At 70.9% G+C, this 57,284-nt stretch carries 51 protein-coding genes, 2 tRNA genes and 1 pseudogene (1 of these 54 running past the window's edge); 20 read left to right on the top strand and 34 right to left on the bottom strand.

Annotation, left to right across the window (positions count from 1 at the left end):
- A protein-coding gene (locus ACIBEF_RS21300; RefSeq protein ID WP_396794931.1) for an acyl-CoA dehydrogenase family protein crosses the window boundary here: on the bottom strand, positions 1-540 show its start. Its footprint begins 609 nt before the window's first position; 540 of the gene's 1,149 nt are visible here — the first part of the coding sequence; the start codon lies at positions 538-540; the stop codon falls past the left edge of the window.
- A gap of 78 nt (positions 541-618) precedes the next feature.
- Positions 619-2,151: an acyl-CoA carboxylase subunit beta gene (locus tag ACIBEF_RS21295; RefSeq protein ID WP_396794930.1), complete on the bottom strand. Its 1,533-nt coding sequence runs from the start codon at positions 2,149-2,151 to the stop codon at positions 619-621.
- Between the two features lie 165 nt (positions 2,152-2,316).
- Here ACIBEF_RS21295 and ACIBEF_RS21290 point away from each other — a divergent pair, with 165 nt between their 5' ends.
- Positions 2,317-2,877 (top strand): snapalysin family zinc-dependent metalloprotease, encoded by a 561-nt coding sequence (locus ACIBEF_RS21290; protein ID WP_396794929.1) that lies wholly within the window; start codon positions 2,317-2,319, stop codon positions 2,875-2,877.
- 54 nt (positions 2,878-2,931) lie between these two features.
- Here the strand turns inward: ACIBEF_RS21290 and ACIBEF_RS21285 are convergent, their stop codons facing one another.
- The 5 genes from ACIBEF_RS21285 to ACIBEF_RS21265 all read right to left on the bottom strand — a co-directional run bounded on the left by ACIBEF_RS21285 (position 2,932) and on the right by ACIBEF_RS21265 (position 10,820).
- On the bottom strand, positions 2,932-3,852 hold the full coding sequence (locus tag ACIBEF_RS21285) for a hydroxymethylglutaryl-CoA lyase (RefSeq protein ID WP_396794928.1): 921 nt from the start codon (positions 3,850-3,852) through the stop codon (positions 2,932-2,934).
- Positions 3,853-4,031: 179 nt separating this feature from the next.
- A complete protein-coding gene (locus ACIBEF_RS21280) occupies positions 4,032-5,369 on the bottom strand; it encodes an acetyl/propionyl/methylcrotonyl-CoA carboxylase subunit alpha (protein WP_396794927.1) in 1,338 nt (445 codons plus the stop codon).
- A 71-nt stretch (positions 5,370-5,440) separates the two neighbouring features.
- Positions 5,441-6,040, bottom strand: a complete 600-nt coding sequence (locus ACIBEF_RS21275) for a TetR/AcrR family transcriptional regulator (protein ID WP_238669677.1) — start codon at positions 6,038-6,040, stop codon at positions 5,441-5,443.
- 104 nt (positions 6,041-6,144) lie between these two features.
- Positions 6,145-9,030, bottom strand: a complete 2,886-nt coding sequence (locus ACIBEF_RS21270; RefSeq protein ID WP_396794926.1) for a hypothetical protein — start codon at positions 9,028-9,030, stop codon at positions 6,145-6,147.
- 2 nt (positions 9,031-9,032) lie between these two features.
- Entirely contained in the window at positions 9,033-10,820 is a 1,788-nt protein-coding gene (locus ACIBEF_RS21265; RefSeq protein WP_396794925.1) for an HSP90 family protein, read from the bottom strand.
- 120 nt (positions 10,821-10,940) lie between these two features.
- Here ACIBEF_RS21265 and ACIBEF_RS21260 point away from each other — a divergent pair, with 120 nt between their 5' ends.
- The gene (locus ACIBEF_RS21260) at positions 10,941-12,167 is read left to right on the top strand and encodes an MFS transporter (RefSeq protein ID WP_396794924.1); all 1,227 of its coding nucleotides are present in this window, start codon (positions 10,941-10,943) and stop codon (positions 12,165-12,167) included.
- Here ACIBEF_RS21260 and ACIBEF_RS21255 read toward each other — a convergent pair.
- Positions 12,164-13,321, bottom strand: a complete 1,158-nt coding sequence (locus tag ACIBEF_RS21255) for an FAD-dependent oxidoreductase (RefSeq protein WP_396794923.1) — start codon at positions 13,319-13,321, stop codon at positions 12,164-12,166. The two genes, ACIBEF_RS21260 and ACIBEF_RS21255, sit on opposite strands and share 4 nt — an antisense overlap.
- Before the next feature lie 106 nt (positions 13,322-13,427).
- Here ACIBEF_RS21255 and ACIBEF_RS21250 point away from each other — a divergent pair, with 106 nt between their 5' ends.
- The 3 genes from ACIBEF_RS21250 (at position 13,428) to ACIBEF_RS21240 (ending at position 15,818) form a co-directional block, all read left to right on the top strand.
- The gene (locus tag ACIBEF_RS21250) at positions 13,428-14,009 is read left to right on the top strand and encodes a TetR family transcriptional regulator (protein ID WP_357194738.1); all 582 of its coding nucleotides are present in this window, start codon (positions 13,428-13,430) and stop codon (positions 14,007-14,009) included.
- Between the two features lie 70 nt (positions 14,010-14,079).
- Complete coding sequence (locus tag ACIBEF_RS21245; RefSeq protein ID WP_396794922.1) at positions 14,080-14,628, top strand: SigE family RNA polymerase sigma factor; 549 nt, start codon at positions 14,080-14,082, stop codon at positions 14,626-14,628.
- Positions 14,625-15,818 (top strand): hypothetical protein, encoded by a 1,194-nt coding sequence (locus ACIBEF_RS21240; RefSeq protein ID WP_396794921.1) that lies wholly within the window; start codon positions 14,625-14,627, stop codon positions 15,816-15,818. Before ACIBEF_RS21245 ends, ACIBEF_RS21240 begins: the two co-directional genes overlap by 4 nt.
- Before the next feature lie 112 nt (positions 15,819-15,930).
- Here ACIBEF_RS21240 and ACIBEF_RS21235 read toward each other — a convergent pair whose 3' ends face one another.
- The 7 genes from ACIBEF_RS21235 to ACIBEF_RS21205 all read right to left on the bottom strand — a co-directional run bounded on the left by ACIBEF_RS21235 (position 15,931) and on the right by ACIBEF_RS21205 (position 21,335).
- Entirely contained in the window at positions 15,931-16,833 is a 903-nt protein-coding gene (locus ACIBEF_RS21235; protein ID WP_396794920.1) for a sulfurtransferase, read from the bottom strand.
- A gap of 19 nt (positions 16,834-16,852) precedes the next feature.
- Entirely contained in the window at positions 16,853-17,299 is a 447-nt protein-coding gene (locus ACIBEF_RS21230) for an imidazolonepropionase-like domain-containing protein (RefSeq protein ID WP_396794919.1), read from the bottom strand.
- Positions 17,300-17,301: 2 nt separating this feature from the next.
- Positions 17,302-18,069, bottom strand: coding sequence for an SGNH/GDSL hydrolase family protein (locus tag ACIBEF_RS21225; protein ID WP_357194723.1), 768 nt, complete (start codon positions 18,067-18,069; stop codon positions 17,302-17,304).
- 176 nt (positions 18,070-18,245) lie between these two features.
- Positions 18,246-18,461, bottom strand: a complete 216-nt coding sequence (locus tag ACIBEF_RS21220) for a hypothetical protein (protein WP_396794918.1) — start codon at positions 18,459-18,461, stop codon at positions 18,246-18,248.
- Between the two features lie 66 nt (positions 18,462-18,527).
- Complete coding sequence (locus ACIBEF_RS21215; RefSeq protein WP_396794917.1) at positions 18,528-19,391, bottom strand: hypothetical protein; 864 nt, start codon at positions 19,389-19,391, stop codon at positions 18,528-18,530.
- Positions 19,392-19,620: 229 nt separating this feature from the next.
- Positions 19,621-20,808, bottom strand: coding sequence for a TolB family protein (locus ACIBEF_RS21210; RefSeq protein WP_396794916.1), 1,188 nt, complete (start codon positions 20,806-20,808; stop codon positions 19,621-19,623).
- Positions 20,805-21,335 (bottom strand): SigE family RNA polymerase sigma factor, encoded by a 531-nt coding sequence (locus tag ACIBEF_RS21205; protein WP_396794915.1) that lies wholly within the window; start codon positions 21,333-21,335, stop codon positions 20,805-20,807. The genes ACIBEF_RS21210 and ACIBEF_RS21205 overlap by 4 nt, the downstream gene beginning before the upstream one ends.
- 141 nt (positions 21,336-21,476) lie before the next feature.
- On the opposite strand from ACIBEF_RS21205, the gene ACIBEF_RS21200 reads away from it, so the two are divergent.
- The 4 genes from ACIBEF_RS21200 to ACIBEF_RS21185 are packed head-to-tail and all read left to right on the top strand — an operon-like array spanning position 21,477 to position 24,855.
- Positions 21,477-23,246: a proline--tRNA ligase gene (locus ACIBEF_RS21200; RefSeq protein ID WP_396794914.1), complete on the top strand. Its 1,770-nt coding sequence runs from the start codon at positions 21,477-21,479 to the stop codon at positions 23,244-23,246.
- 57 nt (positions 23,247-23,303) lie between these two features.
- Entirely contained in the window at positions 23,304-23,729 is a 426-nt protein-coding gene (locus ACIBEF_RS21195; protein ID WP_354945799.1) for a CBS domain-containing protein, read from the top strand.
- Positions 23,730-23,764: 35 nt separating this feature from the next.
- A complete protein-coding gene (locus tag ACIBEF_RS21190) occupies positions 23,765-24,193 on the top strand; it encodes a SufE family protein (protein ID WP_396794913.1) in 429 nt (142 codons plus the stop codon).
- A 20-nt stretch (positions 24,194-24,213) separates the two neighbouring features.
- On the top strand, positions 24,214-24,855 hold the full coding sequence (locus tag ACIBEF_RS21185) for a DsbA family protein (RefSeq protein WP_396794912.1): 642 nt from the start codon (positions 24,214-24,216) through the stop codon (positions 24,853-24,855).
- A 74-nt stretch (positions 24,856-24,929) separates the two neighbouring features.
- Here ACIBEF_RS21185 and ACIBEF_RS21180 read toward each other — a convergent pair whose 3' ends face one another.
- The 6 genes from ACIBEF_RS21180 to ACIBEF_RS21155 form a co-directional block, all read right to left on the bottom strand.
- A complete protein-coding gene (locus tag ACIBEF_RS21180) occupies positions 24,930-25,478 on the bottom strand; it encodes a YbaK/EbsC family protein (RefSeq protein ID WP_357194822.1) in 549 nt (182 codons plus the stop codon).
- A gap of 95 nt (positions 25,479-25,573) precedes the next feature.
- The gene (locus ACIBEF_RS21175; protein WP_357227320.1) at positions 25,574-25,768 is read right to left on the bottom strand and encodes a hypothetical protein; all 195 of its coding nucleotides are present in this window, start codon (positions 25,766-25,768) and stop codon (positions 25,574-25,576) included.
- Between the two features lie 37 nt (positions 25,769-25,805).
- Positions 25,806-26,588, bottom strand: coding sequence for an SDR family oxidoreductase (locus tag ACIBEF_RS21170; protein WP_396794911.1), 783 nt, complete (start codon positions 26,586-26,588; stop codon positions 25,806-25,808).
- A gap of 79 nt (positions 26,589-26,667) precedes the next feature.
- On the bottom strand, positions 26,668-27,321 hold the full coding sequence (locus ACIBEF_RS21165) for a GAP family protein (protein WP_396794910.1): 654 nt from the start codon (positions 27,319-27,321) through the stop codon (positions 26,668-26,670).
- Positions 27,322-27,372: 51 nt separating this feature from the next.
- On the bottom strand, positions 27,373-28,761 hold the full coding sequence (locus ACIBEF_RS21160; protein WP_396794909.1) for an MFS transporter: 1,389 nt from the start codon (positions 28,759-28,761) through the stop codon (positions 27,373-27,375).
- A 59-nt stretch (positions 28,762-28,820) separates the two neighbouring features.
- Positions 28,821-29,081, bottom strand: coding sequence for a hypothetical protein (locus tag ACIBEF_RS21155; protein WP_396794908.1), 261 nt, complete (start codon positions 29,079-29,081; stop codon positions 28,821-28,823).
- Between the two features lie 218 nt (positions 29,082-29,299).
- On the opposite strand from ACIBEF_RS21155, the gene ACIBEF_RS21150 reads away from it, so the two are divergent.
- Positions 29,300-33,745 carry an HAD-IC family P-type ATPase gene (locus ACIBEF_RS21150; protein ID WP_396794907.1) on the top strand — a complete coding sequence of 1,482 codons (4,446 nt, stop codon included), beginning with the start codon at positions 29,300-29,302 and terminating at the stop codon, positions 33,743-33,745.
- Between the two features lie 239 nt (positions 33,746-33,984).
- Here the strand turns inward: ACIBEF_RS21150 and ACIBEF_RS21145 are convergent.
- The 6 genes from ACIBEF_RS21145 to gyrB all read right to left on the bottom strand — a co-directional run bounded on the left by ACIBEF_RS21145 (position 33,985) and on the right by gyrB (position 40,012).
- Positions 33,985-34,060: transfer RNA gene (locus ACIBEF_RS21145), tRNA-Ala, on the bottom strand.
- Positions 34,061-34,097: 37 nt separating this feature from the next.
- A complete protein-coding gene (locus ACIBEF_RS21140) occupies positions 34,098-34,226 on the bottom strand; it encodes a DLW-39 family protein (RefSeq protein ID WP_209444550.1) in 129 nt (42 codons plus the stop codon).
- Positions 34,227-34,268: 42 nt separating this feature from the next.
- Positions 34,269-34,342: transfer RNA gene (locus ACIBEF_RS21135), tRNA-Ile, on the bottom strand.
- Positions 34,343-34,493: 151 nt separating this feature from the next.
- Positions 34,494-35,408 carry a DUF3566 domain-containing protein gene (locus ACIBEF_RS21130; protein ID WP_396794906.1) on the bottom strand — a complete coding sequence of 305 codons (915 nt, stop codon included), beginning with the start codon at positions 35,406-35,408 and terminating at the stop codon, positions 34,494-34,496.
- 4 nt (positions 35,409-35,412) lie between these two features.
- Positions 35,413-37,935 (bottom strand): DNA gyrase subunit A, encoded by a 2,523-nt coding sequence (gene gyrA / locus ACIBEF_RS21125; RefSeq protein WP_396794905.1) that lies wholly within the window; start codon positions 37,933-37,935, stop codon positions 35,413-35,415.
- A 130-nt stretch (positions 37,936-38,065) separates the two neighbouring features.
- Complete coding sequence (gene gyrB / locus ACIBEF_RS21120; RefSeq protein WP_357227020.1) at positions 38,066-40,012, bottom strand: DNA topoisomerase (ATP-hydrolyzing) subunit B; 1,947 nt, start codon at positions 40,010-40,012, stop codon at positions 38,066-38,068.
- A 522-nt stretch (positions 40,013-40,534) separates the two neighbouring features.
- Here gyrB and ACIBEF_RS21115 point away from each other — a divergent pair.
- A complete protein-coding gene (locus tag ACIBEF_RS21115; protein ID WP_366610008.1) occupies positions 40,535-41,089 on the top strand; it encodes a hypothetical protein in 555 nt (184 codons plus the stop codon).
- Here ACIBEF_RS21115 and ACIBEF_RS21110 read toward each other — a convergent pair.
- The gene (locus tag ACIBEF_RS21110) at positions 41,074-41,562 is read right to left on the bottom strand and encodes a MarR family winged helix-turn-helix transcriptional regulator (protein ID WP_396794904.1); all 489 of its coding nucleotides are present in this window, start codon (positions 41,560-41,562) and stop codon (positions 41,074-41,076) included. The genes ACIBEF_RS21115 and ACIBEF_RS21110 overlap by 16 nt on opposite strands.
- A gap of 125 nt (positions 41,563-41,687) precedes the next feature.
- Here ACIBEF_RS21110 and ACIBEF_RS21105 point away from each other — a divergent pair, with 125 nt between their 5' ends.
- Positions 41,688-41,915, top strand: coding sequence for a hypothetical protein (locus tag ACIBEF_RS21105; RefSeq protein WP_357204834.1), 228 nt, complete (start codon positions 41,688-41,690; stop codon positions 41,913-41,915).
- Positions 41,916-41,925: 10 nt separating this feature from the next.
- Here the strand turns inward: ACIBEF_RS21105 and ACIBEF_RS21100 are convergent, their stop codons facing one another.
- The 5 genes from ACIBEF_RS21100 to dnaA all read right to left on the bottom strand — a co-directional run bounded on the left by ACIBEF_RS21100 (position 41,926) and on the right by dnaA (position 48,331).
- Positions 41,926-42,537: a DUF721 domain-containing protein gene (locus ACIBEF_RS21100; RefSeq protein WP_396794903.1), complete on the bottom strand. Its 612-nt coding sequence runs from the start codon at positions 42,535-42,537 to the stop codon at positions 41,926-41,928.
- Positions 42,527-43,660, bottom strand: a complete 1,134-nt coding sequence (recF, locus tag ACIBEF_RS21095; protein WP_112583934.1) for a DNA replication/repair protein RecF — start codon at positions 43,658-43,660, stop codon at positions 42,527-42,529. Before recF ends, ACIBEF_RS21100 begins: the two co-directional genes overlap by 11 nt.
- Before the next feature lie 16 nt (positions 43,661-43,676).
- The gene (gene gnd, locus ACIBEF_RS21090) at positions 43,677-44,549 is read right to left on the bottom strand and encodes a phosphogluconate dehydrogenase (NAD(+)-dependent, decarboxylating) (RefSeq protein ID WP_396794902.1); all 873 of its coding nucleotides are present in this window, start codon (positions 44,547-44,549) and stop codon (positions 43,677-43,679) included.
- Positions 44,550-44,589: 40 nt separating this feature from the next.
- Positions 44,590-45,723 carry a DNA polymerase III subunit beta gene (gene dnaN, locus ACIBEF_RS21085; RefSeq protein WP_210782097.1) on the bottom strand — a complete coding sequence of 378 codons (1,134 nt, stop codon included), beginning with the start codon at positions 45,721-45,723 and terminating at the stop codon, positions 44,590-44,592.
- 778 nt (positions 45,724-46,501) lie between these two features.
- Complete coding sequence (dnaA, locus tag ACIBEF_RS21080) at positions 46,502-48,331, bottom strand: chromosomal replication initiator protein DnaA (protein WP_396794977.1); 1,830 nt, start codon at positions 48,329-48,331, stop codon at positions 46,502-46,504.
- 626 nt (positions 48,332-48,957) lie between these two features.
- Between dnaA and rpmH the strand changes: the two genes are divergently transcribed.
- The 8 genes and pseudogenes from rpmH to ACIBEF_RS21040 all read left to right on the top strand — a co-directional run.
- Positions 48,958-49,095, top strand: a complete 138-nt coding sequence (gene rpmH, locus ACIBEF_RS21075) for a 50S ribosomal protein L34 (RefSeq protein ID WP_007453904.1) — start codon at positions 48,958-48,960, stop codon at positions 49,093-49,095.
- 34 nt (positions 49,096-49,129) lie between these two features.
- Positions 49,130-49,546: a ribonuclease P protein component gene (rnpA, locus tag ACIBEF_RS21070; RefSeq protein WP_396794901.1), complete on the top strand. Its 417-nt coding sequence runs from the start codon at positions 49,130-49,132 to the stop codon at positions 49,544-49,546.
- Entirely contained in the window at positions 49,543-49,839 is a 297-nt protein-coding gene (gene yidD, locus ACIBEF_RS21065; protein WP_355004553.1) for a membrane protein insertion efficiency factor YidD, read from the top strand. The genes rnpA and yidD overlap by 4 nt, the downstream gene beginning before the upstream one ends.
- A gap of 2 nt (positions 49,840-49,841) precedes the next feature.
- Positions 49,842-50,831, top strand: a complete 990-nt coding sequence (gene yidC, locus ACIBEF_RS21060) for a membrane protein insertase YidC (RefSeq protein ID WP_396794976.1) — start codon at positions 49,842-49,844, stop codon at positions 50,829-50,831.
- 212 nt (positions 50,832-51,043) lie between these two features.
- Complete coding sequence (locus tag ACIBEF_RS21055; protein ID WP_396794900.1) at positions 51,044-51,661, top strand: protein jag; 618 nt, start codon at positions 51,044-51,046, stop codon at positions 51,659-51,661.
- Positions 51,662-51,809: 148 nt separating this feature from the next.
- Entirely contained in the window at positions 51,810-52,520 is a 711-nt protein-coding gene (rsmG, locus tag ACIBEF_RS21050) for a 16S rRNA (guanine(527)-N(7))-methyltransferase RsmG (RefSeq protein WP_396794975.1), read from the top strand.
- Positions 52,521-53,130: 610 nt separating this feature from the next.
- The gene (locus ACIBEF_RS21045; RefSeq protein ID WP_258395651.1) at positions 53,131-54,102 is read left to right on the top strand and encodes a ParA family protein; all 972 of its coding nucleotides are present in this window, start codon (positions 53,131-53,133) and stop codon (positions 54,100-54,102) included.
- 207 nt (positions 54,103-54,309) lie between these two features.
- Positions 54,310-55,143: pseudogene (locus tag ACIBEF_RS21040) on the top strand (ParB/RepB/Spo0J family partition protein); the annotation flags it as partial.
- Between the two features lie 653 nt (positions 55,144-55,796).
- Here ACIBEF_RS21040 and ACIBEF_RS21035 read toward each other — a convergent pair.
- Positions 55,797-56,969, bottom strand: a complete 1,173-nt coding sequence (locus ACIBEF_RS21035) for an IS30 family transposase (RefSeq protein ID WP_396794974.1) — start codon at positions 56,967-56,969, stop codon at positions 55,797-55,799.
- Positions 56,970-57,284 lie beyond the last annotated feature (315 nt).

Genomic DNA, 57,284 nt, shown 5'->3' with positions numbered 1-57,284 from the left:
GCCGTCCGGGTTCGTGCCGGTCACCGCGGTGACGGTGACCATGGCGGTGATGTCGGTACCCGAGTTGGTGATGAACGCCTTCGACCCGTTGATCACCCACTCGTCGCCGTCCAGCACCGCCCGGGTCTGCGTGCCGGCGGCGTCCGAGCCGGTGCCGGCCTCGGTGAGACCGAAGCCGGCCAGCGCCTCGCCGCTGAGCAGTCGGGGCAGCCAGGTCGCCTTCTGCTCCTCGGTGCCGAAGCGGTAGATCGGCATCGCGCCCAGCGAGACCGCCGCCTCCAGGGTGATGGCCACGCTGGAATCGACCCGGGCCAGCTCCTCCAGGGCCAGGCAGAGCGCGAAGTAGTCGCCGCCCATGCCGCCGTGTTCCTCGGCGAAGGGCAGACCGAAGAGGCCCATCTTGCCCATCTGCCGGATCACCTCGTACGGGAAGGTGTGCTGCTCGTAGTGCTCGGCGATGACCGGGGCGATCACCTCGCGGGCGAATTCCCGCACGCTCTCGCGCAGCGCCTCTTGTTCGTCGGTGAGCCGGAAGTCCATCTCATCCTCCTGTAAGGACGGTCCGCCCCGGCGCTCGTGACGCCGGGGGCGGGTCGCTGTGCGGGCCTGATTCGATGGTCAGACCGGGGTGACGCCGTGCCGACGGCGGGAGAAGTGCCGATCCTTGGTACGCGCCGCCGCGAATCGACGGACCAGCTCGGTGCGCAGGTCCTGCGGCTCGACGATGGCGTCCACCACCAGCTCGCTGGCCAACCGGACGACGTCGATGTCCTGCTCGTACTCGGCCCGCTTGGCGGCGACGAAGGCCGCCCGCTCGTCCTCGTCGGCAATGGCGGCGATCTTGTTGGCGTAGACCGCGTTCACGGCGGCCTCGGCGCCCATCACGGCGATCTTCGCGGTCGGCAGCGCGATGGTGGCATCCGGCTCGAACCCGGGCCCGGCCATCGCGTAGAGACCGGCGCCGTACGCCTTGCGGACCACCACGCAGATCTTCGGAACTGTCGCCTCGGAGATCGCGGTGATCATCTTGGCACCGTGCCGGATGATGCCCTGCTTCTCCACCGCGCTGCCGACCATGAAGCCGGGCACGTCGCTGAGGAACAGCAGCGGCACGTTGAACGCGTCGCAGAGCTGCACGAACCGGGTGGCCTTGTCGGCCGAGTCGACGAAGAGCACGCCGCCCTTGAACATCGAGTTGTTGCCGACCACACCGATGACCTGGCCGTCGAGGCGGCCGAAGCCGATGGTCAGCTCCTTGGCCCACAGCGCCTGGATCTCGAAGAACGACCCCTCGTCGAGCAGGCCCTTGACGTACCGCCGCATGTCGAACGCCTGCCGCTCACTGGCCGGCACCAGTGCGGCCAGGTCGGCCTTCGCGGGCGCGGCGACCGCCGGTGCGGTCGGTGGCGCCTGCGTCCAGTTCGCCGGCAGGTACGACAGGTAGGTCTTCACCACGTCGAGCGCGTCGGCCTCGGTCTTGCAGAGGAAGTGCCCCACGCCGGATTCGGAGGTGTGCACCTTCGCCCCGCCCATCGCCTCCAGGGTGGTCTTCTCGCCGGTGACCATCTCGACCATCCGGTCGGAGCCGAGGTACATGCTGGCGTTGCCGTCGACCAGCGCCACCACGTCGCAGAACGCCGGAATGTACGCACCACCGGCGGCGCTCGGGCCGAACAGCGCGCAGACCTGTGGGATCGAGCCGGAGGCACGGACCTGGTTCCAGAAGATCTTGCCGGCGCCACGCCGACCGGGAAAGAGATCGACCTGGTCGGTGATCCGGGCGCCGGCCGAGTCGACCAGGTAGACCATCGGCACGCCGGCGCCGTACGCCCGCTCGATGATCCTGATGATCTTCTCGACGGTGCGGGCGCCCCAGCTGCCGGCCTTGACCGTGGAGTCGTTGGCCATCAGGCAGACCTGTCGGCCGTCGATGGTGGCGGTACCGGTCACCACGCCGTCGGCGGGCAGCCCTTCGGCCATCGTGTTGGCGTAGAGGCCGTCCTCGACGAACGAGCCCTCGTCGACCAGGAGTGCGACCCGTTCACGGGCGAAGAGCTTGCCCTTGGCCGCGTTGGCCGCGTGGTACTTGTCCGCGCCGCCGGACCGGGCCCGCTTGCGCAGCTGCTCCAGTGCCTCACCGTCGAGCGTCACGCCGACTCCTCCGCCATACTGACCTGAACGATCGTTAGGCTAGCGCATCATCGCGACCGCCGGCGACCTACGAGCGAACCAGACAGTTGAGCCGAGAGCAAGACATTGAAAAACGTGAATACACATCGCTAGGCTCCTGACACCCCTCTCAGATTGGAGTCAGCGATGACCTCACGACTCAATCGGCTCGCCGTCGCGGTGCTCGCGACGACACTCGCCACCCTCGGCGTCACGGTCGCCAACCCGTCGCCCGCGTCCGCCGCCATGACGATCTGCTACAACACCAGTCAGGCGGGCAGCTACGCCGGCATGGCCAACCAGGCCGCCTCGATCTGGAACAACGCCACAGTCAACCTCACGCTCTCCGCCAACTGCGGCTCGAACCTGCGCATCTACCAGATCACCGGCGGCGGCTCGTACGCCGTGCGGACCAGCCTCGGCAACGGCCGGGTCTACATCGACACCCAGCAGGCCGCGCAGTACAGCCCGCTGCGGATCATGACGCACGAGATCGGGCACATCCTCGGTCTGCCGGACAACTACAACGGGAACTGCTCACTGCTGATGTCCGGCGGCAGCGCCGGCACCAGCTGCACCAACCCGTACCCGAGCAGCGCCGAGGCGAACCGGGTCAGCAACCTCTTCGCCGGCACGTTCAGCGCCACCGACCGCAGCGCGGACATCTTCCGCGACAGCTGGCCGAGCGCGCTCACCACGGTGAACTGACCGAACCCGAAAAACGAAGGGGCCGGCGCGTGCGTCGGCCCCTTCGTCGCGTCCTCAGCTCGGCAGCGGCGTCAGCCGGGTACGCGGACCGGCCCGCAGCACACCCGACGGCAGCTTCTTGCCGAGCAACTCCTCGGCCAACTCCGCCACCTCGATGAGCGCCGGCAGGTCGATGCCGGTGTCGATGCCCATGTCGTGCAGCATGTGCACGGCCTCCTCGGTGGCCAGGTTGCCGCTCGCCCCCGGCGCGTACGGGCAGCCACCGAGGCCACCGACGCTGGCGTCGAACTCGGTCACCCCCAGCTCCAACGCGGTCAGCAGGTTGGCCAGCGCCGTACCCCGGGTGTTGTGGAAGTGCAGCAGGACCGGCACGTGCGCGTTGCGGTCGCGTACCGCGGTCAGCAGCTCGCGGACCCGACGTGGGGTGCCCATGCCGGTGGTGTCGCCGAACGCGACCCGGTCCGCGCCGTCGCGGACGACCCGGTCCACGATCCCGGCCACCCGCTGCGGGTCGATGTCCCCCTCGTACGGACAGCCGAAGCTGGTCGCCACGATCACCTCGACCCGCGCCGACGCGCCGTGCAGCAGGTCGATGAGCTCGGCGATGTCGTCCAGCGACTCGTCCGTGGACCGGTTGACGTTGCGCCGGTTGTGCGTGTCGCTGGCCGAGACCACCACCTCGATCTCGGTGAATCCGGCGGCGAGCGCGCGCTGGGCGCCCCGGGTGTTCGGCACCAGCGCGGAGTACCGCACCCCGTCGGCCTTCACCGCCCGCCGCCACACCTCGTCGGCGTCGGCCATCTGCGGGATCGCCCTCGGGTGCACGAACGACACCGCCTCGATTCGGCGTACGCCGGTGCCGGAGAGGGCGTCGAGCAGCCGCACCTTGGCGTCGGTCGGGATCGGGTCCTCGTTCTGCAACCCGTCGCGCGGCCCGACCTCACGGATCGAGACGGAATCTGGCAGTTGACTCATCGGTCACCTCGCTGTGACGTCGGATCGGGACAGCATGTCGGCCGCTTTGCTCTGCTGCCCTATCTGCGACGGTTACTGTCCGTCATCCTGGCAACCGCTGGCGCATATAGGTAAGCAGAGCAAAGGGCGGGCGAACCAGTCTTGCCTCGCCGCCGAACGACTGTCGACGGCTCGGGCGGTCAGCGCATGCGGGAGACGATGCCCGTGTCGTAGGCGCCGGAGCGGAACTCCTCGTTCTCCAGCAACTCGGTGAAGAAGGGGACGTTGTTCTTCGGACCCTCGATCTGGAACGCGGCGACGGCTGCCTTCGCGCGATCGAGCACCTCGTCGCGGGTCGCGCCGCTGATGATCAGCTTGGCCAGCAGGCTGTCGTAGAACGGGGTGACCGTGTTGCCCTCGGTGTAGCCGGAGTCCACCCGGACACCCGCACCCGTCGGCTCCACCCACGTCCTGATCACACCCGGGCCGGGCAGGAAGCGCTTCGGGTCCTCCGCGTTGATCCGCATCTCGATGGCGTGCCCACTCGGGGTCAACGCGTCCGGGTCGAACGTCGGCGCCAACCCGGAGGCCACCCGCAACTGCTCCTCGACCAGGTCGATGCCGTACACGTACTCGGTCACCGGGTGCTCCACCTGCAACCGCGTGTTCATCTCCAGAAAGAAGAACTCGCCGGTGGCCGGGTCGAACAGGCACTCCACGGTGCCCGCGTTGCGGTAGCCAACCGCCTCGCCGGCCCGCACCGCCGCCGCCAGGAGCCGGGATCGCAGCTCCGGCGAGACAGCCGGCGACGGGGACTCCTCGACCAACTTCTGGTTGCGCCGCTGCACCGAGCACTCCCGCTCACCGAGCGCCACCACCCGACCGTCGGCCAGGCCGAGGATCTGCACCTCGACGTGCCGTACCCGGGGAAAGTACCGCTCGATCAACACCGAACCGTCGCCGAACATCCGCTCGGCGAACGCGCGCACCTTGTCGTACTCGGCGCGTAGCGCGGCCTCGTCGACCGCCACGCCCATGCCCATGCCGCCACCGCCGGCGGCGGCCTTGACCATCACCGGGTAGCCGATCTCGGCCGCGGCCGTCACCGCAGCGTCAAGGTCGGCGGCCGGGTCGGTGGTGCCCGGCGCGACCGGAACACCGGCCGCCGCCATCAGGTTCCGGGCGTTGATCTTGTCGCCCATCGCGGTGATCGCGTCCGCGTCGGGTCCGACCCAGATCAGGCCGCTCGCCTCGACGGTACGGGCGAACTCGGCGTTCTCCGACAGGAAGCCGTACCCGGGGTGGATCGCCTGCGCGCCCGTCGACGTGGCGGCGGCGAGGATCGCCTCGGTGTTGCGGTAGCTCAGCGCCGGGTTCGGTGGGCCGATGAGGACCGCCTCGTCCGCCTCCGCGACGAACGGCAGGTCGGCGTCGGCCTCCGAGTGCACCGCGATCACGCGGATGCCGAGCCGCTTGGCGGTCCGGATGATCCGGCGGGCGATCTCGCCCCGATTGGCGACCAGCAGTGACTCGATCATGTTTCCTCCCGGCGTCCGGATGGTGGGACGATGTCAGGGAATCATGATCGGGACGGTTCTGACGAGTCGGCTCAGGCGAGCAGCGCGGCCAGTGTCGCGCCGCGCAGCAGCTCCGCGCGGCGTCGCCGGTCCACCTCACCACCGAGGAACGGCGTCGAGTTCATCAGGCCGAACGCGGCGTGCGCGAGCACCCGGGCCTCACCGTCGGGCATCCCCGGGTGCAGCGCGGTGAGCACTGTCACCCACTCCTCGACGTAGAGCCGTTGCAGGCGACGGATCCGCCGCCGCGGCTCCTCGGGCAGGCGGTCCAGCTCGTGCAGGTGCAACGCGATCACCGCCGGGTTGGCCAACGCGAACTCGACGTGGAAGTCGATCAGCGACTCCAGCACGCCGCGCGGGTCGTCCGAGCGCCCGACGGCGCGTTCCCGCCCACCGGCCAGCAACCCCTCACTGACAGGAATCAGCGCGGCAGCCAGCATGGCTTCCTTGCCGGCGAAGTGGTGGTAGAGCGCCGGACCGGTGACCCCGGCAGCCGCGCCGATGTCGTCCATCGAGACGCCGTGATAGCCACGCGCCGCGAACAGACCTACCGCGATCTCCAGGATCTCGTCCTTGCGGGACCTGCGCCGGCCCGCGCCCGCCGCACCCCGTGCCTGCTGCTCCACCGTCACCGGACAAGCCTAGACCGCGAGGAGCCCGCGATGGTTGCCGGTCAGTCCCGTCCGTCCGTCCCGGGCCGGGCCGCCCCTGACCTGGCCAGGGGCGGCCGGCGAGGTCAGTCGGCCTCGTCCAGGTCGTGTTCGGCGCGCAGCGCCTCGGCTTCCGTGGGCCGATCGAGCAGATCCAACACCCGAGCCAGCAGCCAGGCCGTCTGGCGGACCTGCCGCGAGGCGGCCGGCAACCCACCGAGTACGCGGCGCAGGAGCGGCTCCGCCTCGGCCGGCCGGTCCAGGCGCAGCAGCAACTCACCGATCAGGGCCTCCACCTGGGCGGCCTCGCCGAACGCCTCGATCGAGCGCAACCGGTCCGGCACCCCGGCGAGCCGGCCCAGAGCCTCGTCCGGGCGGTCCTCACCGGTGAGCACCCGCGCTCCGGCCTCGGCCGCCAGTGCCACCTCGTACAGCACCGGCGGTTCGGCCTGCCCGGCCAGCTTCGCCGCCAACGCGTCCACCACACCGACCGTGCGCAACGCCGCGTCCCGGTCGTCGGCCCAGAACCAGGCGTACGTCTCCCGTCGCCGGGCACGCAGCTCGTCCAACGGCAGGTCACCGAGCCGGTACGCCTCGGCCGCGGCGGCGAACCGCTCGCCCGCCGCCGCGTCCCGGTCTGCGTCGTAGAGGATCCCGCCGGCCTCCTCCAGAACCTGCGCCCGGTACGGAAGGTTGTCCGGTCCGTCCAGATTACCGGCCAACTGTTCCAACAGTGCCAACGCGGGATCGATCTCACCAAGTCCGGCGTAGACGCCGGCCAGCAGGTGCCGGCAGCGGTCGGCCTCCGCCTGAGCGCCCAACCGGTCCAGACCGAGCACGGCCTCCTCGGCGACCTCGGCGGCCTCGGCGAGCCGGCCCACGATCCGGTACGCGTTCGCCAGCTCCCACCGCAGGAACGCGTCCCCCTCGGCACCCCGCTCCACGCACAGCGTCACCGCCTCGACGAAGTCGTCGACCGCGTCCGCAGTCTGGCCGGCCGCCAGCAACGCCCGGGCGCGGGCGACCCGGACCGGCAGCTCCGCGTCCGCCGGTGCCGCCTCCAACGCCTCGTCGCAGGCGGCCACGGCGTCCGCCGGATCGTCGACCAGCCGCGCGTACGCCAGGCAGGCACCGGTGACCACCTCGCCGACACCCAACTCCCGGCCGATCCGGCGTGCCTCGTCGACAGCGGCGCGGGCCTCGCCGACGCGGTCCAACTGCTCCAGCAGGTGCCCCCGGTGCAGTGCGATCCGGGCGGTCAGGTGCCGATCGCCGCCCGCGTCGGCCGGTACCCGGTCGAGCGCGGCGAGCGCGTCCGCCCAACGCTCGCGGTGCAGCAGCGCCAACGCCACCCGGTCGTGTCCGGCCGCCTTCTGCTGGGCGTCGCCGAGCCGGTCCAGGACGTCGGCCGCCTCCCGCACCAGCAGCAGGCCCTCCTCGGTGTCCTCGTCGAACCGGGTCAACAGCACGCCGAGCCGCCCGGCGACCGTCTGGGCCGCCACCTCCTCGCCCGCCTCCCGGTACAGCTCCAACGCCGCCCGATTCAGCGTGATCGCACCCTCGATGTCGTCATCGTCGCCACGCTCCGACGCGCGCAGGGCCAGCCGGTGCGCGGACGTGCGGGCGGGCAGCTCGGCGGAGCCGAACCGGTCGTCGAAGGCAACCAGCGCCGCCCGGAAGGTGCCCCGGTCGTGCCGGCCCCAGCTCTGCTCCGCGAGGTCCAACAGATCGTCCGGGCCGGCGTCTCCGGGCACTGTCACGACCTGTGGTTCAGCCCTGCCGGTTCGCACCCGCCGGGCCCGGTCCGCGGACGACGCCGGTGTCCCCGGCGCGCCGGTCGGCTCGTCCTCGACCGGTCGGGTTGGACGGCGGCGGACGCTCGCGGACAGCGGCACATGCTCGCCGCTCGCCTGCACGGCCAGCCGACTGGCGATCCACTCCGACTGGTGGCTCGTGCCGTTACGGGCGTCGAAGCGGGCGGCCAGACCGGCGGCGGTTTCGGCCAGCTCGTCCGCCAACGACGCCGCCGACACCTCGGCGGCGGGCCGGCCCTCGGCGGCCCGGCGGTACACGGCCGACGGGCCGGCCTGACGCAGGGCCGCGGCGGCCGCCGCCGAGAAGTGCATGGCGGCGGCCGGCGACGGCGGCCGGTCCAGCCAGTCCAGGTGCCGCTCGACCAGCTCGATCGCTCGCGCCTCGTTGCCGGTCAGCGTGCAGAACTCGACGTGGTCCGCGATGTCCCACAGGTTGGCGAGGTTGCCGCGCTGCCGGCGGTACGCCTCCCGGTGCGCGTCCCGCGCCTCCTCGGCCCGCCCGGTCCGCAGGTACGGCAGGAGCAGCGCGGTGAGGATCGACTGCGGCTGCTCGTTGCAGTTGAGCCGGCCGGCGAGCACCGGCTCGGCCAACTCCACCGCCTCGACGTCCCGCCCGGTGTCGGCGAGGTAGCCCACCTGGCTCGTGGGGTCACAACCGGCGCAGTCGGACAGGGCGTCGCGCGGGGTGGTCTGCCAGAGGCGGTACCAGTGCGCCGCGGCCTCGACGTCGCCCACGTGGTCGGCGACGCGGAACCGGTGCTTGTGCACGGCCTGCAGGCTGTGCCCGCCGGCCCGGTAGCGGCGTTCCATGTCGTCCAGCACGGCGTACGTGCGGTCGAGCGGCACCTCCGGGAAGTTCAGCAGACCGTTGATCATGTACTTGAAGTGCCAGAGCAGGTTGTGCAGGTGCCCCTGGTGGTACGGCTGCGGGTCGCTGTCGAACTCGGACAGGCACCAGGAGAAGGTCACGAAGGACTTGGCCGGCTCACCGCCGTAGATGTAGCCGGTGGTGGCCTGCATCCGGGTGACGAATGCGAGGTGTCGGTCGTCGGCGGCGTCCACCCGGCGCAGCAACTGCTCCAGGGCGGCGATCTGCCCCGCCCCGTACGGCATGTCGGCGATGCCGCGCAGCACCCGCCACAGATCCTCGTCGCTCATGCTCACTCCCGTCCCGGGACAGCCCGGCCGAGCAGGCCGAGGAAGGAATCGTTCAGCAACGCCGCGTCGGCGGCGCGGATCGGGTGGTGGCCGAGCAGCAGCGCCTGCCCGTACAGCGCCTCGATGGCCAGACCGACCAGCTCCGGGTCGCTCAGCATGGTCACCCGTCGGACCAGCGGGTTGCGGTGGTTGAGCACCAACTGCGGACGGTCCGGCGGGGCGGTGGCGGCGAGCGCGTCGAGCACTCCACCCCACAGCTCGTCGGCCCGGTCCCGGCTGGCCGCGAGCTGGTCGTTGAACGCCGCCGACCGGCTGACCAGGTAGAGCGCGGGCAGGGAAACCGGGTCGTACGCCCGGATGACCACCTCGCAGCCGGAACGCTCGACGGCCCGCTGCGCCGCCGCGAGGAACTGTCGCAACGCCAACTCCACCTGCGGGTCGAGCGCGTCGAACCGGGTGGTGAGGTCACTCGGTTCCAGCCGCTCGATGAGCACCGAGCGGTCCACCACCGGCAGCCGCTCGATCAGCTCGGTGTCGTACGTGTAGCCGGCGTTGACCACCGCCAGGTCCTGCGCGGCGGCGACAGCGGCCAGTTGACGGAACTCGTCCAGGCTGGCCGCGTAGCGGACCACGCCGTAGCGCTCCCGGAACTCGGCGAGGGTGAGCGTGCCGACGTTGGTGTCCATGGGCCACCACCGGTCGACCAGCCGGAGCATCTCGTCGTCGTGCAGCGCCAGGGCCTTCACGCCGAGGTGGTGCACCTGGAGGAACTCGGCCAGCCGGTGCGGGTCATGCCGGGCCAACCGGACCAGCCAGCCGCGCACCTGGTCGCCGAGGGCCTCCCGGGTCGCCGTCAGCAGGGTGTCCTCGTAGAGGGCCTCCCGGCTGGCGGTCGGGCGCAGCTCGGTCGCGTCCACCACGCAGTGTGCGAAGAACGCCCACTCCGGCAGCAGCCCGTCGGCGTTTTCGGTGAGCAGCATCCGCTTGAGGTAGACGCGGTGCCCGGCCCGGGCCGCCGGGTTCACCGGCGTCGGCAGGATGACGGCGACACCGGTCAGCCCGGCCTCCGGCACGGCCAGCGCCACGACGTCGAACGGGTCCACGCCGAGCGTCTCCCGGGCGTACCGGATCAGCGCCGCGCGGTCCAGCGGCGCACCCGGCGTGGTCGGCCAGGGGGGCTCCCCGGCGGTGGTGACGACGTCGCCGACGCGGACCGTGACCGGCAGCAGCGCGCCGAAGAGCCGGGCCAGGTCGGTGACGGTCGCGGTGGTGAACCACTGGTCGGCGTCGCGGCGGGGCACCAGCGTGACGGTGGTGCCCGGCTCGGCGCGAGCGGCCTCCGGCGGGGTCACCGTCACCGCGTAGCGGCCGTCGGCGTACCCGGTCCAGCGAACCGTGGGCTCGTCGCCGTGCCGGGTGAGCACCTGGATCTCGTCGGCCACCAGGAAGCAGGAGAGCAGACCGATGCCGAACTGGCCGAGGAACTCGTGCCGGGAGAAGCCGAGCTCGTCGCGCTTCGAGCTGCGGCCGATGGTGGCCAGCAGCTCGTGCACCTGCGCCTCGGTCAGGCCGATGCCGGTGTCGTGCACCCGCAGTGTGCCGTCGCCGGTGCTGTCCGGGGGTTCGATGCGTACCAGGGCCGGCGCGTGCGGTTCGGTCCTGCGGCGGGCGGTGATCGCGTCCACCGCGTTCTGGAGCAGCTCACGGACGTAGACCCGCGGGCTGCCGTAGAGGTGATGACTGAGCAGGTCAACCACGCCACGTAGGTCGACCTGGAAAGTGTGATCCACGCCTGTTGTCTCCCCGTCCCGATACCGGCGCTCACCGTACCCATGATCACCGACCGGCGCGGTCCCCTCTCTACTCGGCGGCTTGACCCTCGACCCGGTCGAACCGGCACGGTCGCCCGCATGACTTCCTCCGCTCTGGGCCGGGACTTCCAGCTCCTGTGGTCCGCGGCCGTCTCGTCCCGGTTCGGGGACGCGCTGCGTACCCCGGCGCTGGCCCTGCTGGCCGCGACAGTGACCCGTGATCCGCGGATCATCGCGGCGGTCACCGTGGCCGGGCAGTTGCCGCCGCTGCTCTTCGGCCTGCTCGGCGGCGTGTACGCGGACCGCTGGGACCGCCGCCGGACGATGGCGGTGGTCGACGGGTTACGCGCGGCAGTGGTGGCGGCGCTGGCCGTGGTGGTCGCGCTCGACCGGGTCAGCGTGCTGGTGCTGCTGGTGGTGGTGGCGTTCCTGCTCGCCACTTTTGGCACTCTCTTCGACTCCGCGTCGTTCGCGCTGCTCCCCGCGCTGGTGCCACCGGACGCGCTGCCCCGGGCGAATGGTCGACTCCAGGCGGGGTCGGCGGTGGCCGGTGGCTTCGTCGGGGCGCCCGCCGCCGGTGTCCTGTTCGCCGTCGCCCCGGCACTTCCGTTCGCAGTCGACGCCGTCACCTTCGCGGTGGCAGCCCTGCTCGTGCTGGCCCTCGGTGCGCCTTCCGCGATCACCCCGGGATCGGCGCGGCGGCGCGGCTCGGTCTGGGGCGAGATCGTCGAGGGGCTGCGGTGGTTGATGGCGCACCGGACCCTGTGGCGGGTCACGGTGCTCACCGCCGCGAGCAACCTGGCGATCAGCGGAATCATGGCGGTGCTGGTGCTCTATGCACTGGACGTGCTCCGGGTGCCACCGGCGGGGTACGGGCTATTCGCGGCCGCCGCCATCGTCGGGGGCGTGGCGGGGGCGCTCGGGGCGGGGCGGATCGCCGCCCGACTCGGCACGGTGCCGGCGCTGCGTGCGGTGCTGGCCGTGGAGACCGTGGCGTTGACCGGCTTCGCGCTGGCTCGGCATCCGGTGTCGGGCGGGATCGCGCTGGCCGTCTTCGCCGCCGGCACCGTGGTGTGGAACAGCCTGTGGGCGTCGTACGGGCAGCGGCAGGTGCCGAGCGACCTGCTGGGCCGGGTCGGTGCGGCCCAGCGGATGGTCGGTCTGCTCACCGCACCGTTCGGGGCGGCGCTCGCCGGGCTGGCCGCCGCGTCGTCCGGCACGGCGCCGGTGGCGGGCGCTGCGGCGGCGACGTTCGCGCTGGTCACCGTCGCCGCGTGGCGGACACTGCGACCGGCCGTGTCCGCCATGTCGAGCCACGCGGGTTAGCCCGGCGTCCGCTCCCGGTGCGACAGCCCGGACAGGCGCAGCGCGATGCGTCGGCGGGCCGGTGGAACGGCACCGAGCAGCCGGAGCAGCACGTCCCGGGCGGGCCGACGAGCCGGGGAGACACCGGCCATCCTGGTCAGCCCGGCGGCGAAGCTCAGCACGTCCTCGGCCATCGGCCGCTGCCGGGCGGTGTAGTCGTCGAGTAACGTCTCCGGGCCGCCGTCGAGCACGTCCGCCACAGCGGTGCCGAGTGCCACCGCGTCACAGATGCCGAGGTTCATGCCCTGCCCGCCGGCCGGGCTGTGCACGTGCCCGGCGTCGCCGGCCAGCAGCACCGGTCCGACTCGGAAGGTGTCGGCGATGCGGTGGTGCACCCGGAACCGGGAGCCCCAGAGCACCTCGGTCACCCGGTCGGGTCGTCGCGCCGGGCCGCGCTCGTCGAGCAGCGCCTGGAGGTAGGCCGCGTCCGGTTCGGTCGGGGCGTCCGCCACTGCGGCGACCAACCGGACCACCCCGCCGGGCAGCGGCGCCCAGACCAGCGGTCCGGGGCGGGCGAGGAAGAGCGCCGCCTCGTCGCGGGGCAGCACGCTGCGTACCCGTACGTCGGCGAGCACGAAGGACTCTTCGTCGCTGCTGCCGGTGAAGCCGATGCCGGCCAACTGTCGGACCGTGCTGTGCAGGCCGTCCGCGCCGACCACGAACCGGGCCCGCAGCGCCTCCCCATCGACCTGCGCGAGCATGCCGTCACCGGCGCGGCTCAGCCCGGTGAGCTGGCACGGCCGTCGTACCTGGACACCGCGTTCAGCCAACTTCTCGGTGAGCACGGCCTCGGTGACCGCCTGGGAGACCAGCAGCGCGTAGGGGAAGCGGGACGGCAACTCGTGGAACGGCACCGACAGCAGCACCCGGTCCCGGTCGCGCACTGTGAAGCGCGGCGTCCGCACCGCCTGGGCGATCAACGGCGTCGCGGCGTCGATCCGGTCCAGCACCTCCAGGGTGTACGCGTGCACGACGGCGGCGCGGGAGGTCGTCGGCGGCGCGGCCAACCGGTCCAGCACTGTCACCTCGACGCCGCGCCTTGCCAGCGTCAACGCGGTGGCGAGACCGGTGGGGCCGGCGCCCACCACCAGGACGTCGGTGCTCGTGGGCAGCATGGCCACCTCCAGAAGACCGTTGCCAACACCTGTTGGCAAACACTTGTTGGCAACGCTAGGGCCCGCCCGATTGCGTGTCAACACTTGTTGGCCTACGGTCGTTGGCATGACCCAGTCCGCCCAGTCGACCCCGCCCCGACGCTCCGACACCACCCGGGCGGCGATCCTGCGAGCGGCCCGGGAACGGTTCGCGGCGGACGGCTACGAGCGCGCCACGATCCGGGCCATCGCCGCCGACGCCCAGATCGACCCCTCGATGGTGATGCGCTACTACGGCAGCAAGGAGGGGCTGTTCGCGGCGGCGGCCGAGTTCGACCTACGCCTGCCCGACCTGACCTCGGTGCCGCCCGCCCGTCTCGGTGAGGTGCTGGTCCGGCACTTCCTCGCCCGCTGGGAGGGCGACGAGACCCTGGTGGCGCTGCTGCGGGCCGCCAGCACCAACCCCGGCGCGGCCGAACGCATGCGCGGCATCTTCGCCGACCAGCTCACCGCCGCCGTGGCCACGTTCGGCGGCGACCCGGCGCTGACCGCCCGACGGGCCGGCCTGGTGGCCAGCCAGATCCTCGGCCTCGCCTTCACCCGGTACATCGTCCGCCTGCCGCCCATGGTGGACACCCCGCCGGACGACCTGGTCTCCTGGATCGCGCCGACGCTCCAGCGCTATCTGACCGGAACGCCACCGGGCTGACCCAACCTTTTCCCACCTCCCGTGCGTCTGCCAGTTGACGCGTACAGCGCGACGGCCGGGAGGGGGGCGGATGGCGCCGCCGAGGGACGACGGACGCGAGGGCTACCTCGCCTTCGTGGAGAACCACCAGCACCGGCTGCTCCGCGCGGCCTACCTGATCTGCGGCAACCAGCATCAGGCTGAGGACCTCCTCCAGGACGCGCTGCTGAAGCTGGCGCTGCGCTGGTCCTCGGTCCGCAACGGCGACCCTTCCGCGTACGTGCGGGCCATCCTCTATCGCGACTCGGTGTCGTGGTGGCGTCGCCGACGGCGGGAATGGCTCAGCGCCGCACCGCCGGACCAGGTGGCCCACGACCGTGACGGCGCGTTACGGCTGACGATGCACGACGCGCTGGGCCTGCTGCCACCACGGCAGCGGGCCGTGCTGGTGTTGCGCTACTACGAGGACCTGACCGAGGTCGCCACCGCCGAGGCGCTCGGAGTGACCGTCGGCACCGTCAAGAGCCAGTGCCACGCGGCGCTGCGCCGACTCCGCGAGGTCGCCCCGGACCTCGCCCGCGATGCCCGGCCGAGCCATGGCTCGGCCGATCTGGCCAGCGGCTTGGAGGTGAACCCGTGAACGAGCAGGAACTGCGCCAACTGCTGACCCTCAGCGTCCAGGACGTGCTCCCCAGCCAGCCGGCCGCCGCCGGATGGGAGCGGGCTCGGCGTACCCGGCGTACCCGGCGGGCCGTCGGAGTGGTCGCCGTGGCCGTGCTCCTTGTCGGCGGTGGCACTGTTGCGGCGCTGCGACCGCCCGCCGATCCGGCGCCGGTTCCACCGGTCGGCCCGACGGTGACCCCGACCGCCGATCCCACCCACGGTGCTCCTGTGCAGCGACCGCCCGCAGACCTGACCTACCCGCCCGATCCGTTGGCGAAGCTCGGTGCCCCGGCGACAGTGCCGCTCTCCGAGCGACCGGTCCAGCGGGCACTGGCCCTGTTCCAGCCGCTGGACGAGGAGGGTCGCGAGGACGGCCCGGTCCGGGTGCTCGGCAACGACGGCGTGGTGCGCAGCCTCGACGTGGTGCCGCTGGCACCCACCCGGGACGCGAGCGGCAACGAGGCAACGGCCCTCAAGCCGGGAGTGCTGTCGCCGGACGGCCGGTCGGCCGCGTTCGCGCAGACCAAAGAGCTGATCATGATCGACCTCACCACGGCGGCCGTCCGCCGGATACCGCTCGACGGCTACCTGGAGCAGGTGGTGTGGGCGCACGACCGGGTGCTGGTCGGGGGCGACGACCGGACGTACGCGGTGGACCGGGCCACCGGGGCGGCCAGCACGATCGACGTGTCGACCTGGGAGTTGATCGCGCCCGACCCGGCCGCCGGCCGCGAGGCCCCGTTGATCGACATGTACGGCGAGGGGACCGGCCTGAAGCTCCGCAGCCGGACCGCCCGGGAGGGTGAACTCCGCTCCGAGCAGCCGATCAACGCCTCGGCGTTGCCGTCGCCCTACCAGGTCAACGAGTTCTACGGCCGGGGCTGGCTGCACGGCGAGCGACTGGCCCGAGCAGCCTGGATCACCAGCGGCGAGATCAGTGGCGCCGAGGGAGCCGCGGTGCTGGACGCGCGGACCGGCGCCGTGCTCCACCTGCTCGACCTGGGCCGGGACCGCGCCAAGGGCTGCTGCGAGGTGCTGGGCTGGGACAACAAGGGCTCGGTGCTGCTGAGGCTGGAACCGGCCGCCCTGGCGCGCTGGCACCCGGAGACCGGCGAGATCACCGGCATCGTCCGCGACCTGCGCGGCGTGATCGCGCTGGCCAGCTGACGACTGTCGCGTCGTGCCGACGTGATCGACTCGGGTTCATGGATACCGCGGTGTCCCAGCGAAGGGGACAGCCCGACACCAGGGAACCCGAGTCGATCACACGACAATCCGGTCAGGCGGCCAGGCCACCAGGCTGGTCACCCTTGACCACTGGTGCCCGGACCAGGTTGCCCCACTCGGTCCACGAGCCGTCGTAGTTGCGCACCTGCGGGTAGCCCAACAGGTGCCGCAGCACGAACCAGGTGTGGCTGGACCGCTCGCCGATCCGGCAGTACGCAATCACGTCGTCGTCCGGGCTCAGCCCGAGCTGGTCGGCGTAGATCACCTTCAGCTCGTCGGCCGACTTGAACGTGCCGTCCTCGTTGGCGGCGGACTTCCACGGCTTGCTGACCGCGCCCGGGATGTGCCCACCGCGCAGCGCACCCTCCTGCGGGTAGTCCGGCATGTGCAGCATCTCGCCCGTGTACTCACCCGGCGACCGGACGTCGACGAGCGGCCGGCCGGACGCGACGTGCGCCATGACCTGCTCCCGGAAGGCCCGCAGCGGGGCGTCGTCACGCAGCGGCACCGGATAGTCGGCGCGCGGGCGAGCCGTCTTGTCGCGGGTCACCTCGCGTCCCTCGGCGATCCACTTCTGCCGGCCGCCGTCGAGCAGACGCACATCGGCGTGACCGAAGAGCGAGAAGACCCAGAGGGCGTACGCGGCCCACCAGTTGAAGTTGTCGCCGTAGAAGACGACGGTGTCGCCCCGGCCGATGCCCTTCGCGGCGCACATCTCGGCGAAGCTCGTGGCGTCCAGGTAGTCCCGGGTCACCTGATCGTTCAATTCCAGGTGCCAGTCGACCTTGACCGCACCGGGAATGTGACCGGATTCGTAGAGCAGCACGTCCTCGTCGGACTCGACGACGACGAGGCCCTCATCGCCCAGATGCTCGGCCAGCCACTCGGTGGTGACCAGCCGCTGCGGGTCCGCGTACGACTGGAGGCGGGGATCGGGATCGTTCGGCACAGACATGATCCCCAAGGTACGCCGTTCAGGCGCGACGGTGGGCGATCCGGCCAGCGACGACGGTCACCAGGCAGGTGCCGTCGAGGCCGTGTACCGCGAGGTCGGCCCGCCCGCCCGGACGCAGCGTCGGCGCCACGGCGGTGGCCAGCACCAGCAGGTCGCCATGCTCGGCAGCGGCCCGCAGGGCAGGGTCGGTCAGGTGTTCCGCCAGCACCGCCGTCACCCCGGTACGCAGCAGCGCGTGCACCCGCTCACGCGGGGTCGGAGCGGGTGGCAGCGGACCGTCGTGCAGCAGACCCGGCCCCAGCGAGCCGGGCCAGCGGCGAACCCGGGCGTTGGCGTACGCCGAACTCAGCTCGGCCAGTGGGCCGACGGCCTCGATGCGGTCGCCACTGACCAGCACGGCGTGGTCGGGCAACGGGTCGCCGTCCGGATCACGGCGTAGCAGGGAGGCCGTGTGCACTGTGAGCATGATCAGTCGACGAGCGGGCCGAGTTGCGGGCGCTTCGCCGTCACAGTGTCGCCGGACGACCGACCGGTCAACCGCCGCTTCACCCAGGGGGCGAGGTACTGACCGGCCCACCGCAGGTCGGAGGCGCGGGCGGCCAACCATGGTGACGGCGCCGGGTGCGGCGGAACCATCAGCCACTCCTCGTCGCAACCAACCCCGAGGGCGTTCAGCACCTGCCCGGCGACCCGGCGGTGCCCGGCCGGGGAGAGGTGCAGCCGGTCGGTGCTCCAGAGCATGGGGTTGAGGAACGTGTCGTCGGCGTACAGGTCGACCATGATCGCGCCGTGCCGCTCGGCGGTCTCACCGACCGCCTGATTGAGCAACTGCACCCGGGGGGCGACGAGGCGTTGGCCGGGCAGTCGGGCCATCACGTCCGCGAACCGGAAGAGGAGCACGTCCGCGCCACCCGAGCGCAGTTGCCGGACCACCTCGTCGAAGCGGGCGACCAGCGTGTCCGGGTCGAAGGTGCGCCGCAGCACGTCGTTGCCACCGGCCGCGAAGCTGATCAGGTCCGGCTTCATCGCCACGGCGGAGGGCACCTGCTCGGCGACCACGCTGGGGAAGAGCCGGCCCCGGATGGCCAGGTTCGCGTACCGGAAGTCGGGCCCCGCGTCGGCAGCGAGCCGGGTCGCCACCAGGTCCGCCCAGCCTCGGAAAGTGCCGTCCGGGTACGCGTCGTCCATACCCTCGGTGAAGCTGTCCCCGACCGCGACAAAACTGCCCCAGCGCACCCGCGCCTCCCTCACGCCACCCGTTGCCTGCGGCGACCAGTCTGTCACCGCAGCAATGCCCGGCACCGCCCCGAATCCACTACGTGTCGGAGGTCATTGCGCGGACGACGACGGGCGGAACCGGCCACCCCCGTGAGTGGCCGGTCCCTCATACCCGGTGACGCTGCACCGGGAGCTCAGCCCAGCAGACCACCCCACGGCTGGCTGGCGGGCACCGACGCGGTGGCCAGCACCCGGCCACTGGCGGCGTACCGGACCAGCCGGTTTGCCGGCGCGCCGTCGGACGGCGTCGCCGCGTTGACCTGCACCACCAGGCCGCCGTCGGCCAGGACGAGCCCGTCGATGGCTTCGCCGTGCCCGGTCGGCTGCTTCCAGGCCGGGTCCAACGGCACCAGCTCGGTGACTGCCCCGCTGGCGGCGTCGACCCGGTAGTTGCGGAACCGCCAGCCGCAGCCACATCAGCCAGGGCTGGTCGTGTGGGCGCTGATCACCAGCGTCTGGCCGTTGCCGGAGATCGCCGCCACCCCACCAATGACGAGGCCGGCGGGGAGGCGCGGGCTGATCGCACGTCGGACGCCTCGCTCGTCCCCGATCGCCACGGTCTGCGCGCCGACCTGGGCGATCCATCCGCCGGACACCGTCGGACACTTCGGGTAGTGGGTGGCGAGCACCTTTTGCCCGGTCCCGTCGGCGTTGACCGCGATGAGCGTCAGCTCCTTCTCCCGCCCCAGGCCGTACAGCACCCGCCCGGAGTCGAGCCAGCTCGGCGCGCAGGTCTGCTGACCCTGGGTCGGGATGACGAGCCGCTTCGTGCCGTCGAACGCGCTGATCACCAGCCGGCGGGCGGACGGTTCCATCCAGGCCGCCCGTCGGCCGTCCGGAGAGACAGCGAGCGGGCCGCCGAACGCGCCGTTCTCGGGACGGCCCGAACGCACCACCTGCCAGTTCCCGGCAGCGGTACGCCGCCAGATCCGGGCCGGGTCGTTCTGCTTCTGGCTGTGCTCCTCGGCGGCGTACCAGGTGAGCTGCGGCCACTGCGTCGAGCCGACCGCCGGGCGGGCCGGAGCGTCGGCCGGGGCCGCGTCCGGCACGGAGCCGCCAGTGCCTGCGGCCGAGGTGTCACCGGTCGCGGGAACGGCGGTGGCGGTAGCGGTGCCGGTGACGCTTTCGGTCGGAGCGGGCGTGGTCTTCGGGTCGGCGGTGCCGCAGGCTGCAGCGCCGAACGTCAGCAGCAGCAGCAGCAGTGCCGCCGGAACGGCGAGCGCGCCGGAACGGCGGGCCGAGGCGGGACGGGTGGGATGGGTGAACAGGCCGAGGTTCATCGTTTCGATCCTTTGTGGAGGCTTACCGAACCTGACACCACCCAAGACGAGCCTCTGCCCATGGCGAGTTGCCGTAGCGCCGCGCTACTACCGGACAGTCGGATCCGCTCGCACCGGCAACCCTTTCCCCAGTTCACCGACCGTGATCAGCACCCGGCTCATCGGCGGTGCGCAGACGAAGAAAGGGCGGGCCACCCGAGGGTGACCCGCCCTTTCTCGCGCTGATCGGTCAGTCGACGACGGCCAGGATCTGCATGTCCTTCAGCGTCGCCGGCTCGGCGGTCTCGGAGATCTTCCTACCGTCCTCGTCCACCAGCAGCACCGCGTACCCGTTGCTGGTCTTGACCCGCACGACCATGGAGCCGTCGGTCTGGAAGTAGACCTGATGCAGGGTGCGCCCACCCAACGACAACGAGACCTGCTTGCCAGTTCGGGTGTCGATCACCGCGTTAGCCTGAAGTTCACGAGCGATGTCGCCGGCATCCTCGTTGGGCTTCTTTACCAGCAGAGCGATGCGAGAGCCGTCCGAGGACAGGCTGGCGATGTCGTTGCTGGTCAATCTGCCCACGGCGAAGCCCGGTACGGCCCGCTTCTTCGTGCCGTCCGTGCCAAAGAGGGTGACCCCGGCGTCCTCCGTCATGGCGATGGTCTTACCGTCCGCCGACCAGACGGCATGGCAGGCCGAAGGTTCGGTGCGCCACCAGCGCACCGTCCTCTTCTCGGAGCGCGTATCCAACAACCCGAACCGGCCAGATCCACCGGCCGGCAGATTCTCACGGAACAGCAACTGCCGCCCGTCGGGAGACCAGGCCGGAGTGACGCAGTACGGATCCACCTCCGAGCGCATCTTCTGCTTGTTCGACCCATCGACGTTGGCGATGTAGAGGCTGTCGCTGTCGTCGGCACCCTCACCCACCCAGGCCACCCGGCGACCATCCGGCGACACGTTCGCGTTGAGCGTCGCTGCGCTGTGCGGCAGCGACATGAGTCGCACCGGGTCCTCACCCGGACGCCACGACCGCAGATTCCCGTTCTCACCGGGGAGATTGACAGCGGGGCCGTAGAAGAGCTTGCCGAACTGCACGGACGGGGTGTTCGTGCTGGACCCGCCGCTGGGCGGGGCCCCGGGCGTGTCGCCAGCGCTGCCGGACGGCGTCGGGGTGGGCGTCGGAGTCGGCGAGGGCGACGCGGTGACCGACGGCGTGTCAGCCGGCAGCGGGGGCGGAGACTGGTCCGGCCGGATGGCGAAGGCGGTGCCGGCCGCTGCGGCGATCAGCACCAGCGCGGCGGCCGACGTGGCAACCGCCCGTTGGATACCGAGCCGACGGGACGTGCGCAGGGTCCGGTCCCGCAGGTCGACGGAGGTGACCTCGTCGGCCAGGGCGGTCAGGTCGAGCCGGAGGCGCTGGTCGTTCATTGGGTACTCCCTTCCAGGACGTACAGCTCGGCGAGTTCGGGCGCGACGGCGCGCAGCCTGGCCAGTGATTTGGCCGTCTGGCTCTTCACGGTGCCGATCGTGACGCCGAGCAGGTCCGCCGCCTCAGACTCGGTGCGGTCCTCGAAGAACCGCAGCACCAGCACGGCGCGTTGCTTCGGGGAGAGCTTCGCCAGTGCCGCCCGCAGGGTGAGCCGCAGACTGGTCTGGTGGGCGTGGTCCGGGGCCGAGTCGCCTCCGCGTGGCTCGGGCAGATCGCCCGGCATCGACTCGGGTACCCGGCGCCGTCGCCACCAGGACACCTGTAGGTGGTACATGGTCTTGCGGGTGTACGCCTCGGCGTTGCCGCTGTGGTGCAGGCGGTTCCAGGAGCGGTGGGTCCGGGCCAGGGCCGACTGGACGAGGTCCTCGGCCAGGTGCTGGTCGCCGGTGAGCAGGTAGGCCGAGCGCAGTAACGCCGGAGTGCGGGCACGGACGAACGAGTCGAACTCACTCAGCAGAGGGTCCACACGGGCCAATCCTTGAGGTCGAGGTACGAGGGCTTGGTGTCCTTGCAGACGCGAGCAACGGCGTCGATGGTTGCCGACGTCGGGTCCGGTTCGGATCGATTTGGATCGCTCATCCTGCCGCACCGGCCGTAGGCTGCGCGGATGCTGCTACGCATGTCGACCCTGTTGCTGCGGACCCTGCGCGAGGATCCGGCCGACGCGGAGGTGCCGAGTCATCGGCTGCTGCTGCGCGCCGGCTACATCCGTCGTGCCGCACCGGGCGGCTACACCTGGCTGCCGCTGGGCAAGCTGGTGCTGGATCGGATCACCGACGTCGTACGCGCCGAGCTGATCGCGATCGGCGACCAGGAGGTGCACTTTCCGGCGCTGCTGCCCGCCGAGCCGTACCGCACCAGCGGCCGGTGGACGGAGTACGGCGACGACATCTTCACCCTCGCCGACCGGCGCGGTGCCGAGCACCTGTTGGCGCCCACCCACGAGGAGATGGCGGCGCTGCTAGTCAAGGACCTGTTCAGCTCGTACCGGGACTTCCCGGTGACGCTGTTCCAGGTGCAGACGAAGTTCCGTGACGAGGCGCGGCCGCGGGCCGGGTTGCTGCGTGGCCGGGAGTTCCTGATGAAGGACGCGTACTCCTTCGACCTGGACGAGGCGGGGCTGCGGGAGGCGTACGGGCGGCATCGTGCCGCGTACCAGCGGATCTTCGATCGGTTGGGGCTGGACTACACGGTGGTGCGGGCGATGTCCGGCGCGATGGGCGGCTCCGCGTCGGAGGAGTTCCTGGCGGCGACGCCGGTCGGCGAGGACACGTTCGTCGGCTGCACCTCCTGCGACTTCGCGGCGAACACCGAGGCGGTGGCCACCCGGGTGCCGAGCGCCGGTGACCCGAGCGCGCAGCCGGCCGTCGAGGTGCACGACACTCCGGAGACCCCGACCATTGCGAGCCTGGTGGAGTTGGCCAACGCGCGCCGGTTGGGCGGTCGGGAGGGCTGGACCGCCGCCGACACCCTGAAGAACGTCGTGTTGTCCGTTCGTCAGCCGGGTGCCGACCGGGCCGAACTCCTGGTCGTCGGGCTGCCCGGTGACCGGGAGGTCGACCTGAAGCGGGTCGGCGCCGCACTGCACCCGGCACAGGTGGCCGTCTTCGAGGAGTGGGCCGAGCATCCGGAGCTGGTTCGCGGCTACCTCGGGCCGCAACTGCTCGACAAGCTGGGCATCCGCTACCTGGTCGACCCTCGGGTGGTGACCGGTTCTGCCTGGCTGACCGGGGCGAACGAGCCGGGCCGACACGCGACCGACGTGGCGTGCGGACGGGACTTCACCCCCGACGGCACCATCGAGGCAGCCGACGTCCGCGCCGGCGACCCCTGCCCCGCGTGCGAGGCGGGCGAGCTGACCATCCGGCGGGGCATCGAGATCGGGCACATCTTCCAGCTCGGTCGCCGCTTCACCGACGCCTTCTCTGTCGACGTGCTCGGGCCGGCCGGCAAGCCGGTCCGGCCGACCATGGGCTGCTACGGCATCGGGGTCTCCCGGGCGGTGGCGGCCGTCGCCGAGCAGCACCACGACGACCGGGGGCTGGTCTGGCCGGCAGCGGTCGCACCGTGTGACGTACACCTGGTGGTTGCGGGCAAGGGCCCGCAGCTCGACGCGGCACTGGAGCTCGGCGGGCGTCTCGCCGCCGCCGGCCTGCGGGTGCTCGTCGACGACCGCACGCACGTCTCGGCCGGGGTCAAGTTCACCGACGCCGAGCTGATCGGCATCCCCCGGGCCGTCGTGGTCGGCCGCCGCCTCACCGAGGGGTACGTCGAGCTGCGCGAGCGGGCCGGCGACGGGCGCACCGAGCTGCCGCTTGACGGTCTGGTGGATCGACTCGTCCACGAGGTGCGCCAGGAACGTGCAAACCTGGTGTAGCTGCGGCGTCACGGGGTAGTGCAGTCGGATCGGGTGGATACGTCTTCGGAGGCTCTCATGACCGGTTACCGGGTCAGCGACGTGATGACCAAGCAGGTCGTGTACCTGCCGGTGGAGACCACCCTGGACGAGGCGGCCAGGGTGATGAAGGAGGCCGACATCGGTGATGTGGTGGTCACCGACGGCGCCAGCCTCGCCGGCATGCTCACCGACCGGGACATCGTGGTGCGGGCCGTGGCGGAGAACAGCTCCCCCGCGGCCACCACCATCGGTTCGATCGTCACCCGCGAGGTCGTCATGATCGAGCAGCACTGCACGGCGGGTGAGGCGGCGGCACTCATGCGGGACCGGGGCATCCGACGGGTGCTGGTCTGTGACAGTGACCGCAAGCTGGTCGGGATCGTCTCGCTCGGCGACCTGGCCATGCAGCTCGACCCGACAAGCGCGCTCAGCGAGATCAGCGAGCAGTCGCCCACGGTGTGAGCGGGGCCCCCGGACGACGGCGGTAGCCTCGACACATGGCTGACATGCCGGCCCGACTGGCCGAGATCGTCGACGAGTTCGCGGACGCGCCGCGCGACCTGGTGCTGGAGATGCTCCTGGAGTACGCGGACGTCATCCCGGCACTGCCGGAGGGCGCCGCGGAGCGCGAGGGCATGGAGCAGGTGCCCGAGTGTCAGACGGCGTTCTTCCTGCGGGCGAAGGTGACTGCGGAGGGCACGGTGGAGACGCTCTTCGACTGCCCTCCGGAAGCGCCCACCACCCGGGCGTTCGCCGGGATCCTCGCCGAAGGGCTGGCGGGAGCGAGCGCCGAGCAGGTGCTGGCCGTGCCGGACGACCTCTATCAGCGGATGGGGCTGGCCCAGGCGATCAGCCCGCTACGAATCCGTGGCGGCACGGCGATCCTGGGCCGCCTCAAGCGGCAGATCCGGGAACAACTCGGCTGACCGCGGGGTTGCCACCGAGCATGGAGATCGAGATCTACGCGGACGTCATCTGCCCGTGGTGCTACATCGGCAAGCGCCGCCTGGATGAGGCCCTCGCCAGCTACGAGGGCGAGGTGACGGTCCGTTACCGGCCGTTCCAGCTCGACCCGTCGCCGGTGCCCCAGCCCCTGCCACTGGTGCAGGCGCTGGCCGGGAAGTTCGGCGGCCCGGAGCGCGCCCGGCAGATGGTCGACCACGTGACCCAGGTCGCGGCGGCCGACGGGCTGCGGCTCGACTACGACCGCGCGGTGATCGCCAACACCTTCGACGCGCACCGCCTCGTCTCGTGGGCGACCGACCAGGGCCGGGCGGCCGAGATGGTGGAGGCGCTCTACCAGGCGCACTTCAACAACGCTGTCGACGTCGGCTCGCGGGAGGCGCTGGCCGGACTGGCCGGCGAGATCGGCCTCGACGCGGCCGACGCGCGCCGGTTCCTCGACTCCGACGAGCGCGTCGCCGACGTCGCCGCCGCACTGGCCACCGCCCGGGACCTGGGCATCACCAGCGTGCCGACCTTCGTGCTGGCCGGGAAGTACGCGGTCTCCGGCGCGCAGGAGGTGCAGACGTTGCTCGCCGCGTTCGCCGAGGTCGAGCAGCGCGAGTCCGCAGCGCACTCACACTGAGTCACCCGCGGCCGGGCGTCCGGCATCGATGATCACGATGTTTCACGTGCAACAACATCGATGCCGATGCCTGGTCAGGCCGGCCTGGCCAGCCCCTCCACCACCTGGGCTCCCGGCAGCGCGCCCAACGCCGGCCCCGGCAGCGCTATCTTGCTGTGCCGTACGCCGGACCCGACGATCACGTGCGGTGTGGCGATGACCCGCGAGTCCACCAGGATCGGCCACTGCGCCGGCAGCCCGATCGGGGTGATGCCGCCGTACTCCATGCCGGTCAACTCGACAGCGTCGTCCATCGGGGCGAAGCTCGCCTTGCGGACGTCCAGCGCCCGGCGGGCCACCCCGTTCACGTCGGCCCGCGTGGTGGCCAGGACTATGCAGGCCGCGTAGCGCACCACGCCCTCGCGCTTGCCCGCCACCACGACACAGTTGGCCGACACGTCCAACCCCACCTCGTACGCCGCGCAGAACGCCGCGGTGTCGGCGAGGTCGGCGTCGATCGGCGCGACCAGCACGTCGTTGACGTCCACCGGCGCGTCGGCCGGCCACTGCGCGATGGCCTCCGCGACCGGCGGGGCGAGCAGATCCAGGCGGGCGCGGGCCGGTTCGGTCTTCAGCGTTCCCATCACGGGTGCGATCCTCGCATCCGCGACGCTGAACCGCCCAGCGGCTCCCCGGCCCCCCGGCGACGCCACCGGCCGGGGCCGGATCGATCCGGCGCTCAACTGCCGGCGAGGAACGCGTTGTCGCGCATGAAGGAGCGGTCGCGGGCAGCCGCCACCTCCTCCTCGCGCTGGGCCTTGGCCCGTTGCAGCTCCAGATCCTCGAACGCGTGCCGGACACCCAGCCGGATCACGCCGTAGAGGAAGACGAAGCCGAAGACGTAGAGGATCACCGTGGTGACGACAGCGAACATGGCGTCACGGTAAGACGAACGTGAACCGTTGTTGCTCTCATTTCCGGCCGGTTCCCCCGTACGTGTCGGCCAGATGGTCGGCCCAGGTACGCACGCCCCGGGGCAGTGCCTCGGTGGTCAGACCACCGGCCCGCAGCTCGCGACCGAGCCGGCCGGGTATCCGTACCGGCAGCAGCGGTCGGCGCGAGCCTCGGGCCGAACGCCACGCCCTGGCGGCCTCGTCGAAACGGAGCACCTGGGGCCCACCCAGCTCCTCGATGCCGCCCAACGGGCCGGCGACCAGTCGGGCCGCCAGCCGCGCCGCCACCTCGCCCGGGTCGACCGGTTGGGCGAGCACCGCCCGGTCCCCGATCACCGGGCCCAGTCGCGCGCAGGCGGTCAGCATCTCGTCCAGGAACTGGGGAAACTGGGTGGCCCGTAGCACCGACCACGGCACCGGACCGGCCGCGATCACCTGCTCGGCGGCGAGCTTGTGGCGGTAGTACGGGATCGGGACCCGGTCAACCCCGACGATCGAGATGTAGACGATGTGCCGCACACCGGCAGTGCCGGCGGCCACCACCAGTCGGCGGGTGCCCAACACGTCCACCTGGTAGGTCTGCCGACCCCGCGGCGCGGACGCCAGGTGCAGCACGGCGTCCACCCCGGTCACCGCCTCGGTCAGCCCGTCCCCGGTGGCCAGGTCGGTCGCCACCCACTCCACGTCCGAGCCGGCGGGCGGCCGGCGGCTGGCGGTCCGGACGCTGATCCCGTCGTCGCGCAACCGGCCCAGCACCGCACGGCCCAGACTGCCGGACGCCCCGGTGACCAGAACCTTCATCTCGTCCTCCTGCAAACCCGTCCGACCCGTACCTGGCCTTGACGAGACATCGCGGCAACCCGTGACGGCGGGCGGCCACTCATCCCGATCGAATCAGATCCAACACGGTGAGCACCGCGAAGAACGCGATCACGATCTCGTTGACGATCCAGGCGTGCCCCTCGGCCCATTCCCGCATCCGGGTCAGCACCCGCGAGGCCCTGCTCCCCAACAGCAGCAACGCCAGCAGAGGCAGCGCGAGCAGGAGCACGGTGAGCAGCACGAACGGCACCAGGTGCCACCACGGCAGATCGTGTCGGGCCACGCTCGCCCCGACGGTGGCCATGGTCAGGTCGTCGGTCGGCGTCGCCACGAAGAGCAGCGCGCCCAGTCGCAGCGCCTGCGGCGGACCGGCCTGCTCGATGCTGCCCAGCCAGCGCGGCGGTCCGGAGCGGTCCCGGCGGACCCAGATCAGCACGGCCAGGCACACCAGCAGGGCCAGCACGACGAGGTCGATGGCGGGGCCGCGATCGACCCTCCCGGCGACGGCGCTGGCGTCGGCGGCCACTCCACCCACCAGTTTGGTCACCAGCCAGGCCACTGTCACCCCGGCGCCGACCACCAGCCCCGCGCCGGCGAGGAAGCCCAGCGACGCCGCCCGGGGCCGATCCGACGAGGCGAGGAAGACCGCCACCACCAGCTGCGTCCCGGCGACCATGACCACGGCGAGCGGCAGAATGGTCAGGAGGTTCATCGCCCGCCATCCTTCCGGCACGAGCAGGTGGGACGCTGCCGAATCCGCGGATCACCCGGCCGGTCGCACACCCCCGCCCACCACGACCCGGCCGGCCAGCAGCGCCCCGAGCAGCGCCAGCCCCGCGGTGACCACGAGCGTCGTCGTGTAGCTGGCCGGGCCCGGCGCATTTCCTGCGGCCAACACGGCCCCGGTCAGCGCGAGCACTGTCGCCGCGAAGAGGGAGTCGCTCAGTTGCAGCGAGGAGCTGTTGCGGCCCTGCTCACCCGGCGCGGACAACTCCAGGGTGAGCACCGACAACGGCGGGTAGAGCAACCCCATGCCCAGGCCGGCGATCGCCCAACCGAGCACGGCGACGGCCACCGGAAGCTCGGGCTGGACGGCCAGCGCCACGGTCGCGGTGCCGACGGTGATGCAGCTCAACCCGGCTCGCGGCAGACTGGCCCGCGACGCCGGCACCGGGATCCGGCCCTGCAACCAGGAGCCCGCCGACCAGGCCAGCGCGCCGACCGTGAGGACCAGCCCGGCCGCAGTCGGCGAGAGACCTCGTTCCCGGGAGAGCATCAGCGGGATCACCACCTCGCTGCCGACGAAGGCCGCCGACGCCAGGCCACGCAGCCCCACGACGGTGGGCAGCCCCCGTGCGGCCCGAAGGAACCCGGCCGGCAGCAGGCGCGGTGCACAGACCAGCAGGCCGACCACGGCGGACGCGACAAGAACCAGGGCCGTGGCACCGCGCTGCTGTCCCCCGATGTGCAGCAGTGCGGCACTCACCGCGGCCCCGCACGCCCAACCGATCCGTGCCGCCGCACCCGCCGGCGGGCTCGTCGCCGCACTCCGGCCCAGCGACCGCAGCCCGGGATGAATCAGCAGCCCCGCCGGCACCGCCACCGCCGGCACCGCCAGGAAGACCCACCGCCAGCCCAGGTGCTGCACGATCAGGCCGGCAACCGCCGGCCCGACCAGCGACGGTACGACCCACGCCGCCGCGAACGCCGCGAAGATCCGCCGGTGCAGGTCCTGCGGGTACGCCTGCCCGACGATCACGTAGAGCGCCACCGAGAGCAGCCCAGAGCCGAAACCCTGCACGACCCGCCCGACGACCAGCGCGCTCATCACGGGGGCGGTACCGGCGATCAGCAACCCGACCACGAACCAGGCGACGCCGTGCCACATCGGCCCTCTGGGTCCCCGCGCGTCGCACCAGATACCGGAGACCACCATGGCCAGCACACCGGTGGCGAACGGGCCGCCGAACGCGATCCCGTAGAGCGCCAGCCCGTCCAGGCTGCGCGCGACGGTGGGCATCGCCGTGCCGACCGCCAACGCCTCGAACGCGAGGAGTGAGATCAACGCGACGCTGCCCACCGTCATCGCGCGCAGTCGGGGTGCGAAGAGTCCCGGTGCGGCGGGTGCGGCGGTGACGGCTGTGCTCGGCATCGACCGAGCATGCGACTTCAACCCTGATTCATGTCAACTGCCCGGTGACCCGGCTCTCGTCAGGCGTCCTGCAGCGCCTCCCCGAGACCGCGCACCAGTCCGGAAAAATGCTGGTCCGCCAGCACGTGACCAGCGGTGATCACCACAGCGATCGGCCACTCGATGACCTGTAGAGCGGCGAGCACTCCGAGCCCGGCGTAGTAGACGACCTTGTCCGGTGGTGGCACCGCCACCTCACCCAGCATCGGCAGTTGCACCCGCCGGTTGTACATCGTGACGTTCTCCCGTGAACCGTTGAGATGTCGCGTCAGCGTGCTCATGCCGGCCTCCCCATGTCCGGTGTTGGTCGTCGGGTTCCACGGCCCATCCCGTCCATGCGCCAGCGACGGCGGAAAATTCCGCCACTCCGGGGGCATAACGGATGGCAGGTCGGGAAGCCAGGCCGCCGGACGTCAGTGCGGTGGGAGGACGACATGACCAAGGTCAGGACGAGCGGAAACAGGGAGCCGGGCCGGCGCCCGTCCAGCCGTACGCCTCGATGACGGCGGCGGGTCGCGCTGCCGGCCGCATCCTGCCGTCCTTCGGCGTACCGCACCTGGTCGGCGAGGCGTCCCGGTCGGTCAGTTCGGCCGCGGTCCGGCTGGCCCGGACGGCCGGGCTGACGCGGCGTCGGGTCTGGTCCCGGCCGGGCCGGCACCACATCGAGGTGCACGGTGTCTGCCAGGACGGTGGCAACCGGCTGGCCCGTCAGGTGGAGGGCGCGCTGGAGAAAATGCCCGGGGTGGCCTGGGCCCGGGTCAACGCACCCTCCGGCCGGGTGGTGGTCGCCGTCCAGACTCCCGAGCCGACGTTGCGGGACCTGATCGCGACCATCGACCGCGTCGAGCGGACCTGCGACCACGAACCCGACCCGGAGATCCCGCCCCCGCACCCACCGGAGGAAGGGCCGCGCACTCCGCGCACCCTCGGCGCGCTCGCCTCGGACGCCCTGGGCCTGACCATCTCGGCGGCCACCCGGATCCTGCCGTTCGCGCCGCTGCCCGGTGAGGTGGCCGGCCTGCTCTCCGCGGTGGATCTTCAGCCGAAGCTGCACGGGTTCCTCGGCAGACGGCTGCGCTCCGACCCGCGCGCCGACATCCTGTTTCCGCTGGCCGAGGCGGTGGTGCAGGGCTTGACCGGCCGCTGGACGGGCATCGTCCTGGACGGCGCCCAACGGGTCGTGCAGTGGGGTGAGGACCGGGCCCAACTCTCCGCCTGGGAGAAGGCCGAACCACGGCTGACCGGCGACGCCGAACGGGCCACCGCCCGCTGGCCGGTGATCGAACGTCCGCGCCCGAAGCCGGACGGCCCGGTCGAGCGGTACATCAACCGCATGCTCGCCGCCGGCACGGCGGCCGGTGCGGCCGCCGTGCCGTTCGCCGGGCCGAAGCGGGCCACCGCGCTGGGACTGTCCGCGCTGCCGAAGGCGCCGGGCAGCGGTCGTGAGGGGTACGCGGCTCAGCTTGGCCGGATGCTGGCGCGGCGTGGTGTGATCGCGATGGACCGGAGTGTGCTGCGCGAACTCGACCGGATCGACACGCTCGTGCTCGACGCCGCCGTGCTCGGCTCGGACCGGGGCGTCCTGGCCGATCTCGCGCCGGCCCCTGACGCGGACGTCGACCAGGTGGCCGAGCGGGCCTTCGCGTTGTTCGACCCGGACGACCCGTCCGCTTCCCGCACTGCTGACGGCTGGCAGCTCGGGCCGCTGGACCGGGTGCCCTCGAACGACCTCGACGACATCCCGGACGCGGCCCGGCTGCGCTCCGCCGGCGGCCAACTCCTCGGGCTCGCCCACGGCGACCGGCTCGCCGCCCTGTTGCGGGTCGAGCCGGAACCCGCGCCCGGCGTCGACGGTCTGCCCTCCGCCGCCCGACACGCCGGCCTGCGCCTGGTCGTCGCCGGCGGCGACGAGCAGCGGTACGGCTTCGCCGACGCGATACTCCCCGGCGGGGACCAGTTGGCCGAGTCGGTACGCGCGTTGCAGCGCGACGGCGCTGTGGTGATGCTGGTTTCCGCGGACCGCAAGGCACTCGGCGCGTCCGACTGCGGTCTCGGGTTCGCGGCGCCGGAGGAGCTGCCGCCGTGGGGTGCGCACCTGCTGGTCGGTGCCGACCTGCGGGTGGTCGCGCTGGTGATCGAGGCGACCGGGGTGGCGCGGCGCACGGCCCAGCAGAACATCCGGCTGGCCATGGCCGGCACCGGTCTCGGGGCGCTCGGCGCGTTCACGGCCCCACCGACCCAACTGCCGCACCGGGCGCTCGTCGCTGTCAACGGCGCGGCCGGGCTGGCCTTCGCCAACGGCGTCTGGCAGGCCCGCCGGTTGCACGACCAGTCGGACACCCCGGCGCCCGTGGCAACCGCCTGGCACCTGATGCCGGCCGGCACCGTGCTCGACCACCTGCGCTCCACCCCGGACGGCCTGACCAGCGCCGAGGCGCAGCGCCGACGCCACGGTTCCGGTGACAACGGCGGCGCCGCCCCCGGAAGTGGTGGTCTGCTGCGTGCCTTCGTGGACGAGTTGTCCAACCCGCTCACGCCGGTGCTGGCCGCCGGGGCGGTGCTCTCCGCGTCGTTCGGCTCACTGGTCGACGCCGCGCTGGTGGGCAGCGTGGTCGGTGGGTCCGCCCTGATCGGCGCGGTGCACGAGCGCAACACGGAGAGGTCGCTGGCGGAGCTGCTGTCGCGGTCGGCGGTGACCGCCCGGGTGCGTCGGGACGGTGCCGAGCAGGTTCTCGCCGCCGAAGACCTCGTCCTCGGGGACGTCATCGCCCTCGAACCGGGCGACTCGGTGCCCGCCGACTGCCGGGTGCTCGAGTCGGTGGGACTGGAGGCCGACGAGTCGTCGCTGACCGGCGAATCGCTGCCGGTCGCCAAGTCCAACCGACCGGTGGTCGCCGCCGCCATCGCCGACCGACACTCGATGCTCTACGAGGGCACCACAGTCGCCGCCGGGCACGGCACCGCCGTGGTGGTGGCGACCGGCAACGACACCGAGGCCGGGCGCAGCCTGGCATTGGTACGGCAGGCACCCCCCACCAGTGGGGTGGAGGCTCGGCTGGGCGCGTTGACCACCGCCGCCATCCCGTTGGCGGCCGGTTCCGCGGTGGCGGTGGCCGGCGCGGGCCTGCTTCGAGGCGTACCCCTGGCCGAAACGGCGGCGACCGCCGCCAACCTCGCCGTGGCGTCGGTGCCGGAGGGGCTGCCGTTCCTGGTCAGCGCGGCGCAGCTGGCTGCGGCCCGGCGGCTGGCCGAGCACGGCGCGCTGGTCCGCAACCCGCGCACCATCGAGGCGCTGGGCCGAGTGGACGTGCTCTGCTTCGACAAGACCGGCACCCTCACCGAGGGCCAGTTGCTGCTGGCCGGGGTCGGCGACAGCGTCGGCGACCGGTACGCCCCGCTGGACCGGTTGGACGACAGACTCCGCATGACGCTGGCCGCGGCGCTGCGGGCCACCCCGGCCGCGAAGAACCCGGAGGAGTTGGCGTTGCAGACCGACCGGGCGGTCCGTCGGGGCGCCGGGGAGGCCGGGGTGGTGGAGCAGACCGGTGCCGCCGGGTGGCAGGCCGCCGGGGGGCTGCCGTTCGAGCCGTCCCGCGGCTACCACGCGAGCATCGGACAGACCGATGGTCACCTGTTGCTGAGCGTCAAGGGTGCTCCGGAGACGGTGCTGCCGCGCTGTTCGTCCCGACGCATGGACGGTCGTCAGGAGCCACTGGACGATGCCGGCCGCGCGGAGCTGGAGCGGATGCTCGCCGACCGGGCCGGTGCGGGAAACCGGATCCTCGCCGTCGCGGAGTGCCCGGTGAACGACCCGAAGGTGACCGACTCCGACGTTCGAGGGCTGACCTTCGTGGGCTTCCTGGCCCTGGCGGACGGCGTCCGGGAGAGCGCAGCCCCGGCGGTACGCCGGATCCTGCAGGCCGGCGTGCACACCATCATGATCACTGGTGATCACCCGGCCACCGCCGAGGCGATCGCCGCCACCATCAGTGAACACGACGAGCAGCGGGTGGTGACCGCCGCTGAACTCGACCAGCTGGACGACGACGCGCTCGCCGAGCGGTTGGCCACCACCGACGTGGTGGCCCGCTGCACCCCTGCGCACAAGGTGCGGATCATCCAGGCGTTGCAGAAGTGCGGACGGACCGTGGCGATGACCGGCGACGGCGCCAACGACGCCCCGGCGATCCGGCTGGCCGACGTCGGCATAGCCCTCGGCCAACGGGGCACCCCTGCCGCCCGCGCCGCAGCCGACCTGGTGGTCACCGACGACCGGCTGGAAACCATCATCGCCACCCTGATCGAGGGGCGGGCCATGTGGTCGTCGGTGCGGCACGCACTCAGCATCCTGGTCGGCGGCAACCTCGGCGAGATCGCGTTCAGTGTCCTCACCGCTGCCGCGACCGGCCGCTCCGCGCTCACCGGACGACAACTCCTGCTGGTCAACCTGCTCACCGACCTGGCGCCGGCACTGGCCATCGCGGTCCGGCCACCCGCGTCGGACCGGACCGACGCGCTACTCAAGGAGGGTCCCGACACGGCGCTCGGCGAGAGCCTCACCAGGGAGATCGGGTTGCGGGCGGCAGCCACCACGCTGGGCGCCACCGCGGGCTGGACGTTGGCCCGTTACACCGGACGCCGGCAGCGGGCCGGCACCGTTGCCTTGGTCTCCCTGGTCGGCACCCAACTCGGGCAGACCATCCTGGCCGGCGGCACCAGCCCGACCGTGCTGGCCTCCACGGCCGCGTCACTGGGCGTCCTGGTCGTGGTGGTGCAGACCCCGGGGGTGAGCCAGTTCTTCGGCTGCACCCCGCTCGGGCCGGTGGGCTGGACCATCGGGGCCGGTTCGGCGCTCGGCGCGACCTTCGCCAACGGCGCGCTCACCAAGCTGGTGGAACGCCTGCCGGAAACCCGCCCCAGGGCCGCCGATGGCTCCGAAGGCTGACTGGCGGCGTTCGCAGCAAAATGCGCGATGCCCCTGAGTCATCATGATGTCCCTGAGTCATCACGCTGACCAGAATGGGATCGCCCCGACGGGCAGCGCCATCACCGCGCAGCCCAGGGGGGCCTACGTGCAGGTACATGTCGCCACGGGGGCCAGCGGACTGGCGGCGTCGACCGCCGAACATCAATCAGGCGAGCCGGATTCGAAAGCCGAAAACTCCGGTGACCTGCACCGGAGTTTGGTGGAGCCCAGGGGACTCGAACCCCTAACCCCTGCCTTGCAAAGGCAGTGCTCTGCCAGTTGAGCTAGGGCCCCGCGAATTGCGCGGCGATTGTCGCGCGCGGCGTGAGCGTCAGCGCAGGTCGGGTGCGGTGGTCGCCTCGTGCCACAGGGCACGCTCGTCGTTCGACGCCTTGATCTTGTTGAACACGACGGCAGCCACACCGACGACGCCAGCCAGAATCAGCAGCTTCTTGAACATGGGGCGACCCCTCGCGCTCGGCTACCGTCGGACGACATGCGGTGGGGCTAGATGGAATCGAACCATCGACCTCAGAGTTATCAGCTCTGCGCTCTAACCGACTGAGCTATAGCCCCGCGTTGCGACGAGCAAGATTAACCCATCCGCTCCGCCGGCCCCAAATCGGGGGTCCGGCTTGCGAGCCAGGCCCGTCGCCGCCTGCAAAACCTACCCGAGTACGAGACGCCGGAGCGACCGCTTTCCGCGGTGCCCCGGCGTCCCGGTCGCTCAGTCCCGCTCGGCGAGGGTCAGCTCGATCCCGCCGACCAGGTCGGCGCAGACGTTGTAGACGAACGCGCCAAGGGTGGCCAGCGCGGTGAACAGCACCACGTTGACCAGGCCGATCAGCGCCGAGCTGAGGATCACGCCCTTGGCGGTGATCTGGAAGCCGCTGGTGCTCTGCCCACCGCCGGCGTTGACCAGATCGCTCAGGCTCTCGTTGACGCTCTGGAACACACCCATCGCGTCCAGCGCCAGGTAGAGCACCGAGGTGGCCACCACCACGACGATGAAGAGCACCACCGACACCGCGAATGCGAACTTCATCACGGACCACGGGTCGATCCGCTTGAGGTTCAGCCGGGCCCGTCGCGGTCCGCGGGAGGCGGCCGAACTGACCGACGTACGCGCCGCACGCACCGCGTCACCGACGCGGGCTGCGCCGACGGCGGACGGGTTGCCGATCCCCGGTGGCAGGCCACCGCCGCTGGCCGGGCGGCCGGCGGTGGCGGTCGCCCGCGCCGCGTCCGGCTGCGGCTGGGTCATCCCGGGCGTGATCCGCGGCTGGGTGCCGGTGGACCCGGTTGACGCCGCCTGACCGGGCCGCAGACCGATCGGCTGGGTGGTAGCCGGACGTGCCGAGGGTGCCGCCGCCGGACCGGGAGGATTGGCGGCGGCCGACGTCGGCGCCTCGGCCCTCGACGCCTCGGTCTTGTCGCCGGACTCGCCGTCCTCGCCCGGCTGCTCCGGCGGGGGTGTCATACCTGGAGCCCTGGTGAACTTCGGGGCAGGCGCGTCGGCGGGGACCGTCGCCCGGCCCACGGCCGCGCGGCCGGTCGCTGGTGTGCCGCCCTTGGCGGCCTCCTCGTCGACCGGTTTGGCCGAGGTCCCCGTGTTCCCCGACTTCGCCTGTGTCTCCGTCATTCAACTAGTCCTGTTCGTCAGGCTCGTCGGCATTGCGAGCAATCGCCACGATAGTCACGCCGTCCGGGAGGTCCATCAGCTTGACCCCCATTGTGTTCCGGTCACGTGTACGCCGTACAGGCTTCACCGGAGTCCGAATGACACCACCGTTGCTGGTGATCGCAAACAGCTCGTCGTCCGGATCGATCACCACAGCGCCAACCAGACCACCGCGCCGTTCGGTGATCTTTGCAGTCAACACGCCCTTACCTCCCCGGCCCTGCACCGGGTATTCCTCGATCGGGGTCCGCTTCGCGTATCCCCCGTTCGTGGCCACCAGAACGTCCAGACCTTCCCGCACGACCTCCATGGCGAGCAGGACGTCGTCGTCCGTGAAGCGCATGCCGATCACGCCCGAGGTGGCCCGGCCCATCGGCCGCAACGCCTCGTCCGAGGCGTTGAACCGGATCGCCTGTGCCTTCTTGGAGACCAGCAGCAGGTCGTTCTCCGGCGCAACCAGCGCAGCACCGACCAGCTCGTCCTCATCGCGCAGGTTGATCGCGATGATGCCGCCGGAACGGTTGGAGTCGAACTCCTCGAGCCGCGTCTTCTTCACCAGGCCGTTCTTCGTGGCCAGTACCAGATAGGGGGCTACCTGGTAGTTCGGGATCTCAATGATCTGCGCGATCTGCTCGTCGGGTAGGAAGGCGAGCAGATTGGCCACGTGTTGGCCCTTGGCTACCCTACTGGCCTCCGGCAACTCGTACGCCTTGGCCCGGTAGACGCGGCCCTTGTTCGTGAAGAACAGGATCCAGTCGTGGGTCGAGCAGACGAAGAAGTGGCTGACGATGTCGTCCTGCCGCAGCGTGGCGCCACTGACGCCCTTGCCGCCGCGCCGCTGCGAGCGGTACAGATCGACCTTGGTCCGCTTGGCGTACCCGGTGCGGGTGATCGTGACGACCACGTCCTCGCGGGCGATGAGGTCTTCCATCGAGACCTCGCCGTCGAACGGGATGATCTGCGTCCGGCGGTCGTCGCCCCACTTGGAGACGATCTCACCCAGCTCCTCCGAGACGATCTTCCGCTGCCGCTCGGGCTTGGCGAGGATGTCCTTGAGGTCGGCGATCTCGATCTCGAGCTTCGCCAGGTCGTCGATGATCCGCTGCCGCTCCAGGGCGGCGAGCCGGCGCAGCTGCATGTCCAGGATCGCGGTCGCCTGGATCTCGTCGATCTCCAGCAGCCGGATCAGGCCCTGCCGGGCGTCGTCCACCGTCGGAGAGCGCCGGATCAGGGCGATCACCTCGTCCAGCGCGTCCAGCGCCTTGCCGAGGCCCCGCAGGATGTGTGCCCGCTCCTCGGCCTTGCGCAGCCGGTACGCGGTCCGCCGGCGGATCACGTCGATCTGGTGCTCGACGTAGTAGCGGATGAACTGGGCCAGGTTGAGCGTGCGCGGCACCCCGTCGACCAGGGCCAGCATGTTGGCGCCGAAGGTCTCCTGGAGCTGGGTGTGCTTGTAGAGGTTGTTCAGCACGACCTTGGCGACCGCGTCGCGCTTGAGCACCAGGACGATCCGCATGCCGGTACGACCGGAGGACTCGTCGCGGATGTCGGCGATCCCGGCGAGCTTGCCCTCCTTGATCAGCTCGGCGATCCGCTCGGCGAGGTTGTCCGGGTTGACCTGGTAGGGCAGCTCGCTGACGACCAGGCAGGGGCGGCCCCGCTTGTCCTCCTCGACCTCCACCACGGCGCGCATCCGGATCGAGCCGCGACCGGTGCGGTACGCGTCCTGGATCGCGGTGGTGCCGACGATCAGGCCGTAGGTGGGGAAGTCCGGGCCCTTGACGATGCCGATCAGGGCTTCGAGGGTGGTCTCCTCGTCCTCCTCCGGGTGCTCCAGGCACCACTGCACCGCCGCGCCGATCTCCCGCAGGTTGTGCGGGGGGATCTTGGTGGCCATGCCGACCGCGATGCCCTCGGAGCCGTTCACCAGCAGGTTGGGGATCCGCGACGGCAGGATGGTGGGCTCCTTGGCCCGGCCGTCGTAGTTGTCCTGCAGGTCGACGGTGTCCTCGTCGATGTCCCGCAGCATCTCCATGGCGAGGGGGTCGAGCTTGCACTCGGTGTATCGCATGGCGGCGGCCGGGTCGTTACCCGGCGAGCCGAAGTTGCCGTTGCCGTCGACCAGCGGGTAGCGCAGCGACCAGGGCTGCGCCATCCGGACCAGTGCGTCGTAGATCGCCGAGTCGCCGTGCGGGTGGAACTGACCCATCACGTCACCGACGACGCGGGAGCACTTCACGTAGCCGCGGTCCGGGCGGTAGCCGGAGTCGAACATCGCGTAGAGGATCTTGCGGTGGACCGGCTTGAGGCCGTCCCGGACGTCCGGCAGCGCGCGACCGACGATGACGCTCATCGCATAGTCGAGGTAGGAGCGCTGCATCTCCACCTCGAGCCCGACCGGTTCGATCCGGTCGTGCGCGACCACCGCGGCCATGGCCTCGGCGGGGACCTCTGGCTCGTTCGGTGTGGACTCGGGCGAATCAGTCACTGTGTACCCTTATCAGACTCAGAGTCGTTTTCGTGCTGTGGATAACGGCTGTGGATACCGGCCAAGCTGTGGATAACTCTGTGGACCGCCGGATCGGCCGAGCGATGCCCGGCCGATCCGGCGCAGCCCGTCAGATATCCAGGAACCGCACGTCCTTGGCGTTGCGCTGGATGAACGACCGGCGCGCCTCGACGTCCTCACCCATCAACACACTGAACAACTCGTCGGCAGTCGCCGCGTCGTCGAGAGTGACCTGACGCAGGGTACGCGTCGCGGGGTTCATCGTGGTTTCCCACAGCTCGGGATAGTTCATCTCGCCGAGGCCCTTGAAGCGCTGGATGTCGTCCGGCTTCGCATTCGGCTTCTTCTGCTGGCGCAGCGCGATCAGACCGTCCCGCTCGCGGTCGGAGTACGCGTACTGGGCGTCGTCGCCCTTCTTGTTCCACTTGATCTTGTAGAGCGGCGGGGCGGCCAGGTAGACGTGCCCCATCTCGACAAGCGGACGCATGAAGCGGAACAGCAGGGTGAGCAGCAGCGTCTGGATGTGCTGGCCGTCGACGTCCGCGTCGGCCATCAGCACCACCTTGTGGTACCGCAGCTTCTCCATGTCGAAGTCGTCGTGGATGCCGGTGCCCAGCGCGGTGATCAGCGCCTGGACCTCGTTGTTCTTCAGCACCCGGTCGATCCGGGCCTTCTCCACATTGAGGATCTTGCCGCGGATCGGCAGGATCGCCTGGGTCCGCGGGTCGCGGCCCTGCTTGGCCGAGCCGCCGGCCGAGTCACCCTCGACGATGAACACCTCGGACTCGCGGGGGTCGGTCGACTGGCAGTCGGCCAGCTTGCCCGGCATCGAGCCGGACTCCAGCAGCGACTTGCGCCGGGCCAGCTTGCGCGCCTGCTGCGCGGCGATCCGTGCCCGGGCCGCCTGGGACGCCTTCTGGATGATCGTCTTGGCCTCGGCCGGGTTGCGGTCGAACCAGTCGACAAGCCGGTCGTTGCAGACCCGCTGCACGAAGCTCTTCACCGGGGTGTTGCCCAGCTTCGTCTTGGTCTGGCCCTCGAACTGCGGGTTGGTCAGCTTGACCGAGATGATCGCGGCCAAGCCCTCGCGGATGTCCTCGCCGGAGAGCTTCTCGTCGCCCTTGAGCAGCTTCTTGTCGGTGCCGTACCGGTTGACGACGCTGGTCAGCGCCGACCGGAAGCCCTCCTCGTGGGTGCCGCCCTCGTGCGTGTTGATGTTGTTGGCGAAGGTGTAGACCGACTCGCCGTACGACTCGTTCCACTGCATGGCGATCTCGAGGGACATGCCCTCCTCTTCGGCCTCGAACTCGACCACCGTCTTGTGCATCGGGTTCTTGGAGGCGTTGAGGTGCCGGACGAAGTCGGCGATACCGCCGTCGTAGCGGAAGGTGACCTCGCGGGTCTTGCCCTCCTCGTCCTCCGGGACCCGCTCGTCGAGCAGGTGGATGGTGATGCCCCGGTTGAGGAAGGCCATCTCCTGCAGGCGTCGGTAGATGGTCTGGAAGTCGAAGTCGACCGTCTCGAAGACGTCCGGGTCGGGCCAGAAGGAGACGGCCGAGCCGGTGCTGTCGGTGGTCTCGCCCTTTTCCAACTGGCTGGGCTTGGAGTTGGTGTACTGCTGCCGCCAGACGAAGCCGGACTTGTGGATCACCACGGCCATCTTCGTCGACAGCGCGTTCACCACGGAAACGCCGACGCCGTGCAGACCACCGGAGACCGCGTACGCCTTGCCGTCGAACTTTCCACCCGCGTGCAGCACGGTCAGCGCGACCTCGACACCCGGCTTCTTGAGCTTCGGGTGGAGGTCGACCGGGAAACCACGGCCGTTGTCGGTGACCCGGACGCCGCCGTCGGCGAGCAGCACCACGTCGATGGTGTCGCAGTAGCCGGCCATCGCCTCGTCGACAGCGTTGTCGACGACCTCCCAGACGAGGTGGTGCAGACCGCGCTCGCCGGTGGACCCGATGTACATACCGGGCCGCTTGCGAACGGCCTCCAGCCCCTCGAGAACGGTGATCGACTCTGCGCCGTACTCCTGCTTGTCCTGCGCTGCCACCCTCGGCCACTTTCTCGCGTCAGCCGCGCCGCTAGGGCGCGTCGGGCGCGGGTTCGGCGGACAGGACGCGACGTCGGCGCGCAGACCTGTGCCGAAGAACTCCGGACAGCGGGTCGAACGCGCCGGTCGCCGCGGTTGCCCGCGGATCGCGATCGGCTCGACCCGACGTGGAGAATGAATCTGGGGCCCACCGGCCCCGTCCCACTCCCGCACCGGGTCTTCGTCTCGCTGTCAATCCTACTGTGCGCGGGGGACAGAACCACCACTCGGCACCCTCAGCGAGGCGGCTGAGAAGTCCATAGCCGGCAGAACCCTGCCGCCCGCGACTCCCCCCACACGGCTGACCCCCATCGCACGCGCCGCCCCAGGACGGGTTGACCCGCGGTCGGGCGGGTCGGGGGTCGCGGCCGAAGCGTCGGTGCCGTACGTTTGCGGCGCCCCGGAACCGGCCTTGATCTTTACCGGTTGGAACCGGGACGATCGACCCGATCGACCCGACACGTGCTCTTTAAGAGGTGACAGATGGGGCTGGACAACGTCGCGGTGCACTGGCCGCGGACCGGCCGCTTCTACGATCCGGTCGCGCCGGCCGAGTTCGTCGACTTCGGCGAGATCGTCGACCTGCCGCGCATCTCCGCGCCGACCGCGGCCCTGGCCGAGCTGATCGCGAAGACCGGCACCATCCGGGCGACCGCGTACACCGAGTTGGTGGATCTGCTTCTCGGCCTCGAAGGTGTGTTGTACGCCACAGACGCCGCCGCCGAGGACGAGGACCCGGTGATCGACCCGGACGGCTGCTCCTGGATCGCGGGCGGCATCGAACGGTTCGTGGCCGCGCACCGTCCGACCGGCGAGGCGGTCACCTTCGAGTCGGTGAGCACCGTGTTGCGCTCACTGCTCGGCGACGGTCGGTTGGCCGAGCAGCAGCTGCGCTGGCTGGAGAGCCGGCTCGACGCGTTGCGCGACGAAAGCGGTGACCCGCCGCAGTGGAACTTCACCTGCGCCGAGCTGGGCGTGCTGGCGGCGTTCTACCGGCGCTGCGCCGAGCGCGGGTTCGCCGTCTACGCCGACGCCTGAGCCGCCGCGTCAGTCTGCGAGGCGGCCGGCCGGTTGGCTGCCGAGATCACCTGCGTGAGCACGGCGTGCAGATGGTGCAGGTCCTCGACGGGCAGCCCGAGCCGCTGCACGATCGCGGCCGGGATGAGCTCGGCCTGACTCCGCAGCGCGGCACCGCTGGCGGTGAGGGTGACGGCGAGGCTGCGCTCGTCGCTCGGGTCGCGTTCCCGGCGCAGGTAGCCGGCCGCCTCCAGCCGCTTGAGCAGGGGTGACAGCGTGCCCGGGTCGAGCTGGAGCAGGCGACTGAGGTCACGACCGGACAATGGCGCGTGCTGCCAGAGCGCCAACATCACCAGGTACTGCGGATGGGTCAGCCCCATCGGCTCCAGCAGCGGCCGATAGACGGCCACCACGCTGCGCGCGGCGACCGAGAGGGCGAAGCAGACCTGCTGCTCCAGGGCCAGCGGGTCGACGCCGCCAGGTCGTTCGCTCATCGGTTGCCCTCCCTGCGCACGGTGACTATCATACCGATCATTGGTACACCAATCATTGGTGCCCCAAAGGTCTGCTCGCGCGACGGGCGAGCACCGGCGAGGCGACGCGCGGAAGAGGGCGGCAGATGAGCGAGGACGGCGCGGTCACCAGGACCCCGGGCGAGGGCGGCCGACTGATGCGGTGGGCCTTCCGGCACCTCGCCGGACCAGCCGAGGGTGTGCAGGGCGCGGTGCAGGGCGGCTCGGCCGAGGCCCGCGAAGCGTGGAAACGTGACCTGGCCGAGCGCAAGCGCTTCACCCGGGAACAGCGGGAACGCAAGCGGGCAGCACGCGAGGCCGACCGGCGAGGCTGACCGGCGCAGCTCAGCCGTAGGTGTCGCGCGGACCCCGGCCGCGTACCCGGCGCGGCCCCTTCCCCCACGAGGGCGCGGCCGGGCCGTGAATGTGCAGCTTGCGCACCACGTTGTGCCCGACCTCGCTGGCGATCTGCTTGAGCAGCGAGCCGGCGAGCAGCCGCAGCTGGGTGGCCCAGGCGGTCGAACGCGCCTCCACCGTCAGCTCGCCGTTCTCCAACTTCACCGGGCGACTGTTCTGCGCGACCTCCGCGCCGACGACCCGCTCCCAGGCGCCGAACACGGTGGCCTCGGCGGCCGGCTGCTGCCAGCCACGCGCCTTCACCAACCGGTTGAGCACGGCGCTGAGCGGCTGCGGATCGCGCGGGTCGGGCCCGGGGCCGGAGTAGCCGCGCAACCGCCGCCCCGAGCCGCCGGCAGCGTCGCCGCCGCCGGGGGTACGCCGGGCGCGGGCCGCCGCCTGCCGTCGGGACAGCGCCGCGTCGAGCACCGCCCGGGCCAGCTCCGGCCCGCTGGCGGCCGCCGCCGGCTCACCGCCCGCCGATCCCTGCGCCGCCGTCGGGGTACGCGCAGCAGGGCCGTCGCCGGCCGCTGGTCCTTTGCTGCCTGACTCATCCGACACGGCGTACCGTCCCTTCGCCGACCTGGTAGCGGGTGCCGCGCAGGGCGGCCGGCACGTCGTCGTCCACGGCGCAGGTGACCAGCAGCTGACTCGCCCCGCCGACCAGCTCCGCCAACCGCTCCCGGCGGCCGGTGTCCAACTCCGCGAAGACATCGTCGAGCACCAGCACCGGCTCGATGCCGTCGGCGCGCAACAGGTCGTACCCGGCCAGCCGCAACGCGAGGGCGAACGACCACGACTCGCCGTGGCTGGCGTACCCCTTGGCGGGCAGTGGGCCGAGACTCAGCGCCAACTCGTCGCGGTGTGGGCCGACCAGGGTGGTGCCCCGCTCAATCTCGGCGGAGCGGGACGCGGCCAGGGCCGCCGTCAGCGCCTCGGCCAGCGCGGCCCGATCGGTGGTCGGCTCGGCCAGCTCGATCGAGGGCCGGTAGGTGATGCTCGCCGCACCCCGACCGGCGGCCACCGCGTCGTACGCCTTGGCCACGTGCGGGGTGAGCGCCGCCACCAGCTCCAGGCGGCCGGCGAGCAGCTCCGCCCCGTGCTGGGCCAGGTGGGTGTCCCAGACCGCGAGGGTGCCGAGATCACCACCGCGGGAGCCACCGGTCTTGCGGGCCAGGTACGCCGTGCGCAGCAGGGCGTTGCGCTGCTTGACGACCCGCTCGTAGTCGGCCCGCACGCCCGCGAACCGGGGCTGCCGGTTGACCAGCAGGTCGTCCAGGTAGCGGCGGCGCTCAGCCGGATCGCCCCGGACCAGCTCAAGATCTTCCGGGGCGAAGAGCACCAGCCGGAGCGCACCGAGCACGTCCCGTGCCCGCCGCGCCGGTGACCGGCCCAGTCGCGCCCGGTTGGCCTTGCCGGGCACGATCTCCAGCTCGACCAGGAGTTCGCGGCCGTCGTGCACCACAGCGCAACGGATCACCGCGGACGTGGCGCCCATCCGGACCAGAGGCGCGTCGGTGGCGACCCGGTGCGAGTCCAGGGTCGCCACGTAGCCCAGCGCCTCGACGAGGTTGGTCTTGCCGACGCCGTTGGCCCCGATCAGGACGTTCGCTCCCGGCTGGAGGTCGACGGCCACCCGCTCGTACGAGCGGAAGTCGACCAGTTCCAGCCGGTGAACGTACACAGGTTGTGGACGCCGCTCAGCGCTTATGGACGGCGTGGCCACCGAACTGCTGACGCAGCGCGGAGACGGCCTTCATGGCGGGTGAGTCGTCCTGCCGCGAGGCGAACCGGGCGAAGAGCGAAGCGGTGATGACGTTCAGCGGCACCGCCAGCCTGACGGCCTCGTCGACGGTCCACCGGCCCTCGCCGGTGTCCTCCGTGTAGCCACTCAGATCGGCCAGCTCCGGATCCTCGTCGAGTGCCCGGTCGAGCAGGTCGAGCAGCCAGGAACGGACGACGGTGCCCTCCCGCCAGGACTTGATGACGCCCGGCACGTTGGTCACCAGCTCCGAGGCGGCCATCAGCTCGTAGCCCTCGGCGTAGGCGTGCATCAGGCCGTACTCGATGCCGTTGTGCACCATCTTCGAGTAGTGCCCGGCACCGACGGGGCCGGCGTGTACGAAGCCGAACTCACCCTCCGGCTTGAGCGCGTTGAAGATCGGCATCAGGCGGTCCACGTGCTCCTGGGCACCGCCGACCATCAGCCCGTAGCCGTTCTGCCGGCCCCAGACACCGCCGGAGACCCCGACGTCCATGTAGCCGATGCCCCGCTGGTGGAGTCGCTCCGCGCGGGGCGCGTCGTCACTGAAGCGCGAGTTGCCGCCGTCGATGATGATGTCGCCCTCGTCGAGCACCTCGGCGAGCTCGTCGATGGTGGCGTCGGTGACACCGGCGGGCACCATGACCCAGACCGCGCGCGGCGACTCAAGCTTCTCTGCGAGGCCCGCGATGGTCGTGACGTCGCTGATCTGCGCGTTGTGGTCGAAGCCGACCACTTCGTGCCCGGCCGAACGCAACCGCTCCCGCATGTTGCCGCCCATACGGCCGAGTCCTACCAGGCCGAGCTGCATGTGTTTCTACCTCCGTGGATCTGGGTGTTGCTGGGCGCGATCAGCGCGAGACGCGGATCGGCATGATGAGGTACCGGTACCCCGGAATGACCTCGCCATCCTCGCCAGCGGGAGAGATCACCGCGGGTTTGAAGGCGTCGACGAACGAGAGCACGGCCGTCTGAGCGCCCAGGTTTGCCAGACCGTCGATGAGGTACTGCGGGTTGAAGCCGATGGTCAGCGGTTCACCGGTGAAGGTCGCCTCCATCGCCTCGCTGGCCCGTGCCTCCTCGGAACCGCCGGCCTCGACCACCAGGCCGTCGGCGCTGAAGCTGAGCAGCACCGGGGTGGTCCGTTCGGCGACCAGCGCGACCCGCTTGACCACCTCGATCAGCGTGCTGACCGGCACCCGCGCCGCGGCGTTGTGGGTGGCCGGGAAGAGGGACCGCACCGGCGGGTAGTTGGCGCCGTCGAGCAGCCGGCTGGTGGTACGTCGGGTGCCGCCGGCGAGCCCGACCATGCCCTCGCCCGCAGCGCCCTGGGCGAGGGCGAGGGTGACCTCGCCGCCCAGCGGGCCGAGGGCCTTGGCGGTGTCGTTCAGGGTGCGGGCGGGCACCAGGGCGTTGATGCTCACCTCTGGGTCGTCCGGCCGCCACTGGATCTCGCGCAGTGCCAACCGGTAACGGTCGGTGGCGAGCATCGACAGGGTGTCGCCGGACAACTCCACGCGGACGCCGGTCATCATCGGCAGCGTCTCGTCACGACCGGCGGCGATGGCCACCTGGGCCACCGCGGTGGCGAACGCCGCGGCGTCGACAGTGCCGGCGCTCTGCGGCATCTCGGGCAGCGCGGGGTAGTCCTCCACCGGCATGGTGGGCAGCGTGAACCGGGCGCTGCCACAGACCAACTCGAGATGCGCGCCGACCGCGGCGATGTCGACCGGCTTGGCCGGCAACGCCTTGGTGATCTCGGCGAGCAGGCGGCCGGAGACGAGCGCGGCACCGTCGGCGTCGCCCTGCACCTCGACGGTCACCTGGCTGGAGACCTCGTAGTCGAACCCGGAGACCCGCAGGTTGCCGTCGGTGACGCGGAGCATCACCCCGGCGAGCACCGGTACGGATGGCCGGTTGGGCAGGCTCTTCGCGGTCCACGCCACAGCCTCGGCGAGCGCGTCGCGCTCCACTCGGAACTTCATCAATGCCTCCGCGTCGACGTCAGCGACAACTCTCTCATGCCGACCGCTGCCTACCGTCCCGCCCGACCGTGCGGGTACCCATCGCACCTTAGGGCGCGGGGACATCGGCTGTGCGCCCGACCCCATGGATCGTGTCGATGCTGACCGGCTGAATCCGACAGCGTTCGGCCCGATCCACAGAAAGCCCAACGGTGATGATTGGTTTTTGTTCTCTTAGAAGAGATAACTCATCGTCTTCATCGCACCTGTGCAAACTGTGGAAAACCGAGGTCTGCGCAGGTCAGACAGGTTATCCACCGGTGATTTAGCTGTGGAGAACCCCGGGTACAACCGGCTTGTGTGTCCACAGCCCGGCGACGACGGCCGGTTGTCCACCGTTGTCCACCGGTTGTCCACCGGTAATCCACCGACTTTCTCCCCAAGCCTGTGGATCGCGGGGAAGATCACCATTGCCGTCATCCCCAGAACCTTCAACAGCTCGTACACAGGTCGATGATGATCGGTGGATAACCTGACCGTCGTCCCCAGGCGTCCACAGCCTCGTACACAGGGTTTCTCCACAGCCTGTGGGTAACTGGCGAGGGACGGTCCGTAGTTATCCACCGACGGTGGATAACGAGCTGTGGACAACGAGTGGGGATCGAGGCGGTCACGGCCTCAATGCTGTGGTCTGCACCATGTCGAGAGTCCAGCTGACTGACCCAAAAAGAACGCCCGACCGGATCCCCGGTCGGGCGTGTCCTGCGGCTGTGGGCCGCCGTGCGGGCGGTCGTACGCCTCAGCTGTTCTGTTTGATGCGGTTGGTCAGCTCGGCGATTTGGTTGTAGAGCGAGCGGCGCTCCGCCATCTGCTGCCGAATCTTCCGGTCGGCGTGCATCACAGTGGTGTGGTCCCGACCGCCGAACGCCTGCCCGATCCGGGGCAGCGACAGCTCGGTCAACTCTCGACACAGGTACATGGCCACCTGGCGGGCGTTGACCAGCACCCGGGACCTGGACTGGCCGCGCAGATCCTCCAGGCTCACCCCGAAGTAGTCAGCGGTCGAGGCCATGATCTGGTCAGCGTTGATCTCCGGACCGGCGCCGTCGGGCATGAAGTCCCGAAGCACCTCCTCGGCCAGCGACAGCTCGACGGTCGACCGGGTCAGGCTGGCGAACGCGGTCACCCGGATCAGGGCGCCCTCCAGCTCCCGGATCGAGTTCGACACCCGGGAGGCGATGAACTCCAACACGTCCGGCGGGGCGTACATCCGCTCCTGCGCCGCCTTCTTCTGCAGGATCGCGATCCGGGTCTCCAGATCCGGCGGCTGGATGTCGGCCAGCAGCCCCCACTCGAACCGGGTTCGCATCCGGTCCTCGAGGGTCGCGAGCTGACGCGGCGACCGGTCAGAGGTGATCACGATCTGCTTGTTGGCGTTGTGCAGGGTGTTGAAGGTGTGGAAGAACTCCTCCTGGGTGCGCTCGCGGTTCTCCAGGAACTGGATGTCGTCGATCAACAGGATGTCGACGTCGCGGTAGCGCCGCTGGAACGCGCTGGTCTTGTCGTCCCGGAGCGAGTTGATGAAGTCGTTAGTGAATTCCTCGGTCGACACGTACCGGACCGAGCGGGCGTTGCCGAGCGTCGTGGCGTAGTGCCCGATGGCGTGCAACAGGTGCGTCTTGCCCAACCCGGAGTGCCCGTAGATGAACAGCGGGTTGTACGCCTTGGCCGGCGACTCCGCCACCGCCACGCTCGCCGCGTGGGCGAAGCGGTTGGACGAGCCGATGACGAACGTCTCAAACATGTACTTCGGGTTGAGCCGGTTGCCGCCGGTGTCGGCGCCGGGCAACCGGCGGTCGTCCCGGCCACCGGGCCGATGGTCCACCGCGCTGCGACCCGGGCCGCTGTCCGTCCCGCTGTCCCGGGGGAGCGAACGGATCACGTGCTGGTCGCGCGGTGACGCCGAGTCGTCCCGGTAGCGGGGATCGTAGGGCCGGGTGTCGGGGCCGGACGGGTCCAGGCGGGCGGCCTGCTCGTCGTAACCGCGCCGGTCCGGACCCGGCCGGGAGGGCCGCAGGGGCTCCGCGAAGGCGGCGCTGAACAGCGCCTCCTGCCCGTCCCTGCTGGCGGGAATCAACCCCGCGCGATGCCCCTCCACCGGGGGCGCGAGCGGCGGACCCGCCGGCGCGGGCAGCGGACCCGGATCGGGGTTGCGCGGCGCTGGCGACTGCTCAGGGATCATCGCGTCGGCCGACGGTCTAGTGCCCTGGTCGTCGTCGAACGGCGCGACACCCGGGCCGTCGATGTCGAGCTGCCCGGTCTCCGGGGCGCTGCGGTAGACGGTGCCGGCCGGTCGGCCGGTGGCGTCCTCGGCCACCCGGACGGTGACCGCGACCTGGATCGGTCGGCCGAGCCGGCGGGTGAGCGCCTCGGTGATCGCCGGGCGCAGCCGTGACTCGATCACGTCGCGGGTGAACGCGTCCGGAACGGAGAGCAGTGCGGTGTCCTCGACGATCGCTCGCAGCCGGGTCAGTCGGAGATAGGCACGCTGCTGGGCGGAGATGATCTCGTCGGCGAGCTCGTCGGTCGCCGCTAACCACACCGCGGCAAGGTCGGTCGTACCGGCCACCGTCGTGCCACCCCCTCGCTTCTGCTCCCGGCCGCCGCTGTCTGCCAGCCGGCCGTCCCGGGCCCGCCGCGTTCGCGGGTGGAACAACACCCACCCGGACGGTCGACCGGTGGTCATCCACAAGTTATCCACAGCCTGTGTACCGACCGATTGTGGCCGCCGCCGGACGCGGGTGGGACCTGCCCCTGCCTGAACGGGCACTGAAGCGGGTTCACCGTGCCGAACGATTCACTGCCATGTCCGGTCTTGCCTGCGCGACGACCGGAGCTTCCGACGCTCACCGCAATCGGGCACGGTAACAGCGTTGTCCCTGCGCCATCAACCGGCGACGCGGCGACGGCCTTGTCGGCATCAGTGAAAACCGCCCTTCGGCCTCGGGCGCGTCCCGTTGTCCCCCTGCTCGGGGTGTTTGACGGTCATTGCACCCCTGCGTAGGCTGGAATGGCTGCTTTCTCGCCCTCTGCTAGGGTGATGGGTGCTTGCTGTCCGCGGTCGCATCCCCGCATCGCCGAGGTCCCGCTCCGCCGGACAGCACCGATCGTGGGCCACCGTCGAGGTGGCCTGGACCACCACACGACCCCGGCGATCCCGTCGCGCGGGGCGCGTACGAAAACGGAGAGCCTGACGTGAGCAAGCGCACCTACCAGCCGAACAACCGCCGGCGCGCGAAGACCCACGGCTTCCGGCTGCGCATGCGCACCCGTGCCGGCCGTGCCATCCTGTCGAGCCGTCGCGCCAAGGGTCGCACCACCCTGTCGGCCTGAGCCGACCGGGCCGGTCCAGGGGACGTGGGCAGTCGTGCTGGCCGCCGCACAGCGACTGCGGCGCAGCACTGACTTCGCCGCAGCGGTTCGCGGTGGCCGACGCGCCGGACGTGGTGCCGTCGTGGTCCACCTGAGCGTGCCGGTGACCGTCGACCCCAGCACACCGACCTTGCCGGAGCCGGTACGGGACAACAGTGCGGAGCAGTCGTCCGTGCCGTCCCGTGCCGGCTTCGTCGTGTCCAAGGCGGTCGGCAACGCGGTGACCCGTAACCGCGTCCGGCGCCGACTGCGGGCGCTGGTCCGGGAACGGCTGACCGACCTGCCCGCCGGCAGCACCCTTGTCGTCCGGGCACTCCCCACCGCCGCGCAGGCGTCGTACCCTCGGCTCGCCACCGACCTGGACGCCGCCATCGCGGTCGCCCGGTCGCCGCGCGAACGGCGGTCCCGATGAGCGGCACCGAGCAGAGCAGCCCACGGCCGTCGACAACCGGTGCCAAGGTGCTGATCGCGCCCATCATCGCGTACCGTCGGTGGATAAGTCCGGCACTGCCGGCTCGCTGTCGGTTCTACCCGTCGTGCAGTGCGTACGCCCAGGAGGCGGTCGTTCGGCACGGCGCGCTCCGGGGAGCCGTGCTGGCGGCCCGGCGGTTGTTGCGCTGCCACCCCTTTCACCCTGGTGGACATGACCCGGTGCCGGAGCCGGGCGGCCGCCGCCGTGCTGATGTGACTGGAGCCCCGAATTGAGTCTGAGTCTCGACTGGATCTACTACGCGATTTCGTGGATCCTGCTGACCTGGCACTCTGCCTGGGACGCCATCGGGGTGCCCGTCGGAGCGGTGATCGGCACCAACTTCGCCTGGATCCTGGCCATCATCTTCCTGGTGGTCACCGTCCGGGTGATCCTGTTCCCGGTCTTCGTCAAGCAGATCAAGTCCCAGCGGGCGATGCAGGCGCTCCAACCCAAGGTCAAGGAGCTTCAGGAGAAGCACAAGGGTGACCGGGAGACGCTCCAGAAAGAAATGATGGAGCTCTACAAGAAGGAGAAGGCCAACCCGCTGATGGGTTGCCTTCCGATGTTCCTTCAGATCCCGGTCTTCCTGGGCCTCTTCCACGTGCTGCGCCGGCTCGACCCGGACAAGCAGAACATGACCCTCTACGGCTGGACCGCCGACCAGTTCCAGAGCGCCTCGCAGGCGAAGCTCTTCACCGCCCCGATCGCCGGCAAGTTCGGCTCGACGGCCGACGAACTGGCCAGCCTCGGCGCCAACGGCAGCACCGTGAAGATCATTGCTGGTGTCCTGGTCCTGGTCATGATCGCCACCACCTACCTGACCAGCCGTCAGATGATCCTCAAGACCGGCTGGGCCGAGGACCCGCAGCAGCGGATGATCCAGCGCCTGATGCTCTACGGCATCCCCGCGTCGCTGCTGATCTCCGGTGCGATCTTCCCGATCGGCGTCATCATCTACTGGGTCACCAACAACCTCTTCACCCTGGGCCAGCAGCAGTGGGTGCTGCGGAAGTTCCCGCCGCCGGTGACCGCCAAGAAGGCCGTCGCGCCCGCCGCCAGCCGTAACCCGGTGCAGCCCGCCAAGTCCGGTGGCCTGTTCGGCCGCGGAAAGGCCACCCCGCCGGCCCCGGTCAAGGCGACCGCGCCCAAGGTTGCCGGGCCGAAGCCGGGCGCCAAGCCGGTGAACAACCCGAAGAAGAGCCGCCCCGCCAAGCGGCAGGGCTGACCAACTAGGGCCGTCGCCGGCGATCCGGCGGCGGCCCGTTCCGCACCGCGCAGCCGCCGTACGGCCGGCGCCGGGCGGAACCGACCGCGCACCGCGCGGCCACGGGCGACACTGCCCGTACAGACGTGCCTGTGGGCACCGGCAACCTCCAGCCGGCCCCGGGAAACCAGTCGGACCCGACGGTCCGGCCGAGCGAGTACGGAGATGAGACCGTGACCGAGACCAGCATCCCCCGCGCCGAGCAGTCAGTGGACGAGGAGGAGACCGCCACGATCGCGGTGGACGGTGACGACACCGAAGCCGACGACACCGAGGCGGACGACGACACCGACACCGCCGCCGGCACCCGGGTGAAGAAGGCTGCGGGCGAGGGCGACCTGTTCCGGCAGAGCGAGATCGCCGCCGACTACGTCGAGGGCCTGCTCGACATCCTCGACTACGACGGCGACATCGACGAGCTGGTCGCCGCCGGCCGTCCGATGGTCGAGGTGGTCGGCGAGCGGCTGCAGAATCTGGTCGGTCAGCGCGGCGCCACCCTGGAGGCGCTCCAGGAACTGACCCGCCTTGCCGTCTTCCGGCAGACCGGTACGCCGAGCCGTCTGCTGCTCGACGTCGGTGGCTACCGGGCGAACCGCCGTAAGGAACTCGCCGCGGTCGCCAAGAACGCCGTCGAGAAGGTCAAGGAGTACGGCGAGCCGGTCCGCCTGGAGGCGATGTCCGCGTTCGAGCGCAAGTGCGTGCACGACGTCGTCAACGCGATGTCCGGCGTGGCGAGCGAGTCCGAGGGTGTGGAGCCGAACCGGCGCATCGTCGTACGGCCCGCGGACTGACCGGGTGACCCACGACGACAACACGGCCGATGCCGTGTCCGGCCCGGGCGGCGTGCCGCCCGGGCCGTCCGCTGTCCGCCCCGCCGCAGGCGACGCCGATGCCGATTCGGCAGGGCACGACGCCGCCCCGTCCCCGGCCGACGCGGCGTTGCCGCCCGAGCTGGCTTCGGCCGCGCTGACGCTCTTCGGTGACCGTCTCGACCTGGCCGCCGCGTACGCCGAACTGCTGGCCACCGACGGCGTGGTCCGCGGCCTGATCGGTCCCCGGGAGGCACCCCGGATCTGGGACCGGCACCTGCTCAACTGCGCCGCAGTCGCGGAGCGGATCCCGTCCGGCGCGACGGTGCTCGACGTCGGCTCCGGCGCCGGTCTGCCGGGTCTCGTCCTGGCCATCGCCCGCCCCGACCTCACTGTCACCCTGATCGAGCCGCTGGCCCGGCGGACGTCGTTCCTGATCGAGGTCGTCGAGCGACTCGGGCTGGCCAAGTCGGTGCGGGTGTTCCGCGGTCGGGCCGACGAGGCGGCCAGCGGGTCGAGCGGCCGGGAGCCGATCAGCGGAGACGTGGTGACCGCGCGCGCGGTCGCGCCCCTGGATCGGCTCGCGGGTTGGAGCCTTCCCCTGGCGGTTCGCGGTGGTCGGCTGCTGGCGCTCAAGGGCTCGTCCGCCGCCACCGAGATCGAGGAGCACGCCGAGGTGGTGGCGCGACTCGGCGGCGGGGAGCCGGCCGTGCAGCTCTGCGGCGTCGGGGTGATCGATCCGCCCACCACTGTCGTGGAGATCGTGCGTGAGCGGATGGTCGGCCCGGCCCGCCCGGCGGCCGGGAAGCGCGCCCGGGGCGGACGCTCCCGCCGAGGTTGACACTTCGCGCCATCGGGCTTCCGGCCGGTGGGTTGCCTCGTTGTACCGGTACGGATGGACGAGGGGATGAGAACCCGACGTGGACCGGCCGCGCCCGTCCGCCGTAGGCTGACCGCGCGTCGATAGTGTGGAGCGGGTGACGGACGTCGCGGGTCTCCGACCGCTCCCGCGGGCCGTACGCCCCGGGTTGCGGGCGAGGAGGCGGCCAAGTTGACCGGGGCGCGGACCGACCATCCGAAGCGGGCAGGGATGACAGGTGCATGACGACGGCAGGTACGACGATCCACGCGTGACCGGGTCGACCAACGATCCCGTTTCACGTGAAACCGACTACCCGAGCTGGTCGCCCGGCGGGACCGGGCCATCTACCCGACCTACCGACGGCGATCCGCCGGCCGCGCTCGACCCGCCCTCGGGTGCCGGGCGGCCGGAGGGCTCGACCATTCCAGAGCCGGCGAGTGGTCGCCGGACGCCGGAGGCGTCGAGTCGACCCGTCAACGCCGCCGAGGTGCGGTCGACCTCAGGTCGCCGCAACACCGCCGCAGCGGTTCGCTTCGAGCCGGCCGTCCCACACCAACCCACTGCGGCGGCCGTTCGGGACGCCGGGCCGATGGTCGCCGACGCACCGGTCGCTTCGACCGAGTCGTTGGCCGCCGTGGCGGCCGACCCCACGTACGTTTCACGTGAAACCCCGACGCGCGAAGAGGATGACCCACCGTTGGCTATGGAGGCGATGCGCGCCGTGCAGATCCTGAATCCCAGTGGCGAGGTGACAATGCCTCGGCCGGACCGGACCCGGGTCATGTGCGTCGCCAACCAGAAGGGTGGCGTGGGTAAGACCACCACCACCGTCAACCTTGCGGTGGCGCTCGCCCTGCACGGCAACCGGGTGCTCGTGGTCGACCTCGACCCGCAGGGCAACGCCTCGACCGGGCTCAACGTCCCACACCACACCGGAATCCCCGACGTGTACGACTGCCTGATCAACAGCGTGCCGCTGGCCGAGGTGGCTCAGGCGGTCGAGGGCATCCCCAACCTCTGGTGCGTACCCGCGACCATCGACCTGGCGGGCGCGGAGATCGAGCTGGTGTCGGTGGTGGCCCGGGAGTCGCGTCTGGACCGGGCGATCGCCGCCTACCCGGGCGAGTTCGACTACGTGTTCATCGACTGCCCGCCCTCGCTCGGCCTGCTCACGGTCAACGCGTTGGTCGCCGCGCAGGAGGTGCTCATCCCGATCCAGTGCGAGTACTACGCCCTGGAGGGGCTCAACCAGCTGATCAACAACATCAACCTGGTACGCCAGCACCTCAACCCGAAGCTCGATGTCTCCACCATCCTGCTGACCATGTACGACCGGCGCACCCGGTTGGCCGACGCCGTCGAGCAGGACGTCCGGAACCACTTCGGCGACAAGGTTCTCCAGGCGGTCATCCCCCGCAACGTCCGGGTCTCCGAGGCACCGAGCTACGGCCAGTCGGTGATGACCTACGATCCCGGTTCGCGGGGCGCCACGAGTTACTTCGAGGCCGCCCAGGAGATCGCCGAGCGGGGCGTCAAGGAGCCGGTGGGCCGGAATGCGTAGTGCGGACGAGTCGCTGGGAGGCGTCGCATGAAGAACCGTCCTCGGGGCGGTCTGGGTAGGGGCCTGGGGGCGCTGATCCCAACCGGGCCCGCGCCGGGTGCCGCTGGCACCGCGACGGCCGAGCCGGAGAACGAGCACCTGGACGGCGGCACCGACGCCGTCGCCGCTGTGCCCGCCGGCGCGCCGATCCGCGAGCCGGAGCCCGTACTGAGCCCGGTGCCCGGTGCCCGGTTCGCCGAGATCCCGGTCGACGCGATCATGCCCAACCCGAAGCAGCCCCGCCAGGTCTTCGATGAGGAGGCGTTGGAGGAGCTGAAGACCTCGATCCAGGAGGTCGGCTTCCTCCAGCCCATCGTCGTTCGGCAGCTCGACGACGAGAAGTACGAACTGGTGATGGGTGAGCGGCGCTGGCGGGCCGCCCAGGCGGTGGGGCGGGAGAGCATCCCGGCGATTGTCAGGGACACCCGTGACGACGCGATGCTCCGCGACGCCCTGCTGGAGAACATCCACCGGGCCAACCTGAACCCGCTGGAGGAGGCCGCCGCCTACCAGCAACTGCTGGAGGAGTTCGGGGCCACCCATGAGGAGTTGGCCCGCCGGATCGGCCGGAGTCGCCCGCAGATCTCCAACACGATCCGGCTGCTGAACCTGCCCGCACAGGTGCAGCGCCGGGTGGCCGCCGGCATCCTGTCGGCGGGGCACGCCCGCGCCCTGCTGAGCCTCGACGAGGCGGAGGCGCAGGAACAGCTGGCTCTGCGGATCGTGGCCGAAGGGCTGTCGGTTCGGGCGACCGAGGAGATCGTGGCCTTGGCGCTCAACGACGGGCCGGCAAAGGGTCAGGCCGCGAAGCGGCGACCCAAGGCGCACGCGCCGGCCCTGACCGATCTCGCCGATCGGCTGTCCGACCGGTTCGACACCCGCGTGAAGGTGGACATCGGCCGGAGCAAGGGCAAGATCACGATCGAGTTCGCGACGGTGGACGACCTTGAGCGGATCGTCGGAATCATCGGAGTGCAACAGGAGGAGGGCGGGGAGGACTGACCCGCCCGCTCGCCTACGGCCGCGCCACCCCACCGGGAGCGCGGCCGTTCTGCATCTCGGCATCGTCGCGTTTCACGTGAAACAGGGGCGGACCTGATTCCGAGATCGGCATGACCATGGACCCGTCGTCATCCTCGGCTCGCCCTACCAACCAGGGGTCCCGCTTTCACCGCAGGGGAAGTCGACGGGAGCGGGGGCCGGAGGGGCCGGTTGGTCGCGCTAGGCCGGCACGTTCGAAAGCACAATCGGCGAGCGGCGAGGGCGCCGGCAGGCGGTGCGCGCGGCAGCGGGCGGCGGGCCTGGTGCCGCGAGAGACTGTTGGCGAGCGGGCGCAGCGGCGGGCGCGCTGTGATGCGACTGGCGGCGGGGCGCGTGGCTCGCGACTGGGAGCCGCTAGGTGAGTGCGGGCGTTGATGGAACCTCTATACGCCTCGCAGAAGCCTCCGGGAAGGTCCACTCGACCGCAACTGCCCCTAGCGCCGATCAAAGCGTCAGCGAGCCGCTGAGTGGCGCGAAACGACGTCTCCGTGGCTATCCGATAGGTGCCGAGGCGCTCGATCGCGGTCAGGTGTCGGCTCCGCCTGAAAACTGACCCCGTGGTTCCGGGTGGGTTCCAGGGCGGATTCGAGCGGTCGTCGCAACGGTGACGATCATCAGGGTGCCAGAGCGGCGTGGAAGACGTCGGCTGGGGTGCGCCAGCCGAGAGTCTTGCGCGGCCGATTGTTGAGGCGTTGCTCGACGGCGCGAAGATCGGCGGCTGTGTGCTGCGACAGGTCGGTGCGCTTGGGGAAGTACTGACGCAGCAGCCCGTTCGTGTTCTCGTTCGTGCCGCGCTGCCATGGCCGGCCGGGATGGGCGAAGAACACCCCGTCGCGTAGTAGGGGTGCGATCTGCTGGTGGTAGGCCATTTCCGCGCCCTGATCCCAGGTCAGGGTGAGGCGCGCCTCTTCGGGAAGGCCCGCGAGCATAGCGAGGAGTCCGTCACGGACTGCTTCGGCGGTGCGGTCGACGGGCAGGTGCACCAGCCGCAGGTAGCGGCTGGTGCGGTCGACCAGGGTGGCGATGGCGGACTGGTTCTGCCGTCCGACGATGAGGTCGCCTTCCCAATCCCCGACGCGGGTGCGATCAAGGGCGGCGGGCGGCCGATGCTCGATCAATAGTGTGGGAGCAATGAAGCGGCAGCGGCGCTGATCGGCGCGACGACGCCGCTTGCGCAGCGGGCGGCCGGTGCGTAGCCGGCGAGTGAGCTGGCGGCTGAGTCCACCACGCCCGCCGCGGTAGAGCGCCTGGTAGATGGTCTCGTGGCAGACGTGCCACGACGGCTGTTCGGGATAGGCCTGTCGCAACCACGCGGCGATTTGCTGCGGACTCCAATCCTCCTCAAGCTTGGCCTGGACAGCAGCGCGCAGACCGGCGTCGGCGAGTAGCCGACCGCCGCGCGGGCGCCGGGCACGCTGCCGCGCCCGCGCGTGCGCCAAGTCGCCGTCGTAGACGCCCTGGTCATGTGGACGCACGTTGCGGCGTAGCTCCCGACTCACCGTCGAGGGCGCCCTGCCCAACTGGTCAGCGATCGCCCTGATCGTCAGGCCCTGCCGGCGCAGGGTGGCGATCCGTTGCCGCTCCAACAGCGACAGATACCGGCCTGACCGAACTTCCTCCCCCAAACGGGCCGGAGGCACACCACCGTTCTCTGCACGCCACCGGTAGCCGGTCTTGCGACCGATCCCGACGATCCGGCAAGCCTCGAACGTCCCCACGCCTGCCTGCAGCAGCCGCCAATATTCCGTCTCGACCTCGAGCCGGCGTTTGCGTCCTCGTCGTCCCATCAACACGCCTCACATGATCAGCTGTGTTGCGACAAGTACTGGAACCCACCCGGAACAGAGGGGTCAGAGTTCAGCCGGCGTTGACAGTCAGGTCTACCGGAGCAGCCTCGCAGTGACCTTGGCTGGGCCACGAGACCACGAGGCCACGAGGCCACGAGACCGGTGCGCCGCGACACGTCTAGGGCGCGACACTGCAAGGCTGCTGCGGCCCCCTCGTGAACTAGACGAGTAAGTCCGAAGTTGGTTCAGTGGTCGTAGGCGATCAGGGATCTCGTCACGGGCTGGCCGGTGGTCCGGTTGTGCCAGATCGCGGCG

Source organism: Micromonospora sp. NPDC050795, from assembly GCF_044456785.1.
Classification (GTDB): domain Bacteria; phylum Actinomycetota; class Actinomycetes; order Mycobacteriales; family Micromonosporaceae; genus Micromonospora.
This window is presented reverse-complemented; position numbering and strand designations above follow the sequence as displayed.

Coding starts and splice junctions, on each gene's coding strand:
- ACIBEF_RS21290 (WP_396794929.1), top strand. CDS start 2,317: ATGACCTCACGACTCAATCGGCTCGCCGTCGCGGTGCTCGCGACGACA.
- ACIBEF_RS21285 (WP_396794928.1), bottom strand. CDS start 3,852: ATGAGTCAACTGCCAGATTCCGTCTCGATCCGTGAGGTCGGGCCGCGC.
- ACIBEF_RS21280 (WP_396794927.1), bottom strand. CDS start 5,369: ATGATCGAGTCACTGCTGGTCGCCAATCGGGGCGAGATCGCCCGCCGG.
- ACIBEF_RS21270 (WP_396794926.1), bottom strand. CDS start 9,030: ATGAGCGACGAGGATCTGTGGCGGGTGCTGCGCGGCATCGCCGACATG.
- ACIBEF_RS21260 (WP_396794924.1), top strand. CDS start 10,941: ATGACTTCCTCCGCTCTGGGCCGGGACTTCCAGCTCCTGTGGTCCGCG.
- ACIBEF_RS21255 (WP_396794923.1), bottom strand. CDS start 13,321: ATGCTGCCCACGAGCACCGACGTCCTGGTGGTGGGCGCCGGCCCCACC.
- ACIBEF_RS21250 (WP_357194738.1), top strand. CDS start 13,428: ATGACCCAGTCCGCCCAGTCGACCCCGCCCCGACGCTCCGACACCACC.
- ACIBEF_RS21245 (WP_396794922.1), top strand. CDS start 14,080: ATGGCGCCGCCGAGGGACGACGGACGCGAGGGCTACCTCGCCTTCGTG.
- ACIBEF_RS21235 (WP_396794920.1), bottom strand. CDS start 16,833: ATGTCTGTGCCGAACGATCCCGATCCCCGCCTCCAGTCGTACGCGGAC.
- ACIBEF_RS21230 (WP_396794919.1), bottom strand. CDS start 17,299: ATGCTCACAGTGCACACGGCCTCCCTGCTACGCCGTGATCCGGACGGC.
- ACIBEF_RS21215 (WP_396794917.1), bottom strand. CDS start 19,391: ATGAACCTCGGCCTGTTCACCCATCCCACCCGTCCCGCCTCGGCCCGC.
- ACIBEF_RS21210 (WP_396794916.1), bottom strand. CDS start 20,808: ATGAACGACCAGCGCCTCCGGCTCGACCTGACCGCCCTGGCCGACGAG.
- ACIBEF_RS21200 (WP_396794914.1), top strand. CDS start 21,477: ATGCTGCTACGCATGTCGACCCTGTTGCTGCGGACCCTGCGCGAGGAT.
- ACIBEF_RS21195 (WP_354945799.1), top strand. CDS start 23,304: ATGACCGGTTACCGGGTCAGCGACGTGATGACCAAGCAGGTCGTGTAC.
- ACIBEF_RS21190 (WP_396794913.1), top strand. CDS start 23,765: ATGGCTGACATGCCGGCCCGACTGGCCGAGATCGTCGACGAGTTCGCG.
- ACIBEF_RS21185 (WP_396794912.1), top strand. CDS start 24,214: ATGGAGATCGAGATCTACGCGGACGTCATCTGCCCGTGGTGCTACATC.
- ACIBEF_RS21180 (WP_357194822.1), bottom strand. CDS start 25,478: ATGGGAACGCTGAAGACCGAACCGGCCCGCGCCCGCCTGGATCTGCTC.
- ACIBEF_RS21175 (WP_357227320.1), bottom strand. CDS start 25,768: ATGTTCGCTGTCGTCACCACGGTGATCCTCTACGTCTTCGGCTTCGTC.
- ACIBEF_RS21170 (WP_396794911.1), bottom strand. CDS start 26,588: ATGAAGGTTCTGGTCACCGGGGCGTCCGGCAGTCTGGGCCGTGCGGTG.
- ACIBEF_RS21165 (WP_396794910.1), bottom strand. CDS start 27,321: ATGAACCTCCTGACCATTCTGCCGCTCGCCGTGGTCATGGTCGCCGGG.
- ACIBEF_RS21160 (WP_396794909.1), bottom strand. CDS start 28,761: ATGCCGAGCACAGCCGTCACCGCCGCACCCGCCGCACCGGGACTCTTC.
- ACIBEF_RS21155 (WP_396794908.1), bottom strand. CDS start 29,081: ATGAGCACGCTGACGCGACATCTCAACGGTTCACGGGAGAACGTCACG.
- ACIBEF_RS21150 (WP_396794907.1), top strand. CDS start 29,300: ATGACGGCGGCGGGTCGCGCTGCCGGCCGCATCCTGCCGTCCTTCGGC.
- ACIBEF_RS21140 (WP_209444550.1), bottom strand. CDS start 34,226: ATGTTCAAGAAGCTGCTGATTCTGGCTGGCGTCGTCGGTGTGGCTGCC.
- ACIBEF_RS21130 (WP_396794906.1), bottom strand. CDS start 35,408: ATGACGGAGACACAGGCGAAGTCGGGGAACACGGGGACCTCGGCCAAA.
- ACIBEF_RS21115 (WP_366610008.1), top strand. CDS start 40,535: ATGGGGCTGGACAACGTCGCGGTGCACTGGCCGCGGACCGGCCGCTTC.
- ACIBEF_RS21110 (WP_396794904.1), bottom strand. CDS start 41,562: ATGAGCGAACGACCTGGCGGCGTCGACCCGCTGGCCCTGGAGCAGCAG.
- ACIBEF_RS21105 (WP_357204834.1), top strand. CDS start 41,688: ATGAGCGAGGACGGCGCGGTCACCAGGACCCCGGGCGAGGGCGGCCGA.
- gnd (WP_396794902.1), bottom strand. CDS start 44,549: ATGCAGCTCGGCCTGGTAGGACTCGGCCGTATGGGCGGCAACATGCGG.
- dnaN (WP_210782097.1), bottom strand. CDS start 45,723: ATGAAGTTCCGAGTGGAGCGCGACGCGCTCGCCGAGGCTGTGGCGTGG.
- yidD (WP_355004553.1), top strand. CDS start 49,543: ATGAGCGGCACCGAGCAGAGCAGCCCACGGCCGTCGACAACCGGTGCC.
- ACIBEF_RS21045 (WP_258395651.1), top strand. CDS start 53,131: ATGGTCGCCGACGCACCGGTCGCTTCGACCGAGTCGTTGGCCGCCGTG.
- ACIBEF_RS21035 (WP_396794974.1), bottom strand. CDS start 56,969: ATGGGACGACGAGGACGCAAACGCCGGCTCGAGGTCGAGACGGAATAT.